At 48.1% G+C, this 57,671-nt stretch carries 56 protein-coding genes and 2 riboswitches (1 of these 58 running past the window's edge); of the genes, 42 read left to right on the plus strand and 14 right to left on the minus strand.

Annotated features, from left to right (window positions below; translation table 11 throughout):
* Both HP568_RS07955 and ppsA read left to right on the plus strand, forming a co-directional pair.
* A partial coding sequence (locus HP568_RS07955; protein ID WP_173628812.1) for an Hsp20/alpha crystallin family protein occupies nucleotides 1-207 on the plus strand: 207 nt, incomplete at its 5' end.
* A gap of 211 nt (nucleotides 208-418) precedes the next feature.
* Complete coding sequence (gene ppsA, locus HP568_RS07960; protein WP_173628813.1) at nucleotides 419-3,034, plus strand: phosphoenolpyruvate synthase; 2,616 nt, start codon at nucleotides 419-421, stop codon at nucleotides 3,032-3,034.
* Nucleotides 3,035-3,119: 85 nt separating this feature from the next.
* On the opposite strand, the gene HP568_RS07965 is transcribed toward ppsA, so the two are convergent.
* From HP568_RS07965 to HP568_RS07990, 6 genes are read right to left on the minus strand one after another with little or no spacing between them, the layout of a single operon-like run.
* Nucleotides 3,120-3,335, minus strand: a complete 216-nt coding sequence (locus HP568_RS07965) for a spore germination protein (RefSeq protein WP_007717765.1) — start codon at nucleotides 3,333-3,335, stop codon at nucleotides 3,120-3,122.
* A 3-nt stretch (nucleotides 3,336-3,338) separates the two neighbouring features.
* Nucleotides 3,339-3,731 (minus strand): spore germination protein GerPE, encoded by a 393-nt coding sequence (locus tag HP568_RS07970; protein ID WP_048033726.1) that lies wholly within the window; start codon nucleotides 3,729-3,731, stop codon nucleotides 3,339-3,341.
* A gap of 14 nt (nucleotides 3,732-3,745) precedes the next feature.
* Entirely contained in the window at nucleotides 3,746-3,937 is a 192-nt protein-coding gene (locus HP568_RS07975) for a hypothetical protein (protein ID WP_053079609.1), read from the minus strand.
* Complete coding sequence (gene gerPC, locus HP568_RS07980; RefSeq protein ID WP_254551076.1) at nucleotides 3,934-4,542, minus strand: spore germination protein GerPC; 609 nt, start codon at nucleotides 4,540-4,542, stop codon at nucleotides 3,934-3,936. Before gerPC ends, HP568_RS07975 begins: the two co-directional genes overlap by 4 nt.
* 21 nt (nucleotides 4,543-4,563) lie before the next feature.
* On the minus strand, nucleotides 4,564-4,809 hold the full coding sequence (locus HP568_RS07985; protein ID WP_048033724.1) for a spore germination protein GerPB: 246 nt from the start codon (nucleotides 4,807-4,809) through the stop codon (nucleotides 4,564-4,566).
* Nucleotides 4,806-5,057 (minus strand): spore germination protein, encoded by a 252-nt coding sequence (locus tag HP568_RS07990; RefSeq protein ID WP_173628814.1) that lies wholly within the window; start codon nucleotides 5,055-5,057, stop codon nucleotides 4,806-4,808. The genes HP568_RS07985 and HP568_RS07990 overlap by 4 nt, the downstream gene beginning before the upstream one ends.
* A gap of 147 nt (nucleotides 5,058-5,204) precedes the next feature.
* Here HP568_RS07990 and HP568_RS07995 point away from each other — a divergent pair, with 147 nt between their 5' ends.
* Nucleotides 5,205-5,402 (plus strand): hypothetical protein, encoded by a 198-nt coding sequence (locus HP568_RS07995; RefSeq protein ID WP_048033723.1) that lies wholly within the window; start codon nucleotides 5,205-5,207, stop codon nucleotides 5,400-5,402.
* A 9-nt stretch (nucleotides 5,403-5,411) separates the two neighbouring features.
* On the opposite strand, the gene shc is transcribed toward HP568_RS07995, so the two are convergent.
* Nucleotides 5,412-7,394 (minus strand): squalene--hopene cyclase, encoded by a 1,983-nt coding sequence (gene shc / locus HP568_RS08000; protein ID WP_173628815.1) that lies wholly within the window; start codon nucleotides 7,392-7,394, stop codon nucleotides 5,412-5,414.
* Between shc and HP568_RS08005 the strand changes: the two genes are divergently transcribed.
* The 6 genes from HP568_RS08005 to HP568_RS08030 all read left to right on the plus strand — a co-directional run bounded on the left by HP568_RS08005 (nucleotide 7,367) and on the right by HP568_RS08030 (nucleotide 13,453).
* The gene (locus tag HP568_RS08005; protein WP_173628816.1) at nucleotides 7,367-8,503 is read left to right on the plus strand and encodes a DUF2515 domain-containing protein; all 1,137 of its coding nucleotides are present in this window, start codon (nucleotides 7,367-7,369) and stop codon (nucleotides 8,501-8,503) included. The two genes, shc and HP568_RS08005, sit on opposite strands and share 28 nt — an antisense overlap.
* Before the next feature lie 96 nt (nucleotides 8,504-8,599).
* Nucleotides 8,600-10,855: a type IA DNA topoisomerase gene (locus HP568_RS08010; protein ID WP_173628817.1), complete on the plus strand. Its 2,256-nt coding sequence runs from the start codon at nucleotides 8,600-8,602 to the stop codon at nucleotides 10,853-10,855.
* A gap of 120 nt (nucleotides 10,856-10,975) precedes the next feature.
* Nucleotides 10,976-11,641: a PspA/IM30 family protein gene (locus tag HP568_RS08015; RefSeq protein ID WP_048033710.1), complete on the plus strand. Its 666-nt coding sequence runs from the start codon at nucleotides 10,976-10,978 to the stop codon at nucleotides 11,639-11,641.
* Between the two features lie 66 nt (nucleotides 11,642-11,707).
* Nucleotides 11,708-12,112, plus strand: coding sequence for a DUF350 domain-containing protein (locus HP568_RS08020; protein ID WP_048033709.1), 405 nt, complete (start codon nucleotides 11,708-11,710; stop codon nucleotides 12,110-12,112).
* A gap of 25 nt (nucleotides 12,113-12,137) precedes the next feature.
* Nucleotides 12,138-12,644 carry a DUF4178 domain-containing protein gene (locus tag HP568_RS08025; RefSeq protein WP_048033708.1) on the plus strand — a complete coding sequence of 169 codons (507 nt, stop codon included), beginning with the start codon at nucleotides 12,138-12,140 and terminating at the stop codon, nucleotides 12,642-12,644.
* Between the two features lie 17 nt (nucleotides 12,645-12,661).
* Nucleotides 12,662-13,453, plus strand: coding sequence for a DUF4247 domain-containing protein (locus HP568_RS08030; RefSeq protein ID WP_048033707.1), 792 nt, complete (start codon nucleotides 12,662-12,664; stop codon nucleotides 13,451-13,453).
* 76 nt (nucleotides 13,454-13,529) lie between these two features.
* On the opposite strand, the gene HP568_RS08035 is transcribed toward HP568_RS08030, so the two are convergent.
* Nucleotides 13,530-16,451 carry a collagenase gene (locus HP568_RS08035; RefSeq protein ID WP_173628818.1) on the minus strand — a complete coding sequence of 974 codons (2,922 nt, stop codon included), beginning with the start codon at nucleotides 16,449-16,451 and terminating at the stop codon, nucleotides 13,530-13,532.
* 167 nt (nucleotides 16,452-16,618) lie between these two features.
* Between HP568_RS08035 and HP568_RS08040 the strand changes: the two genes are divergently transcribed.
* The 13 genes from HP568_RS08040 to HP568_RS08100 all read left to right on the plus strand — a co-directional run bounded on the left by HP568_RS08040 (nucleotide 16,619) and on the right by HP568_RS08100 (nucleotide 33,279).
* Complete coding sequence (locus HP568_RS08040; protein WP_173628811.1) at nucleotides 16,619-16,783, plus strand: hypothetical protein; 165 nt, start codon at nucleotides 16,619-16,621, stop codon at nucleotides 16,781-16,783.
* 3 nt (nucleotides 16,784-16,786) lie between these two features.
* Entirely contained in the window at nucleotides 16,787-17,407 is a 621-nt protein-coding gene (locus HP568_RS08045) for a DUF4912 domain-containing protein (RefSeq protein WP_173628819.1), read from the plus strand.
* A 10-nt stretch (nucleotides 17,408-17,417) separates the two neighbouring features.
* The gene (locus HP568_RS08050) at nucleotides 17,418-20,255 is read left to right on the plus strand and encodes a 1,4-alpha-glucan branching protein domain-containing protein (RefSeq protein WP_173628820.1); all 2,838 of its coding nucleotides are present in this window, start codon (nucleotides 17,418-17,420) and stop codon (nucleotides 20,253-20,255) included.
* 30 nt (nucleotides 20,256-20,285) lie between these two features.
* A complete protein-coding gene (locus HP568_RS08055) occupies nucleotides 20,286-22,706 on the plus strand; it encodes a sugar phosphate nucleotidyltransferase (RefSeq protein ID WP_173628821.1) in 2,421 nt (806 codons plus the stop codon).
* Between the two features lie 4 nt (nucleotides 22,707-22,710).
* Nucleotides 22,711-24,672: a glycoside hydrolase family 15 protein gene (locus HP568_RS08060; protein ID WP_173628822.1), complete on the plus strand. Its 1,962-nt coding sequence runs from the start codon at nucleotides 22,711-22,713 to the stop codon at nucleotides 24,670-24,672.
* Between the two features lie 19 nt (nucleotides 24,673-24,691).
* Nucleotides 24,692-26,116: a phosphoglucomutase/phosphomannomutase family protein gene (locus HP568_RS08065; protein ID WP_048033701.1), complete on the plus strand. Its 1,425-nt coding sequence runs from the start codon at nucleotides 24,692-24,694 to the stop codon at nucleotides 26,114-26,116.
* An 853-nt stretch (nucleotides 26,117-26,969) separates the two neighbouring features.
* Nucleotides 26,970-27,611 carry a serine/threonine-protein kinase gene (locus HP568_RS08070; RefSeq protein WP_048033700.1) on the plus strand — a complete coding sequence of 214 codons (642 nt, stop codon included), beginning with the start codon at nucleotides 26,970-26,972 and terminating at the stop codon, nucleotides 27,609-27,611.
* A 77-nt stretch (nucleotides 27,612-27,688) separates the two neighbouring features.
* Entirely contained in the window at nucleotides 27,689-28,138 is a 450-nt protein-coding gene (gene lspA, locus HP568_RS08075) for a signal peptidase II (protein ID WP_048033699.1), read from the plus strand.
* 45 nt (nucleotides 28,139-28,183) lie between these two features.
* Complete coding sequence (locus tag HP568_RS08080; RefSeq protein WP_173628823.1) at nucleotides 28,184-29,113, plus strand: RluA family pseudouridine synthase; 930 nt, start codon at nucleotides 28,184-28,186, stop codon at nucleotides 29,111-29,113.
* A 19-nt stretch (nucleotides 29,114-29,132) separates the two neighbouring features.
* On the plus strand, nucleotides 29,133-29,534 hold the full coding sequence (locus HP568_RS08085) for a VOC family protein (protein WP_173628824.1): 402 nt from the start codon (nucleotides 29,133-29,135) through the stop codon (nucleotides 29,532-29,534).
* Between the two features lie 98 nt (nucleotides 29,535-29,632).
* Entirely contained in the window at nucleotides 29,633-30,994 is a 1,362-nt protein-coding gene (locus tag HP568_RS08090; RefSeq protein ID WP_173628825.1) for a TolB-like translocation protein, read from the plus strand.
* Nucleotides 30,995-31,217: 223 nt separating this feature from the next.
* The gene (gene pyrR, locus HP568_RS08095) at nucleotides 31,218-31,757 is read left to right on the plus strand and encodes a bifunctional pyr operon transcriptional regulator/uracil phosphoribosyltransferase PyrR (RefSeq protein ID WP_007728461.1); all 540 of its coding nucleotides are present in this window, start codon (nucleotides 31,218-31,220) and stop codon (nucleotides 31,755-31,757) included.
* 163 nt (nucleotides 31,758-31,920) lie between these two features.
* Nucleotides 31,921-33,279 carry a solute carrier family 23 protein gene (locus HP568_RS08100; RefSeq protein ID WP_056486154.1) on the plus strand — a complete coding sequence of 453 codons (1,359 nt, stop codon included), beginning with the start codon at nucleotides 31,921-31,923 and terminating at the stop codon, nucleotides 33,277-33,279.
* 14 nt (nucleotides 33,280-33,293) lie between these two features.
* Here HP568_RS08100 and HP568_RS30000 read toward each other — a convergent pair whose 3' ends face one another.
* Entirely contained in the window at nucleotides 33,294-33,425 is a 132-nt protein-coding gene (locus tag HP568_RS30000) for a hypothetical protein (protein ID WP_256434910.1), read from the minus strand.
* Nucleotides 33,426-33,447: 22 nt separating this feature from the next.
* On the opposite strand from HP568_RS30000, the gene HP568_RS08105 reads away from it, so the two are divergent.
* Genes HP568_RS08105 through pyrE form a run of 6 tightly spaced genes read left to right on the plus strand, consistent with a single transcriptional unit; the run spans nucleotide 33,448 to nucleotide 41,407 of the window.
* Complete coding sequence (locus tag HP568_RS08105) at nucleotides 33,448-34,389, plus strand: aspartate carbamoyltransferase catalytic subunit (RefSeq protein ID WP_048033695.1); 942 nt, start codon at nucleotides 33,448-33,450, stop codon at nucleotides 34,387-34,389.
* A complete protein-coding gene (locus tag HP568_RS08110) occupies nucleotides 34,356-35,636 on the plus strand; it encodes a dihydroorotase (protein WP_173628826.1) in 1,281 nt (426 codons plus the stop codon). The genes HP568_RS08105 and HP568_RS08110 overlap by 34 nt, the downstream gene beginning before the upstream one ends.
* A 55-nt stretch (nucleotides 35,637-35,691) precedes the next feature.
* Entirely contained in the window at nucleotides 35,692-36,789 is a 1,098-nt protein-coding gene (locus HP568_RS08115) for a carbamoyl phosphate synthase small subunit (protein ID WP_048033693.1), read from the plus strand.
* Nucleotides 36,773-39,985: a carbamoyl-phosphate synthase large subunit gene (carB, locus tag HP568_RS08120; RefSeq protein WP_173628827.1), complete on the plus strand. Its 3,213-nt coding sequence runs from the start codon at nucleotides 36,773-36,775 to the stop codon at nucleotides 39,983-39,985. The genes HP568_RS08115 and carB overlap by 17 nt, the downstream gene beginning before the upstream one ends.
* Nucleotides 39,986-40,000: 15 nt before the next feature.
* Complete coding sequence (gene pyrF / locus HP568_RS08125; RefSeq protein WP_309142211.1) at nucleotides 40,001-40,738, plus strand: orotidine-5'-phosphate decarboxylase; 738 nt, start codon at nucleotides 40,001-40,003, stop codon at nucleotides 40,736-40,738.
* A gap of 27 nt (nucleotides 40,739-40,765) precedes the next feature.
* Nucleotides 40,766-41,407, plus strand: a complete 642-nt coding sequence (gene pyrE, locus HP568_RS08130; protein WP_048033690.1) for an orotate phosphoribosyltransferase — start codon at nucleotides 40,766-40,768, stop codon at nucleotides 41,405-41,407.
* Nucleotides 41,408-41,446: 39 nt separating this feature from the next.
* Here the strand turns inward: pyrE and HP568_RS08135 are convergent, their stop codons facing one another.
* Nucleotides 41,447-42,535 carry a saccharopine dehydrogenase gene (locus HP568_RS08135; protein ID WP_173628828.1) on the minus strand — a complete coding sequence of 363 codons (1,089 nt, stop codon included), beginning with the start codon at nucleotides 42,533-42,535 and terminating at the stop codon, nucleotides 41,447-41,449.
* Between the two features lie 99 nt (nucleotides 42,536-42,634).
* Nucleotides 42,635-42,952: an ArsR/SmtB family transcription factor gene (locus HP568_RS08140; RefSeq protein WP_173628829.1), complete on the minus strand. Its 318-nt coding sequence runs from the start codon at nucleotides 42,950-42,952 to the stop codon at nucleotides 42,635-42,637.
* A gap of 188 nt (nucleotides 42,953-43,140) precedes the next feature.
* On the opposite strand from HP568_RS08140, the gene HP568_RS08145 reads away from it, so the two are divergent.
* The 12 genes from HP568_RS08145 (at nucleotide 43,141) to HP568_RS08200 (ending at nucleotide 53,690) form a co-directional block, all read left to right on the plus strand.
* A complete protein-coding gene (locus tag HP568_RS08145; protein ID WP_173628830.1) occupies nucleotides 43,141-43,617 on the plus strand; it encodes a GNAT family N-acetyltransferase in 477 nt (158 codons plus the stop codon).
* A gap of 54 nt (nucleotides 43,618-43,671) precedes the next feature.
* The gene (locus HP568_RS08150) at nucleotides 43,672-44,187 is read left to right on the plus strand and encodes a phage tail protein (protein ID WP_048033686.1); all 516 of its coding nucleotides are present in this window, start codon (nucleotides 43,672-43,674) and stop codon (nucleotides 44,185-44,187) included.
* A 27-nt stretch (nucleotides 44,188-44,214) separates the two neighbouring features.
* On the plus strand, nucleotides 44,215-44,724 hold the full coding sequence (locus tag HP568_RS08155; RefSeq protein WP_173628831.1) for a phage tail protein: 510 nt from the start codon (nucleotides 44,215-44,217) through the stop codon (nucleotides 44,722-44,724).
* Nucleotides 44,725-44,739: 15 nt separating this feature from the next.
* The gene (locus HP568_RS08160; protein WP_048033684.1) at nucleotides 44,740-45,264 is read left to right on the plus strand and encodes a phage tail protein; all 525 of its coding nucleotides are present in this window, start codon (nucleotides 44,740-44,742) and stop codon (nucleotides 45,262-45,264) included.
* 183 nt (nucleotides 45,265-45,447) lie between these two features.
* Nucleotides 45,448-46,626, plus strand: coding sequence for an ATP-binding protein (locus HP568_RS08165; RefSeq protein ID WP_173628832.1), 1,179 nt, complete (start codon nucleotides 45,448-45,450; stop codon nucleotides 46,624-46,626).
* Between the two features lie 136 nt (nucleotides 46,627-46,762).
* Entirely contained in the window at nucleotides 46,763-47,383 is a 621-nt protein-coding gene (gene kynB / locus HP568_RS08170) for an arylformamidase (RefSeq protein WP_173628913.1), read from the plus strand.
* 96 nt (nucleotides 47,384-47,479) lie between these two features.
* Entirely contained in the window at nucleotides 47,480-48,979 is a 1,500-nt protein-coding gene (gene zwf, locus HP568_RS08175; protein ID WP_173628833.1) for a glucose-6-phosphate dehydrogenase, read from the plus strand.
* A gap of 24 nt (nucleotides 48,980-49,003) precedes the next feature.
* On the plus strand, nucleotides 49,004-49,993 hold the full coding sequence (locus HP568_RS08180; RefSeq protein WP_173628834.1) for a Gfo/Idh/MocA family protein: 990 nt from the start codon (nucleotides 49,004-49,006) through the stop codon (nucleotides 49,991-49,993).
* A gap of 20 nt (nucleotides 49,994-50,013) precedes the next feature.
* Nucleotides 50,014-50,637, plus strand: coding sequence for a cyclase family protein (locus HP568_RS08185; protein ID WP_173628835.1), 624 nt, complete (start codon nucleotides 50,014-50,016; stop codon nucleotides 50,635-50,637).
* Nucleotides 50,638-50,762: 125 nt separating this feature from the next.
* Nucleotides 50,763-51,278, plus strand: a complete 516-nt coding sequence (locus HP568_RS08190) for a DinB family protein (protein ID WP_173628836.1) — start codon at nucleotides 50,763-50,765, stop codon at nucleotides 51,276-51,278.
* A gap of 7 nt (nucleotides 51,279-51,285) precedes the next feature.
* Nucleotides 51,286-51,777 (plus strand): methylated-DNA--[protein]-cysteine S-methyltransferase, encoded by a 492-nt coding sequence (locus tag HP568_RS08195; protein ID WP_173628837.1) that lies wholly within the window; start codon nucleotides 51,286-51,288, stop codon nucleotides 51,775-51,777.
* Nucleotides 51,778-52,053: 276 nt separating this feature from the next.
* Nucleotides 52,054-52,160, plus strand: a riboswitch (SAM riboswitch).
* A 66-nt stretch (nucleotides 52,161-52,226) separates the two neighbouring features.
* Nucleotides 52,227-52,338: riboswitch (SAM riboswitch) on the plus strand.
* A gap of 86 nt (nucleotides 52,339-52,424) precedes the next feature.
* Nucleotides 52,425-53,690 carry a homoserine dehydrogenase gene (locus tag HP568_RS08200; RefSeq protein WP_048033675.1) on the plus strand — a complete coding sequence of 422 codons (1,266 nt, stop codon included), beginning with the start codon at nucleotides 52,425-52,427 and terminating at the stop codon, nucleotides 53,688-53,690.
* Between the two features lie 62 nt (nucleotides 53,691-53,752).
* Here the strand turns inward: HP568_RS08200 and HP568_RS08205 are convergent, their stop codons facing one another.
* Nucleotides 53,753-54,922 (minus strand): CapA family protein, encoded by a 1,170-nt coding sequence (locus tag HP568_RS08205; RefSeq protein ID WP_173628838.1) that lies wholly within the window; start codon nucleotides 54,920-54,922, stop codon nucleotides 53,753-53,755.
* 77 nt (nucleotides 54,923-54,999) lie between these two features.
* Here HP568_RS08205 and HP568_RS08210 point away from each other — a divergent pair, with 77 nt between their 5' ends.
* Nucleotides 55,000-55,815 carry a VOC family protein gene (locus tag HP568_RS08210; RefSeq protein ID WP_173628839.1) on the plus strand — a complete coding sequence of 272 codons (816 nt, stop codon included), beginning with the start codon at nucleotides 55,000-55,002 and terminating at the stop codon, nucleotides 55,813-55,815.
* 57 nt (nucleotides 55,816-55,872) lie between these two features.
* Here HP568_RS08210 and HP568_RS08215 read toward each other — a convergent pair whose 3' ends face one another.
* Nucleotides 55,873-56,877, minus strand: coding sequence for an arsenic resistance protein (locus HP568_RS08215; protein WP_173628840.1), 1,005 nt, complete (start codon nucleotides 56,875-56,877; stop codon nucleotides 55,873-55,875).
* Nucleotides 56,878-57,014: 137 nt separating this feature from the next.
* Nucleotides 57,015-57,143 (minus strand): hypothetical protein, encoded by a 129-nt coding sequence (locus HP568_RS30005; RefSeq protein WP_256434912.1) that lies wholly within the window; start codon nucleotides 57,141-57,143, stop codon nucleotides 57,015-57,017.
* A gap of 168 nt (nucleotides 57,144-57,311) precedes the next feature.
* Between HP568_RS30005 and HP568_RS08225 the strand changes: the two genes are divergently transcribed.
* Nucleotides 57,312-57,671 carry the 5' portion of an NUDIX hydrolase gene (locus tag HP568_RS08225; RefSeq protein ID WP_173628841.1) on the plus strand. Its footprint extends 48 nt past the window's final position, so 360 of the gene's 408 nt are visible here — the first part of the coding sequence; it begins with the start codon at nucleotides 57,312-57,314; its stop codon lies beyond the right edge, outside the window.

Raw genomic sequence — 57,671 nt, forward strand, 5'->3', positions numbered from 1 at the left:
AAAGGGATCATCAAAGAAAGTGAGCACCAGGGGCTTCGTACGCAAGGGGAACGAAGCTACGGCCCCTTTTATCGCAAGCTGGCTCTACCGGTTTCTGTTCGTTCAAAAGGGATGAGGGCCCAGTATCAGGATGGGGTGTTAGAAATCTATTTGATGCGTGATGGAGCTGCGAACGAACGAAAAACAACATTTAAAGCGAGCTTGTAAAAGCAGGGTGGTACTGGAAAAATCAAAAAAGAACCTGAGTATTTCTACCAGGTTCTTTTTTATTGCACATAAACAGACGCGATGATATAATCAAATCACGACTGTTTTTAATATGTAGTCATAGATATCGCATCTTACACTTTAATCGTAACATGCTGGCGAACTCTTGTCAAATGTTTTTTCTCAATTTAATGGTTAGGAGAGATATTGAATGAGTTCATTGGTTCTCGGTTTTCAGGAAATGGATAAAACGCAGCTTTTGCTCGTTGGCGGAAAAGGGTTACATTTGGGGGAATTGTCAAAAATTCAAGGAATACAAGTGCCGGAAGGATTTTGTGTGACAACAGTAGGTTATCAAAAAGCCATCGAACAAAACGAAGCGTATCATGCTTTGTTGGCGCAACTAACCATGCTAAACGTACAAGATCGAGATCAAATTGGTGAAATCTGCAGGAAGATTCGACAAATCATTATGGAAGTAGAAATTCCTTCCGATGTTGTGAAAGCCGTTACGCATTATCTCTCCCAATTCGGAGAGGAGCATGCTTATGCAGTGCGTTCTAGTGCCACTGCTGAAGATTTACCACATGCCTCTTTCGCAGGACAACAAGACACCTATTTAAATATCATCGGCAAAGAAACAATTTTGCAGCACATCAGCAAATGTTGGGCTTCCCTATTTACGGATCGTGCGGTAATCTACCGGATGCAAAATGGATTTGACCACAGTCACGTTTATTTATCGGTTATCGTTCAAAAAATGGTTTTCTCACAGGCTTCCGGGATTTTATTTACCGCTGATCCCATTACATCTAATCGGAAGTTGCTATCCATCGACGCCAGTTATGGACTTGGAGAGGCACTGGTTTCTGGCCTGGTATCTGCTGATTGTTATAAAGTACAGGAAGGGGAAATCGTCGATAAGAGGATAGCAACCAAAAGTTTGGCTATCTATGGACGAAAAGAAGGCGGAACAGAGGCACAGCAGATCGATCCTGACCAGCAAAAGACCCAAACACTTACTGAACAACAAATTTTACAACTGGCACGCATTGGAAGACAGATCGAAGCTTATTTTGGTTGCCCACAAGATATCGAATGGTGTTTGGTTGATGACACTTTTTATATTGTCCAGAGTCGTCCAATTACGACTTTATACCCCATCCCTGAAGCGAATGATCCAGATAATCACGTCTATGTATCTGTTGGCCATCAACAAATGATGACTGACCCCATGAAACCATTGGGACTGTCTTTTTTCCTGTTAACGACTCCTGCACCTATGCGCAAAGCGGGTGGAAGGTTGTTTGTTGATGTTACAAATATGCTCGCTTCACCTGACAGCAGACAACTCATATTAGATACTTTGGGACAATCCGATCCGCTTATAAAAGACGCGCTTATGACCGTAATAGAGCGAGGAGATTTTATACAATTGTTACCAAACGATAAAAAAGAGCAGAGTCCCGGTCAAAGCAATCCAGGTATGTCGGCTTTGGGTTTTCAAGAACAATTCGAAAACGATCCGACAATTGTTTCTGATTTGATTAAGCGCATGCAAATATCGATCGAAGAGTTGAAGCATAACATTCAAACGAAATCAGGACCGGATTTGTTTGATTTTATTCGAGAAGACATCCAGCAATTAAAGAAGATTTTATTTGATCCACAAAACATCGGTGTAATAACGGCTGCTATGAATGCTTCAAAATGGATCAACGAAAAAATGAATGAGTGGTTGGGGGAAAAAAACGTAGCAGACACGCTTTCTCAATCTGTGCCAAACAATATTACTTCGGAAATGGGGCTGGCGCTAATGGATGTTGCAGATGTCGTTCGTCCTTATCCAGAAGTAATTGATTTTTTACAGCATGTAAAAGAAGATAACTTTTTGGATGAACTGGTTCAGCTTGAAGGTGGACAGGAAACGAAAGACGCAATCTATGCTTATCTCACGAAATACGGAATGAGATGTGCCGGAGAAATCGATCTTACGAGAACTCGTTGGAGTGAAAAGCCAATGACACTTGTCCCCATGATTCTAGGTAACATCAAAAACTTTGAGCCGAATGCTGGCAATCGGAAATTTGAGCATGGGCGACAGGAAGCCTTGGAAAAAGAACAAGAGTTAGTAGAGCGATTGAAGCAATTACCGGATGGTGAACAAAAAGCAAAAGAAACAAAACAAATGATCGACCTCATCCGGAATTTCATCGGGTTTAGGGAATATCCAAAATACGGCATGGTGAATCGCTACTTCGCTTATAAGCAGGCTTTACTAAAAGAAGCCGAACAACTCGTACAAGATCGCGTTATTCATGACAAAGAAGATATATACTATCTCACTTTTGAAGAACTTCACGAGGTCGTACGCACAAACAAATTGGATGATGAGATCATCAGCAAGCGAAAAGACGATTACAAGTTTTTTGAAAAATTGACTCCCCCACGTGTAATCACGTCAGATGGTGAAATCATTGCAGGCGAGTACAAAAGAGAAAATCTGCCTGCCAATGCGATTGTAGGTCTACCTGTTTCTTCCGGAGTTATAGAGGGGCGAGCACGAGTCATCTTAAACATGGAAGATGCTGATCTTGAAGAGGGAGATATATTAGTCACCTCCTTTACGGACCCTGGCTGGACACCGTTGTTTGTATCCATAAAAGGTCTGGTCACCGAAGTGGGTGGACTGATGACCCATGGGGCAGTTATCGCGCGTGAATATGGCTTGCCAGCAGTTGTCGGTGTGGAAAATGCTACCACTCTGATAAAAGACGGGCAACGAATTCGCGTGAATGGAACAGAGGGGTATATTGAAATATTGTAGTCAGGGGGCCTCGTGCCTCCTTTTTTGTTTCGTTTTCAGCCAAAATAAAAACAGTGTCAATGGAAAGACATTAACACTGCCGGGATTAGATGTTCCCAAACATCGGTTGATCGACGACATTGGGGTCCAGTGTATTCGTTGCGTTTACACCATTGAGCGTGTTGACGACGTTACCTGTGTTGCCGCCTCCTGAACCGGAGAATGTCTTGGCGGCTGTTTTTGGCGATATGTTGAGCGTATCTCCGAAGTTAACTGTACCCGAATTATTATTGATATTGACAGCTCCAATGACAGAAGGCACAGCTTACCCCCTCCCTCCAGTTTTTGGCTCTTCTCGGAAAATGTGACGAATATTTACGACTCGTGTTTCGAGTTTTATGGATTCGTTCGAACCAACATGGACAACGGAGGATCCTGCTAAGAAAGGGACTTCCACTTTTCGAATGAAAATGTACGGGCAGTCGTGGAACGTATCGATGCAAATCGGATCTGAGAGACTAGGGGGAGTTAAAGGAACGGAAAAGGCCGAGTAATTCTCAAACATAAATTCATTTTCATAGAAGATGGCCTGCTCACGTTGGACAGCTAATATGTTTGCGACAGCATCAATCTGCCGCGAATCACCTATTTGCAGAACAGATGAGGTATCGACCGAGAGAACATCCAGCTTACGGACATGACTGGTCCTTCGGTACATGGTGACAACCCTCCTTATGAAGCAGGCAGCGCAGTATCAATCGGGATCGTGGCTCCGACAATCATTTTTTCGGGTGGCGTTTCATAAATCGCTCTGAGGTCTACTGTCTGTGTGTCCCCAATAAACAAGGAAGCGGCAGAAGTGAGAGCACTGACAGAGACCTTCTTTACACAAATGGCTTCGTTTATCACTTGATACCTCATCATGGTTCGTTCACCTCACGAGGCAAATTTTTCACGAATGTTTCGCAGGTCTTGTTGATATCCCGTTTCACTTTTTGGACCGTATTTTGCACGAAAGCATCGAGCTGCTCTGGTTCTAGTTCATCGGTAGGGAGCTCGCTCAGGTAATACCTAATCCGTTGATCGATCTGCTTTTTAATGTCATCCAAGATAAAGGCACGATAATTGTTATCCAGTGGATAGTTGCACTCTGTTTCGATTCTTTCAAGAACGAGGTAGGCATCTTGCTCTAAGTATTGATAAATTTCTTTCTGGACACGATCAAAAAGTGGGGCATTGCTTTGGTGCGGATTAGGGACATCCATCGATTGATTGATGGAAAAATCACCGATTCCTGCATCATTTCCTTTCGGGTTTAAACCGATATTGAGAGTCCCTTCCAGTCGCTCAACTTTTAGCAGGTCGAATTTGTACTCGTTTTTGATGACGGAAGGAATCTGTTTTTCCTTGAGATCATTTACATCTTGCTGCAGCTGTTCAATCATTTGCTTCAATTTCTCGATCTTATCGTTTTGCAATTGTATATAGTCATGTAACTGTTGAATATACTGCATCATTTCGGGATCCATGTACATGACGACCATCCTTCTTCATCTAAGAGTGCCAGAGCGAACAGGTGAAGGCTGAACCAATGGAATGAGGGGCACGAATTCTTCCGCACCGGTTGAGGGTAGAGGTCCCACCTGTGGTGCTGGCTCTGTGAATCCGCCGGTGTTGTACAGCTTGGAAACGGGCTTGATAATCCCTGCGCTTCCTATTTGGCACACCGAAGAGTTGCTTATGCCTTCGATCTTGAGTGAATTGATGACGATATGTTGCGTCACAAAAAAATTCATGCGAAATCTCGTCCCTTTGCCCTGAAATCGTTCGTTTCTTCTACAAAAAGTGGAATATCATTATCGGGTTGTTCATTGACGTAGACGACGCTACGTGGAATTTTAAAGGACAGATTGGTACCAGAATTGAATGATCCTCCACCCGCGAAGGTTTTGGCATAAGTGGTAGGTGCGATTTTACGGACGTCTCCGACATTGAAAACGCCGCCCACGTTGTTTACATTGATGACTCCAACGAATGCTGGCATGTTCGGCACATCCTTTTGGGAGAGATCCTCTCTGTATTGTATGTCGTAGGCCAGTGGGTGTTCATACCTGTTTTTGCGACCGAACTCATGTGAGCAGCATACGATGTATAGATAGGCGCGAGTTTTAGGAAAAGGAGAAAAAGTTCCATGAATATGAAGGTGACGAATAAAAAAATAGACGTCGGTGATTTCAGCTTTGGTGGCGTAAATAAGTCGTCGATTGTGCTGATTGGGGACACCGATGTCCTGTCTTGCTACTCTATATTTGATACGCCGCCACACGCCGTGATTTATTCCCCCCAGGTCCCTCTCCAGCCGTTAGACCTTGGTTTGCGAAGAGGGTAGAGGTGTTTTTTACGTGTTCGCGTATTTCGTCTGGTAGTGGCTGAGAGCCAGCAACGGCCAAATCCAACGATAGCTGTGATAAGCAAAGTAAGTGCCGCCAGGACGTCCCCCGCCAGTCGGGTAGCGAGTTGTCCAGTCATTTGCTTGATTGTGAGTGAGCAAATAGCGAATCCCTCGTTGAAGCTCTGGTGTCGGGTTTGATGATACGGCTATTAATGCATCGGTTGCCCATGCTGTCTGCGAGGGAGTACTTGCTCCGAGGGGGACGTACGTTTTTTTCTGATCGCTTTGGCAAGATTCTCCCCAGCCGCCGTCGGGATTTTGGTTGGCAACCAGCCACGCAACCGCTTTTTGAATGGCGGGATCAGTAGGGGAAAAGCCAATCGCCATCAGTCCGGTAATCGCAGCCCATGTACCGTATAGGTAAGCAATTCCCCAACGTCCATACCAGGAGCCGTCGGACTCTTGATGTTTGAGAAGCCAGCGGACTCCTTTTTCTACATGGGGGTCAGTCAATGTTCGGCCGGCATAGTTTCCAAGTAATTCCAAAGTCCTCCCTGTCAAATCGGCAGAGGAGGGATCTGTACTGACGGTATCGGCTCCTTCGATCGGCAGGTGGCGAATGAAATCAGCATCAGTATTTCGTTCAAAAGCAGGCCAACCCCCATCGTCGTTTTGCATGGATAATAGCCATTCGAGACCGCGATTCCAAGCGGCTGCTGTTGTGATATCCGTACGGGCAAGATGGCGCAGAGAGCGCAGAGCAGCCGTCGTATCATCAATATCCGGGTTCATGGTGTTATAGTCAGAAAAGCCCCAACCGCCAGGCTTTCCTTTTGGATTGCGAATTTTCCAGTCACCGTACGTATGCTGCTGCTTTTGGAGCAGGTAACGATTTGCTTTTTGAATCGCGGGATGTGTGGTAGAAAGTCCACTTTTTTGCAGAGAAGAAGCCAAGAGTGCCGTGTCCCAGACGGCTGAGGTAGCTAACTGCAAATGTGCGCCGTTTTCATAATCGTAGACACTATTCGTAAGGCCCTGCATCGCTTTTTGGATGAGAGGGTCTTTCGGAGAATAACCGCGAGCAAGTAACGCAAAAATCATGAAAAAGGTGGAGGTCGAATAATTGTACAGAGTACCGTCCGGCTCGATTCGCGCGAGGATGTATTGTTCCAGGCGCCGTAGGGCGAGCTTGTGCAGTTGCCCGGGTAAAAAGGGGAGACGCTGTAAGGAATCGTGAATGGTGGCGAGGAACGCTTGCCCCTCTTGGAGGAAATTCTCTAAGAATCGATGTGGATATAGCCCGCGAGTGATAGGTGTATCTGCATACAGATCGGACAAGTCTGGCGCATCGTCAGGCTTTTTTACATATTTGCGATCAGCCACAATCATCATGGGGGCAAGATGGACTCGTGCGTACCCGACAAAATCATAAAAGCTGACAGGGAAGCTCGGGGGCAATAGAGCAATCTCGACGGGAACGAGAAAATGCGGTGGCCACTGGTATTGGCCGGTCAAGGCTGTAGAGAATTTGGTCAGCATGTTCGCTTGTGTCAGCCCACCCTTTTCCAAAATAAACGAGCGAGCCAGAGCCATTCTCGGTTCGTCCTTCGTGTATTTGCCTGATAGCAGAAGGGCGTAATACGAATCAATCGTCGTAGATAGATGGCCTTCATGCTCGTCAGGGTACAGCTTCCATGCCCCATTATCGTGTTGGAGAGACGTGATGTGAGCAGTGAGCTTCTCCATCAAACGCTCATCATGAATACCCAGCGTGCGCAATAGGATGATCATGTGAGAATCTGTCATTGGTGAGCTTTCCAGACAAAAGCGCCAAGTGCCATCCTCTTGTTGGCGCTGTAACAAAAAGGCTTGAATGCGGTTAATTTCTTGCTGGACTTCACGCAACTCATTCACCTCCCGATAAAATACGTCGCCTGAGGAAGAGAGGGGGAAGAGCATCGGTGGGTTTCTCGTGGTACCAATACGCATCTCGCTTGCCGCTTGCCAAAAATCTGGGGAAAGTCCGTACGGCGACAGCAGCACCATTGCCAGCACAAGATCAAAAGACGGTAGAGCGGATTAGGCAGGAGACGCTCGCCCACAACCATGACAACATAGACAGAACGCGCGCCTATTTGTCGTTTTATCAAAAGCATCCACAAATTCATTGGGCGCTATTGGCCCATCTCGTATCGCGCAATGCGGGATGGAGTATGACCGATTTGCGGGGAGAATTATTGCCTCGCTTGCTACGAACAAAAGAGCAGCAGGATTATTTTTCGTTTTTGGAGCGGGGAAATTGGCTGATTTTTCACGATGCGTACCCTCAATTGTTACTGTATGAAGAGAGTGTCAGGAGACAGACCAACCTTTTTTATATACTTCCTCATCTGGGCGTCTCTACTTTCATGCAGGCGATCTGGAATCATTTCTGGAAGACCACCGACAAAGAGCTGCTCACCATTGGCTTGATTATCAATGAACAAAACTACTTGGAAGAACAGGTCATGAAAGAACCGGCCTATCAAAATTCAGTTGTCCGCACAATCCCGTTTGCCCTACAGGAGCTTTTGCAACTGAATATGATCTTGTTTCCCCATCGGACAGTGGCTGATGAACAGGGAAGCTCCTTGCAGCTCGCGGGTGAGCGAGTGTTTCATTTTGCCTCTTTATTAGAGAGAATCAGCTTGGGAAAAAGGCTGTACAGTCTGCTATTCGGGGGCCAGAAAAGGCAGGAGGCAGCGTACACTTGGGCATTGGAACAGCCACACACAGGTTCGCGAAAAGATTATTGGCCCCATCTCTTTCACGATGTGAATAATACAGATCCTGGCAAGCCTTATCAGGTAAAACTAATGAACTGTCAGCTACGCTCAGAGGCAAAACGGATGTTTTCCCCAACGCTGCGTCAAGTTTGGAGACCTGTGCACCATGATCCGCCAAAGGAGTTAGATTGGTATAAAAGCAAGAGTGACGTATGGCGTGTGCTGACTCAAGCAGAGGAGACAGCAAATGTAGCAGAGATGAGTGAAGCGTACTGCCAGGTATTGACAAAAATCGAGTGGGCTGTCGCAGCCAGAACGAGAATACTTAGCTAACTTGTAGTAAAATAGAGAGGAATCCAAAACGTTATGATCATGGCAGAAGATGATAGGTAGATTTGCTTAGAGAGTTTTAGAAGGAGCGATTATGATTTGAAGACACTCATTATTGCGGAAAAGCCTGACATGGGACGAAATATTGCCGCCGCAATAGATCCTAAAGCGAAAAATCACCGCACCTATTTAGAAGGTGAAAAATACATTATTACGTGGGCAATCGGGCACTTAATTGAACTGGCGGAACCGGAGGCGTACGACCAAAAATATAAAAAGTGGAACATCAATGATCTTCCTATCATTCCCGATCCATTTAAGCTGGTGCCCAATCGGAAAACATTCGATCAGCTAAAAATGATCGGGCAGTTGGCCAAACGAAGTAATCTGCTGATTAATGCATGCGATGCCGGGCGGGAAGGTCAACACATCTTTTCGCTCATTCAGCGACATCTAAAATTGAGCCACCCCGTTAAAAGACTGTGGATCTCAGACTTGACACCTGAAACGATCAGGAAAGGATTTGCGGAGATGAAGGATGCCGCAGCCTATGAAAACTTAACAAGAGCAGCAAAAGCGCGTAGTGAAGCTGATTGGCTAATCGGGATGAATGGCTCACGTGCATTTACAACCAAACATAACGTGCTCCTTTCTGTAGGAAGAGTACAGACACCCGTCCTTGCTCTCATTTATGATCGACAGAAACAAATAGAGGCTTTCTCATCGGTTACGTTTTATCAAGTGGAAGGGCATTTTTCACAGGGGGAGAGGACGTACAAGGGTCTTTGGCAAGGGGAACGCTTAACCGATCCATCCAAAGCAGAAATGTTGGCTCGAAAAGTGAAAGGAAAACAAGGGCGGATCGCATCCTATGAAGTAAAGGATACGAAGGAGTATCCTTTCAAGTTGTATGACCTGACATTGCTGCAACGTGAGGCCAATGGCAAATACGGCTTTTCCGCCAAGAAAACCTTGGATGTAGCACAGGCACTCTATGAAAAACACAAGGTGATTTCTTATCCGCGGACGAATTCCAACTATGTGACAGAGCAAAATATTCCCGAAATGCACAACACCCTGTCGTCCTTGCAAGGCACTGGATATGACGACCTGGTAAAGGGTGCAAACCGTAGTTTGGTTCATAAAGGCAACAAATTTATATGTAATCCAGCAAAAGTAGACGACCACCATGCTATCCTGCCGACAAATCGTAAGGCTTCAGGGCTTACGCCAGATGAGCAGAAATTATACGATTTGATCGTTCGCCGCTTTCTGTCACAGTTTTATCCGCCAGCTGAATATAAGATGCATACGGTCATAACCGATGTAGAAAATGAAAGGTTTAAAACGTCGGTGAAAGAACGGAAAAGTCTCGGTTGGAAGATTATTTATGCCGATCAGCAAAAGGAAAAGCCCAAGAATGGGAAAGGTGCGGCCAAAGAAGAAGATAAAGAAGAGATTGAAGTGAACGAGCCTTTTATCATTCAGCCTGATGCCAGCGTAGTATGCTCGGATGCGATGGTAAAGGAGAAAGAAACACAGCCGCCCAAGCATTTTACGGAAGGAACGCTTCTAAAGGCCATGGAAAGCGCAGGCAAGCAAATCGAGGACGAGGAACTGCGTGATGCGATGAAAGAATCGGGTCTGGGAACCCCGGCAACTCGTGCTGCTACTATCGAACGACTGAAAAAGGTCGGATACGTTGAGATGCAGGGGAAAAGGGTTCAACTTACCCTAAAAGGGCGTACCGTTATCGAATTGATTAGGGGAGCAGGTATCGAACTATTAACCTCTCCTGAAATGACGGGGCATTGGGAGCGACGCTTGAATGAGATCTCCCGTGGGACTGCCTCCGACGGGCAATTTATGGAGAATGTGAAGAAATTCGCTACGATGATCGTCGAAAAGGTTCGCGTACAAACTCGTGCTGAGAAGACCTTGTTTGAGAGTGAGGGTACGACTCGGAAAGGAGCTTCGAAAACAAAAGGACGAGCTGGCGAGCGAAGTACAGGCAGATCAGGTGGCAGGAATGCCACAACAAAGACTTCAACTCGAACGGTAGCAAAGACCGCGAGTACAACTTCGAGTATCATCACCAAATGTCCACGACCGGGTTGCGGAGGCTCCATTTTCATGGGACGCAAAGGCTACGGTTGTTCGAATTACAACGTGGGCTGTAAATTCGTCATATGGAAAGAGAATTATGGACGTATGCTGACGGATACACAGATTAAAGCACTCATTGAAAAAGGCAAAACGGGTAAAATGAAGCTTGAACGTCAGGACGGGACACCATTTCAAGCAAAGCTTATCTTAAAAAGTGTAGAATCGGGCGAACTTACTTTCGAGCCATAATGTAGCCAATAAAAAAATAAATTTATGAAACTTACTTGCGTAACCATCGTAAATACAGGTATAACGGAGGCGGCACATTTAGGCCGAACTACCTAGCACGTACTTAAGGAGGAATAATCCATGTCCATTTTTAAAAGACTGCGTGATTTGACCATGTCCAATTTGTACGCTTTGATTGAGAAAGCAGAAGATCCAATCAAAATGACAGACCAGTATTTGCGTGATATGCAAGAAGACTTGAATGAAGCAGAAAAAGCGGTTGCCGCCCAAATTGCTTTGGAAAAGAAATTTAAGGTGCTGTACGAAGAACAGGAAGCCTTGGTGAAAAAGCGTGATGAGCAAGCTCATATTGCAGCACAAGCTCAGAATATCGATCTGGCTCGACGAGCTCTGGAAGAAAAGAAAGCCGCCGAGCAAAAAATGAACGAATACAAGGACAGCTACGAGAAAAACAAGCTGGCAGCCGATGGATTGCGCGAGAAGCTGGCTGAAATGAAAAAACAGATAACCGAGCTGAAAAACAAGCGTGAAACATTAGTTGCCCGCGTCAATGCAGCTAAAGCGCAAAAGACGATCAATCAGGCGATGGGTAGCTTCGACACGAACTCGGCTATGTCTGGCTTGAAACGCATGGAAGAAAAAGCACTGCAAATGGAAGCAGAAGCAGAAGCAAGCGGCGAGATTTACAAAAAACAGAGCTCTTTAGATGATGAAATTGCAAAGCTGAATAAGGATCAAGCCGTTGAGGACGAACTGGCTGCTCTGATGAAAAAATATGAGGGGTAAACCGCTTCAGGCGGTTTCCCTTTTTTTCAGACCTTACACACCTTGACGAAAGTGGAGTGATTCGCTTTGACGTGGACAGAAATACTAGGGATGCTGGTTTGGACAGGAGCCGGCGGCGTTTTGCTTTTTGTTTTGATGTGGATCGATTCATTGTTTACGAAATACAAGGACATCACGGAAATCAAAAATGGAAACATCGCGGTCACGACGCGTTTTGTCATGAAGCTGTTTGCGCAAGGATATATCTTATCGCAATCTATCATTACCTCCAACTTATTGTGGACAGCGCTGCTCGTTTCTGTGCTCTCATTTATCATTCTGTTCCTTTTGGAGAGAATCGTGGAATGGCTGTTAAAACAAGTGGCCGGACTGGACCTGGAAAAAGGGACGCAGGAAGGAAAAGTGGCACATGCCATGATGGCTGGTTCATTCCATCTCGTGGGTGCCTTGATTTTGGCTGCATGTCTGTAAGACGTGAAAGGGAAGGGAGTACAGCATGAGTTTGATGAAGCGAATCCAAAACATTTTTGCCAAGCATGAGCCTCCTGCACCGGAGAAGAGCATCCTGACGGTGGGACCGGGTGATGTGGTCGATGTATCGCTTGTTACCTATCAAGTAATCGGGAAGGCGAGCAATGCGAGTCGCAAAGCCACGATGCTTACGTTGCAGGATGGAACGACTATTCGCTACCTGTACATCGAGGAACGGGAGAAGATTGTCTATCATCTGTATAGCGTGATTGATGGACGACTGGATTCAATAGACGAAGTACCCACCACAATTGAGATGGACGACGTCACCTACCATTTGGAGGAGCAATATAATGGCTCCGTCCATACTGTGGGGAAAGCGCCCTTTCACACTTCAGGAGAGCAGTACATCTGGCAATTCCAATCGGATCAGCGCCAATTGCTGCGAATCGAGTGGCAGGATGGCCGTTTCATGCTCTATGAGGGAGAAAGTGTTCTGCCAGCGGATGTGCAGGTACTGCGCGGCACATAGAGAGGAGGGACAAGTACATGCCAAATCCATGGATGAAATCAATCAAGCTCCTGCTGATTCCGGCGTTGTTCCTCCTTACGCTAGCGGGTTGTGGCAGTCCTGCGGTTGGCGAGACATATCCGCTTGAATCTGTCTCAACCAAGGACAATGGACAGTCGTCACGCATCTATCGTGCGGAAGACAAGACTGTACCGGAAGTAGCCTTGGAGCTGGCGGAGCAGAATACGCCAGATGAAATCTCCAAAGAAGATCCGCAGCATATGTTCCTCATTTATCCGGACGAGATATACCATTTGCAGCAAGACGCTGCCAAGCCGACGGATACGTTGATCGAGGTCGACAGCAAAGAGTACGTCCGGCAAAACTACGATTCTTCGTTTTTGCAGGGATACATTGTAGCCAGTGTACTGGATGATTTGTTCGACGGGCTCAAGAAAAGTACAAAGGGCAGCTATCGTGGCTACTCTAGCAAGGACATTTACAAGCCTTCCGGAACGTATCGTGTGCCCACAATCGAGGACAAAAAAGTTGCGCCGCCGATCACCAAAGAGGGTACGGGAAGTATTTTCAAACGAAGTAATGCGAAGAACACGGATGGTACGGTAGGCTCTGACGGCAGCCTTTTCAAGAAGCAGGCGGAGTCATCTTCCAGCGGTAGTTCAGGTAAAATTATTCGTTCCTCCAGCGGACAATCGTCGAAGTCGAGTGGATCTGTCTCATCCAAACGCTCGAGCTTTTCCCCGCCGAAAAGCAAATCGCCTCCACGAACGAAGGTAGGGGGCTCTGGGCGAATTACAAAGCGCCGATAACTGTAAAAAAACAGGAGAAACGAACCACCCCCAAACGATTTTTGCAGCTCGTTTGGGGGTGGTTTTGTTTTGCAAATTAGCGCTGCTTGGTCTCTACCGTATACACCACGTCTTCATTTTGATATTTGTACACATACAAGTAGTAACGGCCAGGCATTACTTGATAATGGGCACTTTGCAGATTTCCCTCTATCTCTTGCGGGTACGCTACAGGCTGATCTTGATTTCCCTCGTGGAATAGCATCCAAGTCACACCTTGTCCCTGCTGAGGGTTCAGAGAAATACGTATTTCTTCTGGCTTATCTACTTGGAAGGCAAAGATATCTTGCCAGTCGTTTCCTTTCATGTCACCTGAAACAGTCGTACCTATCGGCAATGGACCATTTGCTTGTTCAGTAGAATCATTGCTCTCGTTTTCTTGATAGAGTTGCTCTTGCGGGCGATCTTCACCCGTAACCAATAACGCAAACGGTTGGTCCACTTGCTCTGTACGATACGTATAAGCAGTCACATAGTAAGTCCCCGGTTTCGCATCAAATGATCCGATCAGCTTGTTACCTTCACGCTTGGTGGGATAGGAGATGTAGTTCTCTCTATCGGACTCATGGAATACAAGCCACGCCACGCCATCCCCTTGCTTCGTTTCCATCTCAACTTGAAGCTGTTGGGCTGATTTCACATCGAGACGGAACTCCTGATTCGGTTTTTGTGGATGGATGATACCGGTGATCGGCTTACCTAATGAAATAGACGATTCCTCAGGATTTGGATTTGGCTGTTCCGTTTCGGAGCCATCTTCTTGAGCCAGCTTCCCGTGGAACACGACATCATAGGCAAAGCGTCCATCTTTTGTCGTACGATAATTGGTGAAGTAGCTCGTAACCGTGTTATAGCCATTCCAGGAAAGATCCGATAGCTCCTTGAGGAATCCATCTGTGAGGCGGTTCATTTCTTGCCAATCCTGATATTCCCCTTGGGAAGCTCCTCCCGTATAGACCCCACGCAACGTGAAGCTGCGGAATTCTTCAGAGTCTTTTTCATCTGTTTTTACATCGGTCAGAGCGGCAGCCTCTGCGATTTTACGATAAACCTCTTCTTTGCTCGTTACGTCCACTTTTTGTAAGTAATCATCTGAAACGAGAGGGACATCCAACTCTTCATATTGGTCGATCAATTCTTCTAAGGTTTCTTGATAGCCACGTTCAAGAGCGCGATCACGGCTGAAATCTTCGATCAAGTCATCATAGGCAGATACATCATTGGAACGGATCGTATCATTGATTTTATCCAGACGAGCAAAATCATTCTTGAACAGATGGTACTGAAGCGCGAATGAATAGTCGTAGAATGCCAGGGTTCCGTATTTGGCACGCATCATATCGGCTGCTGTGTAATCGAGATAAGGCGATGCATTTCGGATATTGCCTACAACTGATTGGCGAGGCTTGATTCCTTCTGTTCGGGTAGCACCTGCGAAAAACTCAGCTCCGCCTTCTTCATACCAAGGCAAGCGGCTGTTTTCATAAATCTCTCCCTGTCCCCACATGCCCGGCACTTCATATCTGCCTTGCAAATAATGGACGAATTCATGACGGAACAGCTCTTCCAGACTGTAAATGCTTTGTTCTTTTGTCCGATCGTAGGTGAAGAAAGTACCTGTACCTTCAATGTAGATACCACCATTATCTGTGTCGTATCCGTACAAGAAGCGATTCATTTTATATTCATCAGGCGTATTGTAGATGACAATGGTCAGTACATCATCCGGATTACCGCTCTCAAGCTCCTTGTCATTCCCGATGACACGATGAAATTGTGCCTTCACTTCCTTAGATGCCCAATACAAGCGCTCAACCTGTTCTTCTGTTAGCTTATCTCCCGTTTTGAACACAACCGCTCCGTCATCAAAAGTAAATTGCTGTGGAAGATAATGCTTTTTCCCTTCTTTTTTCATTTCCTCGAGGTCGATTTTTTTACCATTGGCATCCTCGCCATATGTTTCCGCGATTTGTTGCGCGGCAGTGAAGTATGGCTCGCTCCACTTTTTATAAGTTTTCATCGCTTTCGTCAATATGTCATTGGCTTTGTCTGGATCACTGTAGTAGCTTCCCAATTTCCCTGTGTAATACAAGGCATTGTTCGTTAACCATACGTGATCAGCGGAAGTCTCACCATTTTCCGCCATGTCAAAAATGGGGTCGAGAAATGCATCGATGTTGCTTTCCAGCTCATCTCTTTCTGAATCAGCGACTCCCCAAATCAGAACATAGCCAACACCTTGGAGGACGCTGTAAAAAGCCTCGCTTGCTTCGCGATCATCTGACCATTTATCCCGATTGTCGTTAAAGTCCTCCATTACTTTTGACAGAAGGCCGATTGTCTCAGAATCAACAGTCGTGTTGCTGATTAATTTTCCCGTAGAACTAATGATTTCATTTTGAGTCTTTGTACCTAAGGTGAAATTGGGATTGGTAGTTATTGCTTGAAGTGCTGGAATAATCTTTTCCTTATACTTTGGCTCCATCAAATATTTTAATTCATCATTGTAATACCCCAAGTAATAACCCGAACGCAAAACCTCTACATATGTATGTATGCCTTGCTCGTCATCCTTGGTAAAGTTCTTACCACTTTCTTGCAAGGCATCGATGATGGCCTGAACACGCTCCCGATCCTCATAAAATTCCTGGGTGTCGTCGTTGTAAGTAAACAGCTCAGGGATTTGCGTCCAACTGATTTCCTTCAACAATTCAACAAGCTCTGAATTGTCCAATGTTTTCAGATGCGAGATGCTGTACTTCTCCTGTTTGGCTGCTTGGCGCAACTGACTCTTCGACATGTTTTCCTGAACCGGTGTATGACCAAGCTGCGAATCATTGGGCTCTTGAGATGGGCTTGGCAGCGTGCTTTTGGCTTGAGCTGCTAGTGGCAAGCCTGCCGCTACCGTTGAAATTGCAATTGATCCTGCTGTTACCATGCTAATCCATGAATGATTCATTTCTTTTATGACTCCTTTTCAGTCTTTTTGGCAGTAGAAGTGAATATTTTATAGTATCGGTATCCAACATGAAAATCCTTACAAATAAAACAAAAGATGAGGGAATATGGCTCTTTTTTCCTATTTGGCAAAAAGAAAAGAATGTCTAGAGAAGTAGCTTTGTAAGAATGAAAGGAGAGCGACTTTTGTTTGCCTATGACGAAAACCTGATTGTTGATCGACAAAAGAAGAAGGGATGTGCATCCAGCATTCGACAGTCTTTGTTAGCAGCATTGGCTATGATTGACATTGGGAAAGCACAGATAGGTGAAATTGGCGGAGGGGAGTGCTAGAAGATGCTGGAAAAAATTCTCGAACTGCGTTCACGATCCATGGCCATTACACAAATTGCCAAAGAGTGTGGTTTAACGATCGGTCAAGTTAAGTATCTCCTGCAAAAAGACCGTGTGAAGCCAGTGACACCACCTCCCGCTAGAACAGAATTAGAATGGCAATTGCCTGCGTTTTATGGTCGGGACATTGTCAAAGTCATGACACAAGGACCGACTGTGTTATTTATCTATTGGGAGATCACTTGGCCGCGCATGAGAATGGTCGCATCGTACCTGCAAGCCGATTATCGTCACATCCAGAAAGGCTTGCGTTTGTATGATGTAACGGAACGGTTATTTGATGGAAAAAATGCGCATTCCGTCCGAGATGTGCTCGTAGATGAAGAGGCTCATTCCTGGTACGTGAAAGATGTAGAGCCAGGACGTACATACATTGTTGATTTTGGTTTATATGAACACAATCGGTTTTGTCCGATTTTACGCTCGGAAACGGTAGTTACCCCGCAGAATTCAAAAGCTGGCTGGGGGGAGCCGTTAGTTGAGCCTGTCCACGATTCAGCTACACCCTCCTGGTTTGAGAACTTTTCCTCCTACTCGTTGTATACCAAAACATCAAATAAGTGAGGTGTCATTTGTGCACAAAGGTTATCTCTCCCTCGTGTTGCATGCCCATCAGCCTTATGTCCGACACGGGGATCGGGACGATCGCCTGGAAGAGCGCTGGGTGTATGAAGCCATGCTGGAATGCTATCTTCCCTTGCTCATGGTTTTCGACAAGCTCCTCTCAGACGGCATCGCTTTCCGTATGACCCTTGCTCTTTCTCCGACATTACTTTCCATGCTGGATGATGATCTGATCGTGACACGCTTTCGCACACATCTAGCGAAGACCGTTGAATTGGCCGGGAAGGAAGTCAAACGAACCGCAGCTCAACCCCAAGAACACCGTATCGCCAAAATGTACGTGGAGCGTTTTCGAAGCATCATTGCCTATTGCCGCAAGTGGGATTTTCAACTAATCAAGGCCTTTAGGCATTTCGCGGATAGTGGATGCCTCGAACTCATCACTTGCGCAGCCACACACTCCTTTTTGCCCTATGTGGAAACAGAAGAGGCGATTCGAGCTCAGCTTCAGGTGGGTATCGATACACACGAGCGGATTCTGGGAAGGCGTCCGAAGGGAATTTGGCTGCCAGAGTGCGGGTATACACCTGGACTGGATCGCTTGCTGAAAGAGGCAGGGCTTCGGTATTTCTTTGTAGACAGTCACACGATAGAGCATGCGACGCCTTTACCTCGCAGAGGGGGGTTCGCTCCCTTGTTCACGCCGCATGATGTAGCTGCCTTTGCCCGAGATGAAGAAGCTTCTCGCCAGGTATGGAGCTCGAACGATGGATATCCAGGGGACTATGACTATCGTGAATACTACCGGGATATTGGATTTGAAAGGGAGATGAGCTACATCGAGCCGTACATCCATCCTGATGGCATACGGGTGCGTACTGGTTTGAAATACTATCGGATCACCGGAAAAGAAGGGGATAAAGACTGGTATGAGCCAAGCTGGGCGCGGGAAAAAGCAGCGTCACATGCGGGACACTTCCTGTATCACCGAGAGCGTCAAGTGGAGGAAGCTAGTCACTGGATGGATCGTATGCCGTTGGTCGTCGCCACTTATGATGCGGAGCTGTTTGGGCATTGGTGGTTCGAGGGTCCGCAGTTTTTGGATGACCTCATACGGAAAACGGTTTGTGATTCAAAAAAAGTGAAATTAATGACACCATCAGAATATTTGGAGAAGTATCCAGAGCAGGATCGCGGTCACTTGCCTATGTCTACATGGGGAAGAAATGGCTACGGAGAAGTCTGGCTGAACGAGAACAATGGCTGGATATACAGGCATCTGCATCAAGCAGAGCGGGAACTGATCGGAGCGATTACGACCTTTTCTGAGCAGAAAGGAGATCAACTTTCTTTACGGTGCCTCAAGCAGGCTGCACGCGAATTGATGCTGGCCCAAAGCAGTGATTGGGCGTTTATTTTAGACGGTCAAACGGTCACCCGGTATGCAGTGCAACGCGTTCATGACCACTTGGTTCGCATGCGGGCCCTCTTGGCGATGTATCGAGAGCATCAACTGGATGATGAAACAATTACACAAGCAGAAGCTGACTTTCCGGTCTTTCCTGACTTGGATATCACGTTCTATTTGCCTAAACAAACGCATAGAGTGAACGTATCGCGTCAATTGGTTGCGGCTACGCAAGATCAATCTTCGACAAAAACAGTGTTGATGCTTGCATGGGAATTTCCCCCTCATGTGGTAGGGGGGCTTGGTCGTGCTGTCTACGATCTCGCTAGGCATCTTGTCCAGCAAGGAATCGCGGTGCATGTGCTGACGCGTGCGACAGATTCATGCTCCATAGATGAGACGATGGAAGGGGTTCACGTACACCGTTTGCCTACGTACATACCCTCCGAACAAACTGACTTTCTGGCATGGGTGTTTCAACTAAATTTGGCGATGGTCGATGCTACCTCCCAGCTCTGGTCACTCGGGGTGCGACCAGATGTCATCCACGCTCACGATTGGCTTGTCGGCTGGGCTGCGATCGAACTGAAACAGAGGTACTCTCTTCCGCTCGTCAGCACGATTCATGCTTTGGAACATGGTCGGCATCAAGGCATTCATACACCGTTGCAGCAAAGGATTCATGAGTGTGAACGTACGCTAACACAAAGCTCTGACTCGATGATCGTTTGCAGCAAGTATATGGAGTCGGAAGTCATGCGGCTGTTCGGAACACCATCCTCCCAATTGCGGGTCATTCACAATGGTGTCGATCTGATTCCCCTACCGGATGTAAATCGGGAACAGCTTCGGCAGGAGTTGGCATTAGGCGATGGACCGGTCCTCTTTTTTATAGGGCGCTTGGTCCAGGAAAAAGGTGTTCACCTATTGTTGGAAGCCATGGTAAGGCTGCACAATGAGTTTCCGCATGTGATGTTGCTTGTAGCTGGCAGAGGACCGATGCAAGACGAGTGGAAGCAGTTGGTTCATCAGATGGGACTTTCTGAGCAAGTCCACTTCTTGGGTTTTGTAGACGACGCAAGGCGAAATAAGCTGTTCGCCTTGGCTGATGTGGCGGTATTCCCGAGCTTGTATGAGCCTTTTGGAATTGTTGCACTGGAAGCGATGGCTTTGGGTACGCCAGTTCTTGTTGCGGATACGGGAGGGCTGAGGGAGATCGTTCGCCATGGAGAAAACGGCGCCATGATGTACACAGGCGACCCGGAATCGCTAACGAATCAACTCCGCTGGCTATTACGCGACCCTGATCAGCGGCATCAACTGGCCCAGACGGCTATGCGAGATGTTAAACAGTTTTATAACTGGACTCTTCTGACTAGTCAAACCATCGATCTATACCGTTCACTTGGCGTACCCGCGGAAATCGGCATGACAACATAGATTGCAACGATGAAGGAGGAAGAAAAGAAGATGAAGGCAGTAATCATGGCTGGAGGAAAAGGTACACGACTACGTCCGTTAACATGCCATACGCCAAAACCAATGGTGCCACTCTTAAACCGGCCTTGCATGGAGTACACGATTGATCTATTGAAAAAGCATGGGATTACAGAGATAGCAGTGACACTCCAGTATCTGCCTGATGTCATCCGCGATACGTTTGGTGATGGATCTCGCTACGGTGTTTCGCTCGCCTATTTTGAAGAAACAATTCCTTTGGGCACGGCAGGCAGCGTGAAAAACTGCGCAGATTTTCTCGATGAGCGCTTCGTCGTGATCAGTGGGGATACGTTGACAGACATCGATTTGTCGGCAGCCATACGTTTTCATGAGCAAAATAACGCATTGGCTACGTTGATTTTGACTCGTGTAGAAACACCGCTGGAATTCGGAGTTGTCATGACAGATGAGGGCGGACGCATTACCCGCTTTTTAGAAAAACCGAGCTGGGCGGAGGTTTTTAGCGATACGGTGAATACCGGGATATACGTCTGCGAGCCCGAGGTCTTGTCTTATATAGAAGAAGAGCGGGAAGTAGATTTCAGCAAGGAAATTTTCCCGTCCTTTTTAGAAGCAGCAAAGCCTCTATTCGGATATGAGGCAAGCGGTTATTGGTCTGATATTGGCTCTTTGGAGGTTTATCAGCAAGCCCAGTTTGATTTGCTGGATGGACGCGTACATCTCGAAATAAAAGCACAGGAAATCGCACCGCGCATTTTCTTGGAGAATGATGTTCGCATCGATTCATCGGTTCGTTTGGAAGGCCCTGTCTATATCAGTGAAAATGTACACTTGCAGGCTGGAGTTGCCGTTGGTGCTTATTCCATTCTGGGGAAAAATACCGTGATTTCTTCTGGTACGAAGCTGTCCAGGACGATCATTTGGGAAAACAGTGTCATTGGGAAAAAAACAGAGATCACAGGAACGACCCTCTGCCGCAACACCCGAATAGCAGATTGCGTACAACTCGGGGAAGGGGCGGTCATTGGAGATCAGTGCCTCATTGGGGCGAAGTCGGTGGTAAAGGCAGGGGTCAAAATTTGGCCAGATAAGGAAGTCGGGGAAAATGCGACTGTCACCACCTCTCTCATCTACGGTGCCAAGCAAACCAAAAATTTGTTTGGGACGCATGGAATCAAGGGCATTGGCAACGTTGACATCACGCCCGAATTCGTTACAAGACTTGCTGCTGCCTACGCGTACTTATTACAAGCGGGGGATAAAATTGCGCTCTCGGCATGCGCACACCCATTTGCTCAACTATTGAAGCATAGCATCATGACGAGTTTGTGCTCCTCCGGAATTGATACAGTCGATCTCGGGATTGGCAATTCCCCCTTGATTCGATACGGCGTGCGCTCCTTGGATTGCCAAGGCGGCATTCATATTTATATGGCAGAGCCAGTCGATGATAAAGAGATTGTCATCCAATTCATCGATCATGCGGGCTTGCCGATTTCTCGTGATAGGGAACGCAAAATTGAGAATGCTTACTGGCAAGAGACGTATGTTCGCAACCTGAATCGATTGGGAGCACTGAAAGTCGAGCATCAAGTACAAGAAGCTTATCTTCACGCTTTAGTCCAGCAGTTGAATGTATCGTCCATCCAGCGTCAGCGTTTCCATCTGCTGATCGATTGTGAACAGCGTTTTTTTCCGACTTTTCTTGCGCCACTCATGCATGCACTGGGAGTCAGTGCCCATTACAGTTCCATACAAGAAGGTATTCGTAAAAAGGGAGCGGATTTAGGGGTTCGACTCGATAAAAATGGCGAGCAATTTACCTTGTTTACCGAGCAGGGAGAGAAGCTCGCAAACGAACAGATCACGGCTCTGCAACTGCTGGCTTGCAGTGGTCAGCACCGGCGCATCGGTCTTCCTGTGAGTGCACCGATTGAATTGGAGCATATGGCCCAGCTATTGCAAATGGAGGTTGTACGGACCAAGGTCTCTCCACGTTCCATGATGGAGGTATCGAGCGAGCAGCGCTTTCATCCGATGTTTGATGCTGTGTACAGCCTCATGAGAATTCTTTCGTATCTCGCTTCTGAAGAAAAACCGCTCAGCGTTTTGCTTGATCTGTTGCCAGCTTGCCATATGGAGAAAAAGACTGTCTTTTGTCCATGGGCAGCAAAAGGGAAGGTCATGCGCAGAGTGATGGAAGAAAACAAAGGCAAGCTGCTGGAGCTCGTCGATGGAATCAAGGTATACGATTCGAACGGCTGGGTGCTGATTTTACCTGATTCAGAGGATTCGCACGTAAAAGTGATTTCGCAAGGGGCGACGGCAGAGACCGCAGCTACGCTTGCTTCTTCCTACGCGAGGCGAATTGCCGAATATCAGTTTCACGAAAAAGAGAGAGATCGACAGCCTATAACGAAAAGGACGTGAAGGCATGCCGAGACCGCTCGTCGTCGGGAACGGAAAACTGCTGATTAATTTTGATGACAAGCTGCACATGCGAGATCTCTATTTTCCGTATGTTGGTCAGCTAAATCATGTCGGGGGACACTTTAGCAAGCTAGGGATATGGGTGCAAGGTCGTTTTTCCTGGCTGGATGAAGACGGCTGGACGCGGAAGCTCGGATACGGACAGGAGTCTTTGGTGACAGATGTTCATGCGCATCATGAACATCTGGGCATCTCCTTGCAAATTGCAGATGGGGTGCATCAGCGAGATCCGATTTACTTGAAAAAGGTGTGCGTTCGGAATTTGACGAGCGAGGTGCGGGAGGTCAGGCTGTTTTTTAATCACGATTTCAGCTTGAATGAGACGGAGGTAGGGGATACCGCTGTTTTTGAGCCCATCCTGCGCACCATTTATCACTACAAGCGCAATGTGTACATCATGGCGAATGGAAAAACGGATACGGGTGGGATCGATCAATATAGCGTCGGGATCAAGCGGTTCAACTATGCGGAGGGGACCTGGAGGGACGCGGAGGATGGTCTTTTGTCCGGAAATCCGATTGCACAAGGCTCCGTAGATAGTACAATCTCTTTTTCCCTCATCCTGCAACCCCAAGAAGAGAAGGCACTCTTTTACTGGATGTGCATTGGTGAATCGTATGAGGATGTTAAAGTATTGAACCAGTATGTACTTGAAAGTGATCCGGAACGTTTGCTCAGTCGGGTCGCGGTGTATTGGCAGCGTTGGGTCAATAAAGAAGAGCGGGACTTTGCTGATCTTCCGGCAGAGGTTGTCAATCTGTACAAGACCAGCTTGCTTCTCGTGCGCACGCAAATTGATCAGAACGGAGCTATTCTCGCTGCGAATGACTCGGATATTCTCCAATTCAATCGCGACCATTACAGCTACATGTGGCCAAGAGATGGGGCATTAATTGCGAGTGCGATGGCGAAAGCGGGCTATACGGGAGTGGTCGCACCATTTTTCCGATTTTGCGCGGACGCCTTGAATAAGGAAGGGTATTTGCTACACAAGTACAATCCAGACGGGTCTGTCGGCTCCAGTTGGCATCCGTATATGGTCGACGGAGAGGTTCAGCTCCCGATTCAGGAGGATGAGACGGCGCTCGTGCTGTACGCGCTCTGGGAGCAATACAAGAGCGGCAAGCAAATTGAAGACTGCCAGGCGCTCTATCCCACGCTGGTTCGTCCGGCAGCTCGCTTTTTGCTGGCGTATGTCCATCCAGAGCTGCAGCTCCCAAAACCAAGCTACGACTTATGGGAAGAGCGACGGGGAATTTTTACGTTTACCAGTGCTACGGTTTTTGCAGGCTTAATGGCTGCGGCTCGTTTCGCCCAGTTGTTCGGGGATGATCGGCGGTACAAACGCTACGCAGAAGGGGCAGAGCGCATTCGTGAGGCGATGGAAAAACATCTGTACGACCCTGAAATCGGGCGTTTTTTGCGTGGGATTTATGTAAGATCAGATGGGAGTATCGAAAAAGATTTCACGGTGGAGAGCAGCTTGTTCGCCTTGTTTGCGCTTGATGTGTTTTCTGTAGATGATCCGAGAGTGGAGCGGACCATGGAAGCTGTCAAAAAGAGTTTGCGGGTAGATACTTCGATCGGTGGAATTGCTCGCTATCAAGGGGACTACTATTTCAAAAAATCACATGACACGGCGAAGGTGCCGGGAAATCCATGGATCATTTGCACCTTATGGGTGGCTGATTGGGAAATTGCCAAAGCAAAATCACTCGATGAACTCCAAGAGCCAAAGAACAGACTGGCCTGGGTCGTACGCCATGCTCTACAAAGTGGCGTGCTATCCGAACAGCTCGATCCGTATACAGGTGCTCCCGTATCCGTTGCACCGCTGACATGGTCGCATGCTACTTATGTTGCCACTGTTTTGCGTTATTTGGAAAAGGTGAATGAGTTGCGGTAACGAGGGGAGAGATGAGGAGATGACAACGATCCGTTTCGGTACGGACGGTTGGCGTGACATAATCGCAGATGGCTTTACTGTCGAGAATGTCCGCATTGTCGCACAAGCCATCGCCAGCTATACCAAAGAAATCGGACAACAGGAGCAGCCTGTTTTGGTCGGGCACGACACGCGGTTTTTGGGGAGACGCTTCGCGGAGGAGGTTGCAGCAGTCCTGACCGCAAATGACATTCGTACCTATTTGGTGAACGAAGCAGCACCAACGCCTGCCGTAGCCTTTGGCGTGAAGCATTTTGCAGCGAGTGGCGCAATCATGATCACGGCCAGTCATAATCCACCCGAATATAACGGTATCAAATACATTCCAGAGTATGCTGGACCTGCAACGCCTGCGATCACGCAAAGATTGGAAGAGTGGATCACCGAAACCTGCCAGACGAAATCGGTACGCACGATTTCCCTCGCGGAAGCAAAGGCCCGCAAGCTGCTGCAAGTCATTGTGCTGCGTCCTCATTACGAGGCGCATCTTAGACGGATGATAAACATGGATGTTTTGCGAAACGCTTCCTTGTCCGTCGTTGTCGATGCCATGCATGGTGCAGGTATGGGGTATGTGAGCGGTTTTTTATCAGAGGTGGGGGTGAAAAACGTCGGAATCCGAGAAGTCCCGGATGCGGCATTTGGAGGAGATTTGCCCGAGCCAAACGATCAGCATTTGCATTTGCTAAAAAAAGAAGTCGTAGAACGCCAAGCCTCTCTTGGTCTTGCCAATGACGGGGATGCGGATCGCTTCGGAGTCGTCGACCGCTTCGGACAGTACATCACGCCAAACGAAGCACTCGTGCTCCTAACCTATCATTTGCGAAAAAATCGTGGCTTGACCGGACGGATTGTCAGAACAGTAGCAACCACGCATCTATTGGATCGGATGGCTGAGCATTATGGTCTTGAACTGGTGGAGACGCCGGTCGGCTTCAAGTACGTAGGGGAGGAAATGCGCAAAGGTGACGTGCTCATCGGCGGAGAAGAAAGTGGCGGGGCCAGTATTCTCGGTCATATCCCGGAGAAGGACGGCGTACTCATCAATTTGTTGCTCGCCGAGATGTGTGCGTATGAAAACAAAGGAATCGATCAAATATTGCGAGATGTATACGAGCAGTTCGGCGAGCTGTTCCATACGCGGCTTGATATGAAATTGCCGGAAAAAGATCAATGGGTACAGCAAATGATCGCCAAGCCACCTGCACTCATTGGCCCTTATCAGGTTTTGGAGATTCAACGAGTGGACGGGGTCAAGCTGTTGCTCGAGGAAGGACATTGGGTCTTGATCCGTCCGTCTGGCACAGAACCGTTGGTACGCATTTATTGTGAAGCAACGAATGCGACGGCTTTACAGAAGCTTCAAGATGCGATTCATGAATGGTTTTTGGAAATTAATGTGTAGATTCCGAAGGGGAGAGCCTGCATGGATGTGCCAGGTTCTTCTTTTTTTAAAGGCTTCTGTTATGTGGCTGCGGTGAAGAGAAGAATATTTCCAGTCTAGGCTCCAGGCTCCGTCCTGCTGGGGGGTGAGACTGTCCGCTCCGAAGGTATTCGCGGGGAAACGCAAAAGTGGTAGCCGCTACGTCGCGTGGGCACGTTGCGTTTCTTTTGCCCGCTCATCCCTTCTCCGCTGGGTCGGACTCCACAAGTCGCTACGTCTGGAAATATTCTTCTCTGTTGTAACTTGTTACATTCTTCAATCTTTTAAGGATTTAAAAACCCGTTTAACACGGAAAGCTCGTAGAGGAAACAGGAGAAAAAAGCGAAGATCTTAGGGACACCGACCGAGGCGCAATGAAAAAAAGGGAAACAAGCCCTTAGCGTCCACCTCTGAGATACCCCTAGAATGGACGACTTTGGACGCGGGTTTCACTTTTTTTCATGGAGCAGGGCAGTCAATCCCACAGAGGGTGGACCTAGAATCTGAGCGTTTTCTCCTGTTTCCTCCCCAGCACTACAGCAACGTACCAACGACTTATTTCTAAATGAATCAGATAGAATCATTCGTTATACACTACATCAAACAGGTACGATTGGTGGACATTCACTACCCATTTACCAAATCAAAAAAATGAGGTATTCTTGTCCATATGCAATCCTTTCATTGGAATCGGACAGGACTTCCTGGCCTCACCAATGTAAAGGATTTTTTGCCCCTTATAGGAAGTGTCTGAATGATCGTAGTAGATGAACCTTCATTAATTTTGTTTTAACGTAGTTCGAAGTCGGTAACTGATGAGAGATGATGAGAAACGATGCGGATCGATCAGCATATATTGCAAGCTTTTTTACAGGAAGTTCAAGTGGAGAGTCTGTCACCGGATGACCCAGTCGTCGTGCACCACACGCCGTACCCGTGGGAGCTGGTCGGTACCGGCAATTATGCTGCCGTATTTGCCCACCCGGACTATCCGAAGGTAGTGATCAAGCTGTACGCACCTGGAAGACCAGGAGCCGAACAGGAAATCGAAGTCTATCGCAAGCTTGGGGAGACTCGTTCCTTCCCCATCTGTTATGATTATGGGGAAGGATACTTGGTCATTACGCGGATGAACGGTATCCCCCTGTTTGACTGTGTTCGCTTTGGTATTCCGATTCCTCCGCAGGTGATTGAAGACGTGGAGGAAGCGCTAGAAGAGGCGCGCAGGAAGGGGTTGTTTCCGCACGATGTCCATGGGAAAAATGTGTTAATGGATCAGGGACGAGGTTATCTGATTGACGTATCGGATTACTATGTCAATGATACAGACACGAAATGGCGTGATTTACGCAAGGCGTATTACAAGGTGTATCTGCCATTTATCAAGGATCGTGGATGGAAAATCCCATTGTGGATGCTGGAAGGCGTACGCAAAGGCTATCGACTGTACAAAAAAGGAAAGCGCTTGTTCACCTAGGCTGTCTCTGGTAAAATGATCATTTGACATTGTGTTTGTACAGTTGCTGGTCGAAGCAGAATAAGGAGGACATTCCATTGTTGTACTATCTCATTGCGGCAGTAATTATTGCGCTTGATCAGTTTACAAAGTATTTAGTCGTGAAGTATATGGAATTGGGAGAATCCATTCCTTTGATCGCGGACGTATTTCATCTAACTTCCCATCGAAACATGGGAGCGGCGTTTGGCATCCTGCAAAATCGACGTTGGTTTTTTATTGTCATCACCACTATCGTTGTGATTGGGATTGTTATTTCCTTGATTCGCTTGGGAAAAAAACAACCTCGTGCATCGTTGGCGCTGTCATTGGTCTTGGGTGGAGCCGTCGGGAATTTCATTGATCGTGCGATGACCGGTCAAGTTGTAGATTTTCTCGATTTTACGTTGATTAACTTCCCGATCTTTAACGTGGCTGATATGGCCATCACGATTGGTGTGGGGATTTTGCTTCTCGATGTTTTTCTGGATGGGAAGAAAAACAGATAGTCATGAGAATAATAGTGGGAAAGCTCGGATAGGTGGAGAACATACATGAATGACACGCAATTATTTGAACGTTACGATTGGACGGTAGAGCCAGCAGATACGAGCGAGCGCATCGACAAGTTTATCACGCTGCAAAATGAAGATTGGTCCCGTTCACAGGTGCAGGCTTGGGTGAAGGAAGGCCGTGTCACTGTAAATGGTGAACCGATCAAAAACAACTACAAGCTACAGGCAGAGGACGAAGTGACCCTCCGTGTTCCGCCGCCAAAAGAAATGGCGATCCAGCCAGAAGAGATGTCGCTTGATATTGTATACGAGGATAGCGATGTCGTGGTCGTGAATAAACCACGTGGTCTCGTTGTGCATCCTGCTCCTGGTCATTACAGTGGGACACTCGTTAATGGACTTTTGGCTCATTGCAAGGATTTGTCCGGAATCAATGGCGTTTTGCGTCCGGGAATTGTGCATCGCATTGACAAGGATACATCCGGCCTGTTGATGGTAGCCAAAAACGACAAGGCACACATGGGTTTGGCTGAACAATTGAAAGCACATACGGTAAACCGGAAGTATGTCGCGATTGTTCATGGTGTCATCCCGCATGAAATGGGAACGATTGAAGCGCCGATCGGGCGCGATCCGAAAAATCGCCAGCAAATGGCCGTCGTCTTTGAAAACAGCAAGCCGGCTGTTACGCATTTTATCGTGCTGGAGCGTTTCAAGGAGTACACGTTGGTGGAATTGAAACTCGAAACAGGACGTACCCATCAAATTCGCGTACACATGAAGTACATTGGCTATCCACTGGCGGGCGATCCGAAATACGGTCCGAAAAATACGTTGGAGCTCGATGGACAAGCTCTGCATGCGAAAACACTGGGCTTCATCCATCCCCGTAGCGGAGAACAGCTCGAGTTTGAAGCGCCAATGCCGAAGGAAATGCTTGACGTCATCGAAGTTCTCAGACAAGCGTAAGAGAACAGGAGGAATAGCCGTGCTAAAAAGATTAGCGCATGTGACGCTGTACGTTCACGATTGTGAAGAGGCATTGCGGTTTTACACGGAAAAACTCGGTTTTGAAAAACGCATGGATTCTCGTATGGATGATGGTTCTCGGTGGCTCACTGTCGGTCTTCCAGGGGAGGAGATAGAGATCGTATTGCATGACCCTACCCATTGGCATCGGGAAGACGTTGCGCAGGAAATGCTTCGTCAGGTCGGCAAAAATCCAATGTGGGTTTGGCAGACGGATGATTTTGGGTCTACATACGAAACACTGCGTCAACGCGGCGTGAAGTTTGTGAGTGAACCAACCGAAGTGATGTATGGCATTGAAGTTGTTTTCGAGGATCTATATGGCAATCGTTTTTTGTTGTTGCAGCCAGTCTTCCTATGACACTTACATAATGGCAGTTGGATTGGAAAACGCTAGTAGAGAGCTTATTACTTTCTTCTGGCGTTTTTTTATCATTCAATAGAGCGTGTAAGGAGTGAATGCCTGTGAACGGAAAATGGGGGAAGCTGATCAGCCTTTTTGTCCTTTTGACTGTACTTGTCACAGCAAACGGTGAAGCAAAGGTGGTAGCCCAAAGCCAACAGCCAGAGCGTGTGAACAAGGCAATAAGCGTGCCGGCAAAAATTGCATTTACGAGCAACCAGCATTTGTTTTTGGTGGATGGACGGGATGCGACAGGAAAGGTAAGGCAAATCACCAAGGACGGCTATGCACAGATCGTAGGCTGGTCGTCAGATGGCAAGTGGCTCCTGTTCGTAAAATACAAAGGCAACGACAATTACTCGACACCAGGCTACGTGTGGATCGTCAGAGCTGACGGCAGCCAAGCTGTGCAGGTAGACGAGCGAGCGGTTTTTGAAACGCCAAAATGGTCCCCGAAAGCGAACAAGCTAGCGTACATGGTAAATATCGGTAGTAATGAAGCGCCAAGACCATTGCTGATAGTAAAAGACGTCCATGAGCAGGGAGAATTAGCCTTGCAAAGTACAACGAAGGCTGATTTCGCAGATTTTGCCTGGATGCCAGGTGGGGAAACCATGCTTGTCTCGCTACCTGCCGAAAAAAATAAGCCGATGACGCTGGCCTTGCGCACGCTTGCAGGTAAAACGTTGGCTGCCTACCCGCTTGCAGAACCGCCAAAAGTGGAGGAAGGTATCTACCCATGGGCAGCGACAGGCTTACAAGTATCCCCGGATGGGAAGGCTGTGGCCTACTTTGTCCGGTATAATTCCGGCTCCTTGTCTGCTGATGGCGTACCTATTCAACAGTTTGATTTGACACAGCCTGCCAAAAAGCCAATAGTGCTCGGTACTGGATTGGCTTATCCTGATTGGCTTGCCTGGACACCAAATGGCGAACAGCTCGCTTTTGTCGATGGCACTGACCGAATCGCCACGACTAACAAGCAGGTGAAGCTGGCCGATCGAGCAGGAAAGGTCAAAACAGTCAGCCCTGGTCCAGTGGTGGTAGACACTTATCCGGTATGGATTCCAAAAGCTCCGTACACGCTGCTTTTCACTAGAGGCTTGGCTACAGCGTATTCGTATGATCCCAAAAAGGTCATGGTACCGGAACAAGGTATCTGGCGACGGTCCGCAGGTGGAGCAGAGCAGCAGGTGACAAAAGGGGAAGCGCATACAGCAGACTACTATCCTGCACCGTCTCCAGATGGGAAACTGCTACTTTTCTTGCGTTTGGATCGAGCGGAGCATGGCTCCCTGTTTATCCAAGGAATTGGCGAGGATGCGGACAAACAAGTCGAGCTGATCAAAGACATTACAGGAGACATTGGGTATTATGCGAATTACTTGCCACCCTGGGTCAGCGTCTATTGGGAATAGTTAGACTTTTTCGGGCTGCATTGACACCCGTCCAGAATCGTGACATAATTCTACATGACGAATGGAACCTTTAAATCCAGTCCAGTGAGGCTGGCAAGGGCACGGAATGACAAACAGGCGGGACTCTTACAGTCCGGTCAGTTTGTCCGAGGGCTTCTTGTCTCCTGACAAGGAGCCTTTTTTCGTAAGGTCCACTGTTCCCGTCGAGAAGGGGGATATTGAGATGATCAACAAAAGCGTCATTATGGATGAAGCGGCAATCCGCCGCGCGCTCACTCGAATCGCACATGAAATTATCGAGCGAAACAAAGGCGTCGAGGATCTCATTATCGTGGGTATTAAGACCAGAGGGATCTACCTCGCACAACGTCTTGTGGAAAGAATCGAAATGATTGAAAATGTGAAAGTCCCAGTCGGTGAGCTGGACATTACGTTCTATCGTGACGATCTGCAACACAAGTCCGAAGATGCCATTTTGCAAGGCTCCAAGCTCCCGGATCAAATCACAGGCAAGACTGTGATTCTGGTGGATGATGTTCTCTACACAGGAAGAACCGTGCGTGCCGCATTGGATGCACTGATTGACAACGGTCGCCCACGAATGATTCAACTGGCTGTTCTGGTTGATCGCGGTCACCGCGAACTGCCAATTCGCCCTGATTTCGTCGGAAAAAACCTCCCAACTGCTCGAACGGAAATTGTCGATGTACAATTGGCAGAAGTGGACGTTATGGACATTGTGTCCATCCGACAGCTACTGTAAAAATAAAATATCTCCTCTTTAAAAACGATCCCGTGAGGTCGGCAAGAGGCAAGAAACTTCCCATGAGCATGGCGAAGCTAGCCTCTTTGTGTCCGCACAAAGAGGTTTTTTGTATAAAAAGAAGCTTTTTGAATGAAAGAAACAACACAGGGGGCATACAGGCATGAGCCAAAAAAATTACATCGATGTAGACGAAACACCACATATTTCGCGATTGCTGCCACTTAGTATTCAACATTTGTTTGCGATGTTCGGCTCGACTGTACTCGTACCGATCTTGACGGGTCTGGATGTTGCAACCGCCCTCTTGGCGAGCGGGATCGGGACACTCCTGTTCCTGTGGATCACCAAAGGAAAGCTTCCGAACTATCTTGGTTCTTCCTTCGCCTTCATTGGTCCGATTATCGTCGTGAGTCAATCGCATGGCGTAGGGACGGCACTCTTAGGCTGCTTCCTTTCCGGGATTGTGTACATCATCGTCGCCGGGATCGTGAAGAAGGCAGGAGTCAAATGGCTCGATCGGGTACTGCCACCAGTTGTCATCGCATCCGTCATCGTTGTGATCGGTCTGAGCCTGGCTGGTGTAGCAGTAGACATGGCAACGAAAGTCACTGTAGACGGTCAATCGCAAATGTCACTGACTTCCATTGAAATCTCGCTCGTTACTGTGGTCATAACAGTTCTTGCAGCGGTCATGTTGCGCGGTTTCCTTGGTCTTATCCCAATCTTGATCGGAATGGTTTCAGGTTATGTATACACACTGCTGCGTCACCCTGATCTGATTCATTTTCAAACAGTGAAAGATGCTCCTTGGGTTGTTGGATTCAGTGAAATGTTTACCTCCCACTTCAAATTCGCAGAGGTGACGAGTGCAATGGCGAATCCGAGCGCATGGATCGCTGCCCTGGTTATCGCACCAGTCGCTTTCGTCACACTGGCGGAGCATCTGGGTCACTTACTGGTAACGAGTAAAGTTATGGATCGTGATTTGATGAAAGACCCTGGACTGCACCGCAGCTTACTTGGGGATGGGGTTGCAACATCACTCGCTGCGATTATGGGCGGTCCACCTGCAACGACGTACGGTGAGAACATCGGAGTCCTTGCGATTACAAAGGTATACAGCCGCGTCGTCATCGGTTTCGCAGCCGTTCTCGCGATTATGTTTGCCTTCGCAGGTAAGGTCAGTGCCTTCTTGATGACGATCCCAACACCGGTACTTGGCGGTGTCTCCATCATCCTGTTCGGTATCATCGCGGCACAAGGCTTGCGGATGTACGTCGAGCACAAAGTGAATTTTGCAGACAAGCGCAACATGATTCTCGCAGCGGTCATCCTGGTGACGGGAATCGGCGGATACAAAATCAGTTTTGCAGGTACAGGTATCGCTTTCCTGAACGATCTGACCATCGATAATATCGCTCTCTCTACCTTCCTGGGAATCATTCTGCACCTGATCCTTCCAGGAAAAGAGTCTGCGATGGGAGATGCGCACCGCGAAGAACAAAAACAAATAGCCTAAACGTTCCCAATCCTTTAAATCCAGTCCAGAGAGGCTGGCAAGGCAAAGAACGCTGTTTTGGCTGCCCAAAAAAGGCACTCAACCAGCTTCTTGTCTCGCTTGCCTCCAGATGCAAAGCGATGCCAAGAAGCTTTTTCTTTTAACATGAAAGAATCGGAGGGATTCATGATGAAAAATGTAGCGCACCTGATTGGCCTCAAAGACTTATCGAAAGAACAGATCATCCAGCTCCTCGAGCGAGCAGAGTATTGGGCTGCCAGACCAACTGAGCAAGCGGATATCCTGCGCGGACGGTTTGTCGCGAATCTGTTCTTCGAGGCCAGCACCAGAACTCGCTTCTCTTTTGAAGTAGCACAAAAGCGACTGGGCGCACATGTTTTGAACTTCATACCGGAAACCTCCTCTACCGTAAAAGGCGAAACGGTCTATGACACGATCCGCACCTTGGAAGCAATGGGCGTGGAAGCAGCCGTGATCCGCACCAAGAAGGAAGGCCTGCTGCAAGAGTTAGCTGAAAGCGTAGACCTGAAGCTGATCAACGCAGGGGATGGAACGAATGAGCACCCGACTCAATGCCTGCTCGATCTTTTGACCATGAAAAGGCAGTTTGGCAAGCTCTCTGGTCTCACGGTAGCGATCATCGGAGACCTGCGCCACAGCCGCGTGCTTGGTTCTCACCTGCATGCGTTGCCGAAGCTCGGCGTGAATCTGCTGCTCTCAGGCCCAGCTACGATGATGCCAGCACATATCCCGCAAGGTGTCAAAATCGTGGAAATGGAAGAAGCGGTTCAAACCGCAGATGTGGTCATGATGCTGCGCGTTCAACTGGAGCGCCATGCGGAGTCCCTCTACTTATCGAAGGAAGAGTACCACAAGGCACACGGGCTCACTCTGGAAAGAGCCAAAATGATGAAGTCCGGCGCAGTGATCATGCATCCGGCACCCGTCAATCGCGGGGTTGAGATTCATACCGATTTGGTAGAATGCGAAACGTCCTTGATCCAAACCCAAGTGACCAACGGAGTCGCAGCAAGAATGGCAGTTCTAGAAACTCTTTTGAAAGGGAGCGAAATGACATGGGAATCATCCTTGGCAACGGCAACGTACTAAATCAGGCGGGGGAACTCACCCCGATGGAAATATTGGTGGAAAAGGGAAGAATCACAGCGATGGGGGAAACGCTCGATCGCTGTGGGCATGAATGGATCGATTGCCATGGCGGTATGATTAGCGCGGGTCTCATCGATGTCCACGTACATCTGCGTGAGCCAGGCTTTGAACATAAAGAAACGATCGAAACAGGGGCAAAAGCAGCGGTACAAGGCGGGTTTACAACAGTAGCATGCATGCCGAACACACGACCTTCCATCGACAGTGTCGAGACAGTGACCTACATTTTGGACAAAGCGAGCGAGGCTGGTATGGCGCGCGTGATCCCGTATGGTGCGATCACTGTTCGCCAATTGGGAAAAGAACTGACGGATTTCGCTGGGTTAAAAGAAGCAGGAATCTTCGCGCTGACAGATGATGGTGTGGGTGTGCAATCAACAGCGATGATGAAAACGGCCATGCAAAAAGCAGCAGAGCTCGGTATCGCAATTGTCGCTCACTGTGAAGACGAAGACCTGTTGATCCCTGGAGCAGCTTTGCATGACGGGGTGGTAGCAGCTCGACACGGTCTCCCTGGAATTCCTTCTGAGTCAGAATCCATCCATGTTGGTCGCGATATCTTGCTGGCAGAACAGACAGGTGTGCACTACCACGTATGCCACATCAGCGCGAAAGAGTCGGTGCGTCTGGTACGAGACGGGAAACGCGCTGGCGTAAATGTAACGTGTGAAGTCAGTCCGCACCACCTCTTGCTGTGCGATGAGGATATCCCGGACAATCTGGATACGAATTGGAAAATGAACCCGCCGCTGCGCTCTCGAGAGGATCGCGCTGCACTGATTGCGGGATTGAAAGACGGCACCATCGATATGATCGCCACAGACCATGCTCCACACACCCAAGAGGAAAAAGCAAACGGGATAAACCGCGCACCATTCGGAATCGTCGGATTGGAGACAGCATTCCCGCTCCTCTACACAAATCTCGTTCAAACGGGAGAGCTGACCTTGAAGAAGCTGGTTGAACTATTGACCGTGAAGCCAGCAGAAGCATTCAAACTGCCATACGGACGCCTGGAAGTAGGCGCACCAGCAGACCTGACTGTGATTGATCTGGAAACGGAAAAAACAATTGACCCAAGCACATTCGCAAGTAAAGGAATCAACACACCATTTGCAGGCTGGGCATGCAAAGGCTGGCCGACCCTGACGCTGGTAGATGGGAAGATCGTATATCAAAACGTGTAAAAACGACGGACAGACAAGACAAAAGTTTTTACACGACATTGGAGGAGGAGCATAGATGCGTGCAAGATTGATCTTGGAAGACGGAACAGAATTTATCGGGACGGCATTTGGAGCGACAAAGGAGTCCTACGGGGAAGTGGTTTTCAATACAGGGCTGACTGGCTATCAGGAGGTTTTGTCCGACCCATCCTACTGCGGACAGATTGTCACCATGACATACCCGCTGATCGGAAATTACGGGATCAATCGAGACGACTTTGAAGCTGTTCGTCCATACATTCACGGCTTCGTTGTTCGCGAGCATTGCGAAGCACCGAGCAACTGGCGCAATACGAACACACTCGATGAACTGCTGAAAACATACGACATCCCGGGGATTGCGGGAGTCGACACTCGAATGCTGACGAGAAAAATCCGTTACCACGGCACGATGAAGGGTATGATTACAACCAGTGAAGCCCCATTGACTGAATTGGTTGCTGCCCTAAACGGCACGACATTGATGACAGACCAAGTATCACGCGTTTCTACGAAAAGCGTCTTTAGCTGTCCAGGAACAGGTCATCGGGTAGTGCTGGTAGACTTCGGAGCCAAGCACGGGATTTTGCGCGAGTTGACCAAGCGCAACTGCGACGTAGTCGTCGTGCCTTACAATGTGACAGCAGAAGAAATTCGCCGCATTCAGCCGGACGGGATACTCTTGTCCAATGGCCCTGGGGACCCGAAGGACGTACCGCAAGCCGTCGAGATGATTCGCGAAATCTTGGGTGAATATCCTCTGTTCGGAATTTGCCTCGGTCACCAGTTGTTTGCACTAGCATCTGGCGCTGACACGACGAAAATGAAATTCGGACACCGTGGCGGCAATCATCCGGTAAAAGAGCTGCCAACCGGACGCACATATATCACATCCCAGAACCACAGCTATGCAGTCAAAGAAGACTCACTGGCAAGCACGGAACTGGAAGTTACACATATCGCACTGAATGATGGCACCGTCGAAGGCGTACGTCATGCAGCGAAGAATGCATTCTCAGTACAGTACCATCCAGAAGCAGCTCCAGGACCGTATGATTCCGGCTACCTGTTCGACCAGTTTCTTGCGATGATGGAAACCGCTAAGGAGGAAAAAACTCATGCCAAAACAAGATAATCTGAAAAAAATCCTCGTAATCGGCTCTGGACCTATCGTCATCGGGCAGGCTGCAGAATTTGACTATGCAGGCACGCAAGCATGTGAAGCATTAAAAGAAGAGGGCATGGAGGTAGTGCTGATCAACTCCAACCCGGCGACTATCATGACCGATACTAACATGGCGGACAAAGTGTATATCGAACCGATCACACCTGAATTCGTAGCGCGAGTCATTCGCCAAGAAAAGCCGGACGGACTACTGCCTACGCTTGGGGGTCAAACAGGTTTGAACATGGCTGTTGCCCTCTCAGAAGCAGGCGTTCTCGAGCAAGAAAATGTAAAGCTGCTCGGTACCAAGCTGGAATCGATCAAGCAAGCAGAAGACCGCGACTTGTTCCGCTCCCTCATGAATGAGCTGGGCGAGCCAGTACCTGAATCAGTCATCGTGAGCACGGTAGAAGAAGCTGTCGATTTTGCAAACGAAATCGGTTATCCCATCATCGTTCGTCCTGCCTACACCTTGGGTGGTACAGGCGGCGGAATTTGTGATGATGAAGAAACCCTCCGCGAGATCGTCGCAAGCGGATTGAAATACTCCCCGATTACGCAATGCTTGATCGAGAAAAGCATTGCTGGTATGAAAGAAATCGAGTACGAAGTGATGCGGGATGCAAACGATAACTGCATCGTCGTCTGCAACATGGAAAACATCGACCCAGTCGGCGTGCATACAGGTGACTCCATCGTAGTAGCGCCTAGCCAAACACTGGCTGATCGCGAATATCAAATGCTGCGCACATCCGCACTGAACATCATCCGGGCGCTCGGTATCGAGGGTGGCTGCAACGTACAATACGCACTCGACCCGCACAGCTTCCAGTACTACGTGATCGAAGTGAACCCGCGTGTGAGCCGCTCTTCTGCACTGGCTTCCAAGGCAACTGGCTATCCAATCGCAAAAATGGCAGCAAAAATCGCAATCGGCTACACGTTGGATGAACTGAAAAATCCGGTGACAGGCCAAACATACGCATGCTTCGAGCCAACATTGGACTACATCGTCAGCAAAATCCCACGCTGGCCGTTCGACAAGTTCCAATCCGCGAACCGCAAGCTCGGTACGCAAATGAAGGCAACTGGAGAAGTCATGGCAATCGGTCGGACTTTTGAAGAATCGATCATGAAAGCCATCCGTTCCTTGGAAATCGGCAGCTATCACATCGAGATCAAGGGAGCAGACGAAATCAGCGAGGAAGATTTGAAAGCACGACTGGTGCACGCGGATGACGAACGCCTCTTCCTGCTGGCAGAAGCACTGCGCCGTGGCTGGACGATCGAACAACTGCACAACCTGACCAAGATCGATCTGTTCTTCCTGCACAAGTTCCATAAAATGATTGCCTTTGAAGCGGAACTGGCAAAAGGCTTGACGAGCGAAAAGCTGTACGAAGCAAAACGCATGGGCTTCACGGACCGCAAAATTGCCGAGCTATGCGGTGAGACAGAAGAAGCGGTACACGCCATGCGCAAAGAAAAAGGCTTTGTACCTGTATATAAAATGGTAGATACTTGCGCGGCAGAATTCGAAGCGCAAACACCGTACTACTACTCCGCGTATGAAGTAGAAGACGAGCGCATCGAGACTGGCAAGAAGCGCGTGGTCGTGCTGGGCTCCGGACCAATCCGCATCGGTCAAGGCATCGAGTTTGACTATGCGACTGTCCACGCTGTCTGGGCACTGAGAGAAGCGGGCTATGAGGCAGTGATCATCAACAACAACCCGGAGACGGTTTCTACAGACTTCAACACTTCTGATCGCCTGTACTTCGAGCCGCTGTACATCGAAGACGTCATGAACATTCTCGATGTGGAAAAACCAGAGGGTGTCATCGTACAATTCGGCGGACAAACCGCGATCAATCTGGCTGACAAGCTGGCTGCACGCGGAATCAAAATCTTGGGTACGAGTCTGGAAAACATCGACGCAGCGGAAAATCGTGAGAAGTTCGAAGCGCTGCTGCGCGAGCTGGATATCGCCCAACCACCAGGCAAAACGGTTACGTCAGTCGAGCAGGCAGTCGTGGCAGCAGAAGGTCTTGGCTTCCCGGTACTGGTTCGCCCTTCCTACGTACTTGGCGGACGCGCGATGGAAATCGTCTACAACCAGTCCGAGCTGTTAGAGTACATGGAAAAAGCGGTGAAGGTAAATCCTGATCACCCTGTACTGGTAGACCGTTACATGGTCGGAGTAGAAGCGGAAGTCGATGCGATCTGCGACGGCGAAAACGTCCTGATTCCAGGCATTATGGAGCATATCGAACGCGCAGGGGTGCACTCCGGTGACTCTATCGCTGTATATCCTCCGCAATCCTTGTCCCAAGCGATCAAGGATGAGCTGATCGACATGACGACGAAGCTGGCGCGTGCCCTGCAAATCAAAGGCTTGCTCAACATCCAGTTCGTCATCTATAAAGACCGCCCATACGTAATCGAGGTCAATCCGCGTTCGTCCCGTACGGTGCCATTCCTCTCCAAAGTTACGGGGATTCCAATGGCGAACATCGCAACGAAAGCGATCCTTGGTCACTCTATCATCGATCAAGGCTTTACACCGGGCTACCATCCAGAGGAGTCGATGGTTTCTGTCAAAGTACCAGTCTTCTCCTTCGCAAAGCTGCGCCGTGTCGATATTACGCTCGGCCCTGAAATGAAATCGACCGGAGAAGTCATGGGACGCGAGAGCACACTGGCAAAAGCGTTGTACAAAGGCTTGGTTGCAGCAGGCATGAATATCCCGACACAAGGCACCTTGCTCGTGACAGTTGCTGATAAAGACAAGGAAGAAGCGCTAGACATCGTGAAACGCTTCCGCCACCTCGGCTTCAAGCTAATGGCGACCGCAGGCACAGCCGATTATTTGGAGCAAGCGGGACTGCAAGTCACACGCGTAAGCAAATTGTCCGAAGGCACGCCAAACCTGTTGGATGTCATCCATACAGGCGAAGCGAACATCGTGCTCAATACACTGACAAAAGGCAAAACACCGCAACGCGACGGCTTCCGCATTCGTCGGGAAGCAGTAGAGAACGGCGCCGTATGCTTGACTTCACTCGATACAGCTTCCGCTCTCCTGCACGTACTGGAGACGATCACATTCTCTACAGAAGCAATGCCAGCCCAGCGTGCTGGTGCCAAAGTGGCAGTAACCGTATAAAAGGGGGAGAGTAGCGTGCAACAACAACTTACCGATATTCGCGAACGCATGATTGTTGCGCTCGACTTTTCCACACTGGATGAAGTCAAGAAGTGCATCGAGCCTTTAGCGGGGCATATCCGCTATGTAAAAGTGGGGATGGAGCTCGCTTACGCAGAAGGGCCAGCGATCGTTTCCTTTCTGAAGGAAAAAGGACTTAACGTGTTCCTCGACTTGAAGGTTCATGATATTCCCAATACAGCGAAAGGCGCAATGAAAAGCCTGGCGCGTCTGGGAGCAGACATGGTAAACGTTCATGCGGCAGGCGGGGTATCCATGATGGCAGCAGCGAGAGAAGGTTTGGAGCAAGGGACAGCGGCAGGTGCTGCTCGTCCCCTCCTGATCGGTGTGACGATGCTGACATCCACTGGTTTGCAAACGATGAATCAAGAATTGGCGATTCCAGGTGCGGTAGAAGATGTTGTGGTGCACTATGCACGGATGACCAAGCAAGCTGGTTTGGATGGGGTCGTTGCTTCTCCACTTGAAGTACCGATGATCAAAAAAGCTGCTGGAGACGCTTTCGTAACCGTAACGCCAGGAATTCGTCCACTGGGAGCAGATCAAGGCGATCAGACGCGTATCACGACGCCAGAACAGGCATTCCGCTTGGGCAGTGATTACCTCGTGATCGGACGCGCCATTACGGGTGCAAAAGATCCGGTCGGGGTTTGGCAAAGTATCGTCGCAGCAGTGGAAAAAGATCGTTCGTAAAGTAGCCAGCTGGAGGGAATAAGGGAAATGACGACAATGACAACCGCTAAACAAATTGCAGCGAATCTTCTCGAAATCGGGGCAGTTCATCTGCGACCGGAGCAACCTTTTACATGGACGTCCGGGATCAAATCCCCGATCTACTGCGACAACCGGATCACGATGTCCTATCCGCATGTGCGCCGTGCCATTGCGAAAGCATTTGCCGATTTGATCAAGGAGCAGTACCCAGATGCGCAAGTCGTGGCGGGAACAGCGACTGCTGGTATTCCACATGCTGCCTGGGTGGCAGAGCTGCTTGATCTGCCTATGATCTACGTACGGGACAAGGCAAAAGGCCACGGTCGCCAAAATCAGATTGAGGGCGCATTAGCGGCTGGTCAAAAGGTAGTCGTGATTGAAGACCTGATTTCTACAGGAGGCAGCTCCTTGAAAGCAGCGCAAGCGGTGCAGGCTGATGGTGGAGAGGTACTTGGGGTCGTAGCCATTTTCAGCTACCAATTCCCGGATGCCCAAGCCTTGTTTGAGGAAGCAGGTATTCCTTGCTCCACCATATCGAATTACACAGCACTTTTGGAAGTAGCTTCAGAGCAAGGGGTTATTACGAGCGAACAGGAAAAAGTATTGGGCGAATGGCGGAAATCCCCGCGAACTTTTTTTGAAGCATAAGTGATACATGATGAAGAGTAGGGCGGCGGTCAGATCGTCCTACTCTTTTTTTGTTTCGTCGTGGATCACAATCTGGACCCCTTCGGATCGATAAAACTGGAGGATATCGTCGGCAGTCATTTCGAAATGGCCGAAATCCTCTGGAAACAGAATGCCGGGCACAACAGTTGCGTTTTCGCTTTGCCGAAGGATTGATTGTGCAAAAATGGCAGCTCCCAAAGCGGTCAGATGAGTCTGCCCTTTTGGATCAGTAATCTCGACTTGGCGTTTCACTTTTACGCCATGCAGATTGCGCCCATTTATTTGGATGACAACATGGTGAGGAGATCCTGCGCCTGGATTGTACAGTATTTTTTGACGTGTGCGCTTGCCGAGCAGATTCCATATCCGGCTTTTTACCAATGAAACGAGGGCAAAAGTAGACAGTTTATGGTCGAAGGCGATGCGAAAATCAGCGGTAGTTACGTTTTGGGCTTTCACGAGCGTCATGTGATCAGGTGTGTCAAGACGATAGCATTTCGTATGAAACCCATTGGGAAAGGTCACGGCTACCGGATCTGACATGGGTGTCACTTCTTTTACGCCAGTGGGTGTGGTGACAGTAAAAGGGATCGTCATTCGATCCATATAGTCGGTGGAATCTGGACCTGCTTTGTCTTGCAGGGAATAAAGGGCGTGAAGATGTATCTGGACATCTTGCAGGGTAGCTGTATGTATGCTTGCGAGAAGCGCTACAGTTCCCCCCATCCAACCTGAGGCGAGAGTGACTGGAGAGCCAAGGTTCTCATTCTTCAAGCGTTCGATCGATCGTGAAAATCGTTCTGTCCAACGTGTGACGTCAATCAGAGGAATCTGTCGGCGAACAGCAGCAAGCAGCAGTGTGTCATCAGGATCATTTACTGCACTAATGATCAAGGTCAAATCATCCGGAGCATGGGCGAGAGGATCGGATTTGGAGATGTCCAGAAGGAAAGGCTTTAGCCGAGTGGACGCAAAAGGCAAAGGCTTTCCCGCAGACCTTCCTCCCAGCAATAATTCGAGAGTAGGGTGACGATCATGCAGGATCTTGGCAATTTGGCTCCCAACTGTTCCGTAGCCGCCGACAATGAAAACTTTGGTAAGATTCATGAAAATCGCCCCTTTGATTAAATGTTTATTCGTTTAAGTTTATTAACGTATAGGTGTGAAAAACAGGGACACACTGTCCCTTTTCGTGACGGTTCAAATTCAGTTGCACTCTTCCTCGACGAAAGTCACCAATTGCTTGAAAAGCCTGATCGCTTCTGTAATTTCAAGCCGATAAAACATCTCTGTCCCTTTCTTTTGAACGTTTACCAGGCCCGCTTGTTTTAATATTTTCAAGTGATGAGACACCGTAGGTCTAGACATGGGAATATGCTCGGCAATTTGTGTTACATTCATGCTTTCCTTGTCGATGAGAAGAGCTACGATTTGCTGCCGAATCGGATCACCCAAGCCTTGGAAGTATGGACTTAACTCCATAAATAGTTGAATCGCTTTTTCATTGCAGGTTGGATTCGTCATTGCACACTCCGTTAATAAATTTAATCATTTAAACCAAAGTATATGGGTTCTTCCTTATTTTTGCAAGCGATAAAAGAGCTAACTTTAGTTAGTGTCAGAAGGAATTTGGCTAATGATATCATGATTTATGATTGCTATTTAATCAGGCAGGATATCAGAAAAGTACAGCGATTGCTGCAAGGAGGATTATGGTACATACCAGACCTTTTGAACACGAGCAAGACGAAGCATTTATTTGGGAATTGTACTGTTCTACGAGAACCGAAGAAATGGCACTTTGGGGTTGGAGTGAGTCGGACAAGCTTGCTTTTTTACAGTCGCAGTATGCCATGCAGCAGCAATCTTACCAAATGCAGTTTCCCGCTCAAAATCATCAAATCATTCTCCGATCCGGGCAGCCTATCGGTCGTTTGATCACGGATGCGAGCGGAGATGCACTGCATCTTGTTGATCTTTCTTTGCTGCCTGCTTATCGGGGACAGGGTGTTGGTTCTAGTATTATTGGCGATTTGCAAAAAGAGGCTCAAGCTTTCCAATTACCGATCCGTTTACGTGTTTTACAAGGGAATCCCGCCTTTCGATTATATGAACGACTTCATTTCATCGTGACAGACTCAACGGGGCTGTACATCCAAATGGAATGGCAGCCAGTTCTGCAAAAATGACCTATCTGTTCGTTCGACAACGGAAATTACCACTTTATATAAGGAGGAAGCAACATGGCAGAGCCATTTCTTGGAGAAATCAGGATGTTTGGAGGAGATTATGCACCACAAGGATGGGCATTATGCGAAGGACAGATTTTATCTATTTCGGAATACGACACGTTGTTTCAATTGATTGGAACCACATATGGCGGGGATGGACAAACGACTTTTGCGTTGCCTGATTTACGGGGACGTATCCCGCTTAATCAAGGGAAAAATCCGAGTACAGGAACTACCTACGTGATGGGTGAAAAAAATGGTGTAGAATCCGTCACCTTAACCGTTTCACAATTGCCTGCGCATACGCATACGGTCCATGCATCATCGCAGCCAGGAACGCAGAACAGCCCTGCCAATGCTGTATGGGCAAAGAATACGCAGCTTTATTCAACAAATACACCTGATGGATTGATGAACGCCTCCAGCTTGAGTACTGTAGGTGGAAATCAACCACACAGTAACCTGATGCCGTTTACGGTTATTAATTTCATCATTGCCCTGTATGGGATTTATCCGCAACAAAATTAATATGCCAATCGAACAGGAGGATTTTACATGGAACCATTTCTTGGAGAAATTCGATTTTTTCCCTTTCCATTTGCGCCACAGGGTTGGGCTTTGTGTAATGGTGCGGTGTTGCCTATCAGCAGAAACCAGGCACTGTTTTCCTTGTTAGGAGTTGTTTATGGAGGGGACGGGAAAAACACGTTTGCTTTGCCAGATTTAAGAGGACGTGTCCCCGTTCATAAAAACAATCAACAGGATCGTCCAATCGTACCGCTTGGGATGTCAGCCGGAGAAGAAACGCATGTATTAACAACAAACGAGATACCTGCCCATACCCATACGGCTACTGGCTCGAATGCAGTTGCCAGTGAAAAAACTAGCCCTGGGAACTACTGGGCGCAAGCATCCACCACAACCTATGGGACAACCCCTGATACGACGATGAGTGAGAGCGCGTTGCAAACGGTAGGAAACAGTGCACCTCATACGAATATGCAGCCGTATTTCGTCGGGAATTTTTGCATCGCGATTCAAGGGATTTACCCGTCAAGAAACTAGAGGAGGCACTCTCATATGGATCCGTATATTGGAGAAATTCGTATCTTCGCTGGCAACTTCCCGCCAAGGGACTGGGCTTTTTGTGATGGACAATTGCTTACGATCCCTTCCAATCCTGTTTTGTATTCGATATTGGGTACAAAGTATGGCGGAGATGGCAAGACCACATTTGCACTTCCTAATTTAAGAGGAACAGCCCCGATGAACCAGGGGGCAGGACCTGGCTTGACACCGCGTACGGCAGGTCAGACAGATGGCGCTGCCAATATAACACTGCTGCAAAACGAAATTCCGGTGCATACGCATGTTCCAAATGCGTGCTCAACGCCTACAGGGGATACGCCAACAGGGGCGAGTTGGTCATCCACTGGTGGCCGGGGAGGTATCATTCCTTACTCCAGTACGAGTGATGGGACACCGCTTAGCCCGCAAGCAATTGGAACCACAGGCGGGACTCAGCCTCATAATAATATGCAACCTTATCTCGGACTCTCGTTCATCATTTGTGTGGAAGGCGGAGCTTTTCCGTCGAGAGGATAGAGACTGTATCTTGGACGCCCGCTGCTGTGTAGCAGAAGGCGTCTTTTTTGAATGACGGTCACAGCTCTTCTTCCATCTTTTCCTACTTTTCGTATTCTTCTTGCGAGATATATGCATTATAATGGATATGTCCGTGATACTAAACGATCGCTTGGAGCAGAACGATCGCAGAGGATGAAGCAGATGACGAAGATAGAAATACTGAAAAGCATGTTGACGAGCGACCAACGCAACGCGCCAGTATGGCTGTTATTAGGATTAGAGCATGCTGAGCAAGGGGATCGTACGGAGGCTTTACAGGCATTTACGCAGGCTCTTGCCTATGGAAATGAATCGATGAAGGAAAAAATTGTGATCGAACTCAACAAGCTACAAAAGGAATCCCCATATTCGCGGACGTTAAAAGGGATCAATCAGAAGGATTCCTCTACATACACTACGATGTTTTCACCTAAGATACGCGTCATAGAAGGGGGCAAAGGAAAGACCACCGCGAAATCGGTTCAACTCGTTGAGAAAACGGCGGGCTTTGGAATGGTCGGCGGGCTTGGACGAGTAAAAGAGGCAATTTTTCAAAGACTTCTACATCCTATTTCGCAACGGTTGCCTCAAAAGAAAAGTACCATATTACTTTACGGACCATCGGGATGCGGAAAATCTTTGCTGGCAAAAGCAACCGCAGAAGAATGCCAGGCTCATTTTTTCTCCATGGCGATCACAGGCAGTCGAAGTATGTATACGCCGTCAAACAGGCCGTTCAACATCCATGACTTACTGGCAACAACCCCTGCCAATAAACCGTTTCTGTTCTTTTTAGATGAACTGGACGCTTCCAGCCATTACGAAGAGCATGCGAACTCCTCTAACAGACAGGGGTTCGATTCCAAATGGCTTCAGCAGATAGCGGAGGCAGGCGAGTACGACGAACGATTTGTCCTGATGGGTGCAACCAACGTCCCGTGGGAATTGGAGCCATCCATGCTCCGAGCAGCCGGCTTTGATCACTGGATTTTTGTCGGACCGCCAGATCGGCAAGCACGGGAGGATATTTTTCGCTTAAAACTGGAGGGCCGTCCCACTGAGATGCTCGATTATGGGCAATTAGCAGGATGGACAGAGTTTTATTCGGGGGCAGACATTGAATATGTAGTGGAGCTCGCAACGGAGCAGGTATGGCATGATATTGTAACAAAAGGGGTCGATCGCCCGATTCAGATGAGCGATCTACGGGAGGCCATTGCAGCTACCTATCCAACAACCATTGAGTGGTTGAGGACTTTGAAAGAACATTTGAAACAAGTGGATTACCATGGGATTTATGATGAAGTGTGGGACTACCTGTCTCTTCATACTAGGATCTGAATCAACGAAAAGACTGTCAGCTCTCTATCAAGCTGCGGTCTTTTTTTGGTAAAAATGTTAGAATATTGACTCAATATAGTCTTTTCTGTACGCTGAGTATAGGTATGAACAGTTGCTGGAAGGTGGAGGATACATGATGAAAATAATAGATATATCCCGTCCGCTCATGGCAGGTATGCCGACCTGGCCAGGGGACACTCCCTTTCACTATGTCGTAAACTGGCCCAAAGCGGAGAGCGGATCGGTCAATGTCGGTAAAGTAACAATGAGTGTTCACACAGGCACCCATGTGGATGCTCCGTTTCACTTCGATGACGTTGGCCGAAAAATAGCTGAATTGCCTTTGGACTTGTATATCGGAGAGACAAGGGTAGTAGAGCTTACTGGACGTTCCAGCATTGGCCCAGAAGATTTTGCCCAGGTTGATCTGGAGGGGGTGGAACGTTTGCTGCTCAAAACATTATCATGGAGCGCCCCCAATCAGTTTCCGTCATCCATCTGTCATCTGCGAGCGGATTTGCCAGCGTTCCTCGCCCAAAAAGGCATTCGGTTGATCGGAGTGGATGTCCCATCTGTCGATCCGTTGGACAGCAAGGAACTGGCCGCTCATCACGGGCTTCACGAGCATGAAATTCATATTTTGGAGGGGCTCCTGCTCGATCATGTCGAACCGGGTGATTACGAATTGATCGCACTGCCACTGCTTTTGATGGAAGCAGATGGAAGTCCGGTACGTGCAATCTTGCGTCGTTCTTAAGGCTGCATATTGATAAAGCAGTGATTTTCTCGAATAATAACAGTGTACCACTATAACCATCATCACGGCGTAGGTAGGAAGGGAATGAAAAAGTAGATGGAAGCGATGACCTTTGTCCTTTTTGGCGCGACAGGAGATTTAGCCAAACGCAAAATTTTCCCTGCGCTGTTTAACTTATATGTAGATCAAAAATTGCCTGCTGCCTTTTCGATTATCGGTGTGGGGAGAAGGGTCTGGTCTGATAACGAATTTCAGGAATCTGTTCGTCAGTCTGTCCATGAGTTTTCTCGTCGTGCCCAGATTGATTCCCGCGAACTAGACGTTTTCTTGTCTGCTTGTTGCTATGCGGAAGTAGATGTCATGGAACCACGTGCTTATGTAACGTTACATGATCTGGTCCTGAAAAAAGAGCAAGAGCTGCAGATCCCGCAAAACCGGATGTTTTACTTGTCAGTAGCCCCGCAATTTTTCGAGGGAATTGCTACCAATGTCAAGGCCAGCGGATTGGGCTCAACGACAGGCTGGAAGCGTCTGATCATTGAAAAACCGTTTGGACATGATTTGCAATCAGCGAAAGAATTGAATGAAAAGCTGGGGAAAGCATTTTCGGAAGAAGAAATTTATCGCATTGACCATTACTTGGGAAAACCGATGGTTCAAAACCTCGAGGCTCTCGAATTTGCGAATCCGGTCTTCCAGGCTCTCTGGAATAATCAGTACATCGCAAACGTACAAATTACGGCGAATGAAACGGTCGGCGTTGAGGATCGGGCTGGATATTACGAGCCAGCCGGGGCACTGCGCGACATGCTTCAAAATCACATGCTCCAAATGCTCATGATCTTCGCTATGCAGCTTCCGAAGCGAATCACGTCCGCCCATATCAGAGAAGAAAAGCGCAAGGTGATGGCAGCCGTGCGTCCGATGATGAAAGAAGAAGTCCACACACACGTTATTCGCGGTCAGTATAGCGCAGGACATATTCATGGGACGCCTGTGGCTGGCTACAGGGACGAGCCTGGTGTCGATCCCGTTTCGATGACAGAAACGTATATTGCCACGCGTGTCTGGATTGATGATCCGTTTTGGAAAGGGGTACCTTTTTATATTCGCACGGGGAAAAGACTGCAAGAGAAATCAACCAGGATCGTCATTGAGTTTAAAAATCCGCACAAAAAGCTATATCAGGAACAAAATGAAACGCCAGCGCCTAATTTGTTGATCATCAGCGTGAATCCGAACGAAGGTATTGCTTTGCAGGTAAATAGTAAGAATCCGACAAATAGCGGTAAGATTGAACCGGTGACGGTAGATTTCAGTGCAGGGACAAAAGACGTACCAGAAGCGTACGAGCTGCTCTTGGTCGATGCACTCCGAGGGGATTCCACTTACTTTGCGCATTGGGATGAGGTCCGGCTGTCATGGGAGTGGGTGACACCGATTTTGGAAGCCTTTGCGGAAAATTCGGTGCCGCTCTTTACGTACGAAGCTGGCTCATTCGGACCGAAGGCCGCAGAGCAATTGCTTGCAGCAGACGGATTCGTGTGGTGGCTGGATAAGGTCGAGGAACGAGTGCCGGTCACTGCAACGAGATAGAAAAAAGAAAAGGGAGCGGATGAGATGCGATTTGGCGTAATTGGAACGAACTGGATCACCGAGGAATTTATCCAGGCTGGTCAAGAAGTAGAAGGATTTTCTCTTCAGGCTGTTTATTCACGTACCATCGAACGCGCCAAGGAATTCGCTGACAAGTACCATGCTCCATTCGCCTATAACAGCCTGGAAGAAATGACTGCAAGCAAAAATGTGGACGCGGTCTATATTGCGAGCCCCAACTCCTGCCACGCGGAGCAAGCGATCCAGTGCATGGACGCGGGGTTACACGTATTATGCGAAAAGCCACTGGCTTCGAATGCGTTTGAGGTAGAAGAAATGATCCAAGCAGCGAAAAGAAATGACGTGCTGCTCATGGAGGCTGTCAAATCTACTTTGCTGCCCAATTTTTTTGCGATACAGGACAACCTGTACAAGCTGGGAAAAGTACGGCGCTTTATTGCTAGCAATTGCCAATATTCTTCGCGTTATGATGCGTATCGCGAAGGAAAGGTTTTACGTGCTTTTGATCCTGCTTTTTCAAACGGAGCCTTGATGGACATCGGAATCTATTGTCTTTATCCGCTACTCATCCTTTTTGGCAGACCAGATGACATCAAAGCAGAAGGAATTGTGCTTGATTCTGGTGTGGACGGAGAAGGCAGTATGCTTTTGAAGTATCGAGAGATGGATGCAATCATTAGCTTCTCGAAAATTACTACCTCCTATCAACCAGCAGAAATTCAAGGGGAGGACGCTACGATGGTGATCGACCGAATCAACCATCTCAAAGAAGTGGACATTCGTTACAGGGATGGACGAATCGAGCAAGTGACAAGGCCTCAACCCCCAAAGACCATGCATTATGAAATAAGAGAATTCCTACACTTGGCGAGAAGCGGGGCCAGACAGTCTGCAACGAATTCGCATGAAGTATCCAAAATGGCCATGCAGGTCATGGATGAAGTGAGAAGACAGATGGGGATTGTTTTTCCAGCGGATCGAAAAAAACAGTAGGCAAAGGGAGGGCGTTGGGGATGAAAATGTATGATGTAACCGCCACCGTGTTCGAAGGAATGACGGTGTATAAAAACAAGCCGGAAAAGCAGCCGAAAATACGAACCGCTACCAATGGCTATGTAACAGAATCGAGAATCGACATGGACCTTCACTCTGGTACCCATGTGGATGCTCCCCTGCACATGGTGAATGCTGGCGATACATTTGAGAGTATTTCCTTGGAGAAGCTAGTGGGCAGTTGCAAGGTTCTCGATCTCACAGCGGTAGAGGACAGGATCACTCGCTCCGACTTAGAGAGCTTCGATCTTGTGCGAGGAGATTTTGTCCTGTTTAAAACGAAAAACTCTTTTGAAGAGGCGTTCTCTTTTGAATTCATCTTTCTGTCTGAAGAAGGGGCAGAGTATTTAAGTGAGCTGGGTGTGCGGGGCATTGGTACCGATGCACTTGGAATCGAACGCGCCCAGGAAGGACACCCCACACATAAAAAGCTGTTTGCAGCGGGAGTCATTGTCGTGGAAGGATTGCGGCTAGGAGAGGTCCCACCAGGCGAGTATTTTTTGGTAGCTGCACCACTCAAGCTGATCGGCACGGATGCAGCCCCGGCAAGGGTCCTACTGTTTGAAGGCTTACATAGCGTATAATGGTGACGGTCACCCGCCTGTGAAGATCAGGCGGGTTCGTTCGTATTGGACAAGAAATGCTTGGCTGAGGATGCATAGTGGTATAATTTGTCTATCCAAAATGAATGAAGAGGAGTGGGAAATGCATGCTCAAACGACCAGAGCAGGATGAATACGCTGCATATTTTGACTATTATATTGGACTTGTACCGGAGGGGGATCTGCAAACGATCCTTACACAACAAGGAGAGAGGCAAGTCGCATTATTTTCGTCACTTGCGCCTGAGCAAATTGATTATCGGTATGCACCAGGCAAATGGTCGGTAAAAGAGGTTTTGGGTCATCTCGTCGATACAGAACGCATCATGAGCTATCGCTTGCTGAGAATCGCGAGAGGAGATCAGACACCCCTCGTTGGTTTTGATGAGAATGCTTTTGTCGAACACGGGTGTTTTCAGCGAAGAGACCTCTCTGATTTAGTGGAAGAGTATAAGGCTGTTCGGGCTTCCACCATCGCGCAGGTTCGCGGAATCTCCCCAGAAGCGTGGTTGCGTACAGGACTTGCCAACGGAAACAAGCTATCTGCAAGGACGCTGGCCTATGTGATTGTTGGACATGAAGCTCACCACAGAACCATTTTGAAAGATCGGTATCTAGGGTAGGTCTTGTATGGAGAGATTACAGACAATTGATTATGTTTCGCCACTCGGCATCTTGGAAATCAGTGGGACAGAAGACGGGGTATGTTCGATCATGTTCACAGATCGGGACGAACCCATTTTGCTTGAACAAGTAGACAAATGCCTAGAGCCTCTCCTCGTTTGTCGGCAACAACTGGACGAATATTTTTCCGGCGAGAGACAGTCCTTTTCTGTTCCCCTGTGTATGAAAGGGACAGACTTTCAGAAAACAGTCTGGCACACATTGATCACTCTTCCCTATGCGCACAAGATTACGTACAAGGAGCTAGCCGCGTTGATTGGGAAGGAAAATGCGGTGAGGGCTGTCGGGAATGCCAACGGAAAAAATCGGCTGAACATCATCGTACCCTGTCACAGAATTATAGGAGCAAACGGGAGTTTAACAGGCTATTCGGGTGGCTTGTGGCGAAAGGAATGGCTACTGGCCCACGAACAATGTTCACAAAATAGGGAAAAATAAGGTAAAATCTGAGGGTAGTAGTGAGAATAGACAATTTCATAGAGGGAAACAGGTTCCTTATGGCGTGCGATGATGCAACTTATGATTTGCCAATGGTGCGGATATGTCGAGGAAAAAGAGCTGCCTGAGGAATGCCAGGAGGGCGGGTTTCATTGCACTTGCTGCAGTATGGAAGAGGTAGAAAGCCTGGCCAAATCAGCTTGCAATCAGAAAAGAAAGAATTTTGTTGACGCTTGCCTTGGAATTTCTTAGAATAAAGCTCAACAGCATAAATGGTTCTTATCCAGAGAGGTGGAGGGTCTGGCCCGATGAAGCCCAGCAACCGTTGCATATTGCGACAAGGTGCCAATTCCTGCGAGACGTTTCGTCTCGATAGATAAGAAGCGGGTTACTCCATTAGTAGATGAACCTTCTTCTTAGCGAAGAAGGTTTTTTTCAATTTCATATTTTCTTTATCCAGAGAGGTGGAGGGACTGGCCCGATGAAGCCCGGCAACCGTCACGCATATTTTGTGACAAGGTGCCAATTCCTGCAGGACATATACGTCCTGGTAGATAAGGAGGAGGAGCAGTAGCTGCTAACAAGCCTTCTTCTTATCGAAGATGGCTTTTCTTTTTATCTAAAATTCGGGGTATGGGGTGGTCAGGATGAGTGCAGAAGTGGTACGCGTGGGATTATTGGGATTGGGGACAGTGGGTGGAGGCGTAATCAAAACGATCCGTTCACAACAGGAGAAGCTGGCTTCTCGTCTGGGTAAACGAATTGAGATCGTCAAGGCATTGGTGCGTGACTCGGAAAAAGAGCGGGCGGTTCCTATCGACCCGACTTTACTGACAACAGACTTTGAGGATGTATTGAATAGCGATGTGGATATCGTGGTGGAGGTCATGGGCGGTGTAGAACCTACCTATGACTACGTCCGTGCTTTGATCGAAAAGGGCTGCCATGTAGTAACTGCCAACAAAGAACTTTTGGCGAAAAAAGGAACAGAGCTAGTCGATTTGGCCAATCAGCATCAAGTGCATCTTGCCTATGAAGCGAGTGTGGCAGGGGGCATCCCGATCTTGAGCGTGCTCCGGCAGTTCCTGCGCACGAACGATATTCAAGGCGTTCGCGGTATTCTCAACGGAACAACGAACTTCATTTTGACGAAAATGGAGGCAGAGCAGCTCTCTTACCAGGAGGTGCTCAAGCAAGCGCAGGAGCTGGGCTATGCGGAAGCAGACCCTCGTTCGGATGTAGAAGGCTTTGATGCTATGTACAAGTTGTATATCTTGGCACAGCTTGTTTACGGAGAATCATTGCCTTTAGCAGATGTTGTTCGCAAAGGAATTGCAGATTTGTCAGCAGGTCACATTCGGATTGCGAGCGAGCTGGGATACCGGATCAAGCTGATCGCGCAGGCCTATCAAGCTGAGAAAGGAATTCGCCTATCTGTTGAACCAACCATGCTTCCGCTGAGCCATCCGTTGGCGCAAATCCACGACGCGTTTAATGCTGTACAGCTATCCGGCAACATCGTGGGAGACTTGTTGTTTACAGGAAGAGGGGCAGGAGAGCTCCCTACAGCGAGTGCTGTCGTCGAGGATTTGGCCTATTTATTGACACAGCCATTCACACCGCATCCTACCTGGAAAGAAAAAACGGCTCCCAAAGCTGGTGTCACGGTGGACTCGGAAGAACACGTCCTGTGTTATCTGGAGGGCTCATGTCATACTGCTACGCCAGACCGTGTCTTGCATTTCCTTCAGCAGGCAGGAGTCAACGTGCATAAACTTAAAGTCCAATTCGACTTGGGAGGCGTCTTGCGCGCAGGTTTGATCGTGACAGGAATCAGTGAAGAGCACGAGTCCCTATTGAAAAATGATTTTGGCTTAGAAGTGCGCTGCTTCCCCATTATCGAATCTGCGTAAGAAAGAGGAATCATAAGAAGAAGAGCCGTATCTCTAGTTAGCTAGAAACACGGCTTCTTTTGTCAGGGGGCAGTCTCCACCGCTTTTGCACGCGGCTGTACACGCCCGTCGCTTTGGATGTCAACCCTTTCAGAAATGGATTCAATGCGTTTTAGCAGGGCAGCGCCGTTGCTTTCATTCATGGGTACAGCTTGTCCCAATTCTGCGTGAAACGGAAGCATCGTCAGCTCACAATCACCACTTTTCGTACAGCTTGCTTGCAGAACCATCGTTTCCCAAGTCTTGGGTTCGTTTGATCGTGTGAAAATGAAATTGCCGAGACTGTACGCAATCCATTTTTCGTTGTATCGTTCAAAACCTTGCAGGACATGAGGATGACCGCCAACAATCAAATCTGCACCAGCATCGATGTAGGCACGAGACAACTCTTTTTGATGATCGACAGGATAATCGGAGCGTTCCTTGCCCCAGTGTGCAATCACCACGACGAGATCCGCTTGGTTGTTCGCATCTTGGATCGCTTTCACTGCTAGCGTAGGATCATAGGAAGCGGCCATACCCGGCTGGGAATTCCCTGCATACCAGCTCGTTTCGGGAATGACCCTGCTGAAGCCGAGAATCGCGATCTTGATGCCGTTCTTTTCTATCAATACAGGAGAATAGGCACGGCTTGCATCCTTTCCGGCGCCGACGTATTCAATCCGGTTTTTGTCCAAAGCGTCAAAGGTATCCAGTAATCCCGGAACTCCTTGGTCCATGGAGTGATTATTGGCGAGATTCACCACATCAATCCCAGCGTTTTTCATGGCAGGAACAGCAAGTGGCGACGATTTGTAGACATACGCCTTGTTCTGTGCAGCAACACCTGTTTCGGTGATCGGTGTCTCCAAATTGGCAATCGTGATATCATCTTGCAAAAAGAGCGAGCTTACATGCTTGTATGGGTAGTCATAGCTGTTTGCGAGTAAGGTTTTCTCTACATTTCCTGACATCATAATGTCACCGACAAAGGTGAGCTGCACAGAAGCCTTTTGGTTCACGGTATTGTCAGGTGCAGGCTGCGTGTTCGGGTTGGTATGTTCTCTATCCATGGCAGTTTGGAATAGGTAGTAGGTTCCGACGACGAAGATGGCCAACACGCTAAAAAGGAGCGTGCTCTTCCCAACACGTACCCATTTTCTGCGTGAGTGCTTGCGCCGAGCTTTTACCCGGCTTGATCTGGTCTCGTTCATTTTTCCCCCTTGTCTTTCTATCCTTACATCAATGAGTTTTGATATCCTATAAGTAATACGAAAAGAGGCGAAAAAAGGTGCGATTAACTTTTGATCATTTGGTTCATTTTGTACAGCGAACTCCTCAGGAAGCATCGGAACAATTTTGCCAGGCGGGTTTTCATGCGGTAGCCGGAGGGCGTCATGCGTCTTGGGGGACATGGAATAGCCTTAGTTATTTCGGGCTTTCCTATGTTGAATTTTTGGCGGTTGAACACGAGGAGCTTGCTCGACAATCAGATAATCCACTCGTACGTCAATGCATCGAGGACGAAGCAAAGGGAGAAGGATTTGGCCAGATTGCGCTTCGGACCAGCGAGATGGATGCGTGGGCAGAGCGCCTGCGAAGCCAAGGTTTGCAGGTGACGGGACCTGTTGCGGGAAGTCGTACGCGTGATGATGGCACGACCCTTCGGTGGCGGATGTTGTTTCTCGAAGATACAGATAGTGCTCTTCTACCGCCATTTCTCATTGAATGGTCGCAGACAGATGAAGAAAGAATAGAAGATTTGACAAATCGTGGTATCATTGGTGCACATCCGAACGGTGCAGCCCATCTCCAGTCAGTAGGCTATGCAGTAAAGGATCTGGAAGAAGCAACAGCCCGTTGGCAAAGCTGGTTTGGATGGAAGAAGAGCGAAAAATTCCACGATAAAGAACTGGGGGCCATCTGTCAGGCATTTGAGCTTCCGGGTGGAAATGTAGTACTTTGCCAACCGACTGAGGAGGGATTGGCGCAGACTGCATGGAAAAATCGTGGGCAGAGACCGTTTTTTGTGAGGCTGACAGGAGCGAGCAAGAATAGCGAGTATAAGATTGGTGGAGGATCTTACTTTCTAGCAGCGCTGGAATAGTTGTTTGGAAGAGAGGGAGGCGGTACCAACGCACCGCCCGTCATGTAGATCGTTTCATTATCTACCAAGCCTATTCATTTTGTTTTCAGCAGTTCCGTTCGTCTCTCGTAAAAGTACATTTGGAACAAGACGAATATATAAGAGTTCCCCAATAAGTTCTACAATTGTTTGCGTTACGATTACAGCAGACACTACCCCGTTTAGAGGTTCAGGTAGCGCCAGTGCAAGAGGTAGAACGACAAGAGAGTTACGGGTTCCTGCGCTAAAGATAAGAGCCCGCCCCGCTCCGGTATCTAAACGGAATATACGAGAAACGATACGTGCAATCAATGGTGTAATGGCCATATATGCTACATAGACGGGAATCACTTGGCTAATAAAATGATAAGAAGTATATAGTTTAGAGATTTGGGATGCAACAACAATAAAGAGGGTTAGTGCCATAAAAGGCACGGGAAGCCATGCTGTCGCATCAAGAAAACGTTCTCCGTGTGGTTTGCGTCTTGACCACCATTGAGTAAGGAGAGCAAGTCCCAGTGGAACAACAATAAGGCCTAAAAATGCTTCGAGAAACGGCCCGACACTCACAATTTCTGCTGATGTCTTGCCCATAAAAAGCGCTAAATAAATTGGCAATAAAAGCATTTGTGTGACAAAGAGTATAGGGGTCGAAACCAAAACAAGCTTTTCGTTCCCTCGACCAAGATGTGTAAAGACAATAACATAGTCAATGCAGGGGGTAAGCAAAACAAGAAGTACACCTAATAATATTGCCGGATCGGTTGGAAGAAACCGAGTTAACCCCCAAACCAGAATAGGTACAGCTATGTAATTCGTAACAAGTAGCGCATAGATGAACTTTCGATTCGCCAGTGCCTCTTGTAAACGAAAAAACGGTATTTGAGTAAACATTCCATACAGTAAGATGGCAAGTATGAACGAAATCATACGATCTAAGCTTTCACTGGATTCTGGCCACAACAACCCAGTTCCAGCGGCAATCATTAGTACGAAAGCATAGAGCCAAACTTGATTCTTTTCTAATTGCTCTCTTGAAATCACTTCTTGTACTTCCCCTTCCTAACACGAACCCGTATTTTCTATCTTCTTCAAGCATGCCGACCATGTGAGACCTTTACAGCTTAGCCCACTGTCTAGTATCTGTATCATCGAGTTAAGCTGTTTTTTCTTCTCCTCAGTTAGGAGCGTTTTTGCTTTGCGATCTGCTCCCACCGCTCGGAAAGGGGATCACGGGTATCAAAGCCTTCTAGCAAAATAGCGATTTCCTGAATGCTAAAGCCGGTGCGTTCAAGTAGTCGTTTTGTCATACCGGCGTTGCCCAATGCTAAGTCCAGCCATGACTTACCCCTTGACTTAACGTTAACTTTAAGTTTTATGATCAATTATATCTTGTTACCAAAGGGGAATATAGTATTGAGTAAAGACTCAGTCTATCAAGGCTGGAATAGTCGTTTAGAAGAAATGGAGGCATACATATGGGATCACCCCGACATATTGTGTCCGCAGCAGCGATTATCATCAATGAGCGTCAGGAGATTTTATTGATCAAGGGTCCGCGTAGAGGCTGGGAAATGCCTGGTGGCCAAGTAGAGGAGGGCGAATCTCTTGCACAGGCAGCCATTCGAGAAACAAAGGAAGAATGCGGCTTGGAGATTGAAGTGACGAAGTTTTGCGGTATTTTTCAAAATGTTAGGAAAAGCCTCTGCAATGCGTTATTTTTAGCCAAGCCGGTGGCTGGAGAATTGATCACGACTCCGGAATGCTTGGAGGCAGGCTTTTTTCCGGTAGAGAAAGCTCTGGAGATGGTCACCTGGAAAAACTTTCGGCAACGCATT

The sequence above is a fragment of the Brevibacillus sp. MS2.2 genome (assembly GCF_013284345.1).
Taxonomy (GTDB): Bacteria; Bacillota; Bacilli; order Brevibacillales; family Brevibacillaceae; genus Brevibacillus; species Brevibacillus brevis_C.

What these genes read in the sequence shown, in the direction of transcription:
- ppsA (WP_173628813.1), top strand. Translation starts at nt 419, where the DNA reads ATGAGTTCATTGGTTCTCGGTTTTCAGGAAATGGATAAAACGCAGCTT.
- HP568_RS07970 (WP_048033726.1), bottom strand. Translation starts at nt 3,731, where the DNA reads ATGTACCGAAGGACCAGTCATGTCCGTAAGCTGGATGTTCTCTCGGTC.
- HP568_RS07975 (WP_053079609.1), bottom strand. Translation starts at nt 3,937, where the DNA reads ATGATGAGGTATCAAGTGATAAACGAAGCCATTTGTGTAAAGAAGGTC.
- gerPC (WP_254551076.1), bottom strand. Translation starts at nt 4,542, where the DNA reads ATGGATCCCGAAATGATGCAGTATATTCAACAGTTACATGACTATATA.
- HP568_RS07985 (WP_048033724.1), bottom strand. Translation starts at nt 4,809, where the DNA reads ATGAATTTTTTTGTGACGCAACATATCGTCATCAATTCACTCAAGATC.
- HP568_RS07990 (WP_173628814.1), bottom strand. Translation starts at nt 5,057, where the DNA reads ATGCCAGCATTCGTTGGAGTCATCAATGTAAACAACGTGGGCGGCGTT.
- HP568_RS07995 (WP_048033723.1), top strand. Translation starts at nt 5,205, where the DNA reads ATGAATATGAAGGTGACGAATAAAAAAATAGACGTCGGTGATTTCAGC.
- shc (WP_173628815.1), bottom strand. Translation starts at nt 7,394, where the DNA reads ATGCGTATTGGTACCACGAGAAACCCACCGATGCTCTTCCCCCTCTCT.
- HP568_RS08015 (WP_048033710.1), top strand. Translation starts at nt 10,976, where the DNA reads ATGTCCATTTTTAAAAGACTGCGTGATTTGACCATGTCCAATTTGTAC.
- HP568_RS08025 (WP_048033708.1), top strand. Translation starts at nt 12,138, where the DNA reads ATGAGTTTGATGAAGCGAATCCAAAACATTTTTGCCAAGCATGAGCCT.
- HP568_RS08030 (WP_048033707.1), top strand. Translation starts at nt 12,662, where the DNA reads ATGCCAAATCCATGGATGAAATCAATCAAGCTCCTGCTGATTCCGGCG.
- HP568_RS08035 (WP_173628818.1), bottom strand. Translation starts at nt 16,451, where the DNA reads ATGAATCATTCATGGATTAGCATGGTAACAGCAGGATCAATTGCAATT.
- HP568_RS08040 (WP_173628811.1), top strand. Translation starts at nt 16,619, where the DNA reads ATGAAAGGAGAGCGACTTTTGTTTGCCTATGACGAAAACCTGATTGTT.
- HP568_RS08045 (WP_173628819.1), top strand. Translation starts at nt 16,787, where the DNA reads ATGCTGGAAAAAATTCTCGAACTGCGTTCACGATCCATGGCCATTACA.
- HP568_RS08055 (WP_173628821.1), top strand. Translation starts at nt 20,286, where the DNA reads ATGAAGGCAGTAATCATGGCTGGAGGAAAAGGTACACGACTACGTCCG.
- HP568_RS08060 (WP_173628822.1), top strand. Translation starts at nt 22,711, where the DNA reads ATGCCGAGACCGCTCGTCGTCGGGAACGGAAAACTGCTGATTAATTTT.
- HP568_RS08065 (WP_048033701.1), top strand. Translation starts at nt 24,692, where the DNA reads ATGACAACGATCCGTTTCGGTACGGACGGTTGGCGTGACATAATCGCA.
- HP568_RS08070 (WP_048033700.1), top strand. Translation starts at nt 26,970, where the DNA reads ATGCGGATCGATCAGCATATATTGCAAGCTTTTTTACAGGAAGTTCAA.
- HP568_RS08080 (WP_173628823.1), top strand. Translation starts at nt 28,184, where the DNA reads ATGAATGACACGCAATTATTTGAACGTTACGATTGGACGGTAGAGCCA.
- HP568_RS08090 (WP_173628825.1), top strand. Translation starts at nt 29,633, where the DNA reads ATGCCTGTGAACGGAAAATGGGGGAAGCTGATCAGCCTTTTTGTCCTT.
- pyrR (WP_007728461.1), top strand. Translation starts at nt 31,218, where the DNA reads ATGATCAACAAAAGCGTCATTATGGATGAAGCGGCAATCCGCCGCGCG.
- HP568_RS08100 (WP_056486154.1), top strand. Translation starts at nt 31,921, where the DNA reads ATGAGCCAAAAAAATTACATCGATGTAGACGAAACACCACATATTTCG.
- HP568_RS30000 (WP_256434910.1), bottom strand. Translation starts at nt 33,425, where the DNA reads ATGTTAAAAGAAAAAGCTTCTTGGCATCGCTTTGCATCTGGAGGCAAG.
- HP568_RS08105 (WP_048033695.1), top strand. Translation starts at nt 33,448, where the DNA reads ATGAAAAATGTAGCGCACCTGATTGGCCTCAAAGACTTATCGAAAGAA.
- HP568_RS08110 (WP_173628826.1), top strand. Translation starts at nt 34,356, where the DNA reads ATGGGAATCATCCTTGGCAACGGCAACGTACTAAATCAGGCGGGGGAA.
- HP568_RS08115 (WP_048033693.1), top strand. Translation starts at nt 35,692, where the DNA reads ATGCGTGCAAGATTGATCTTGGAAGACGGAACAGAATTTATCGGGACG.
- carB (WP_173628827.1), top strand. Translation starts at nt 36,773, where the DNA reads ATGCCAAAACAAGATAATCTGAAAAAAATCCTCGTAATCGGCTCTGGA.
- pyrE (WP_048033690.1), top strand. Translation starts at nt 40,766, where the DNA reads ATGACGACAATGACAACCGCTAAACAAATTGCAGCGAATCTTCTCGAA.
- HP568_RS08135 (WP_173628828.1), bottom strand. Translation starts at nt 42,535, where the DNA reads ATGAATCTTACCAAAGTTTTCATTGTCGGCGGCTACGGAACAGTTGGG.
- HP568_RS08140 (WP_173628829.1), bottom strand. Translation starts at nt 42,952, where the DNA reads ATGACGAATCCAACCTGCAATGAAAAAGCGATTCAACTATTTATGGAG.
- HP568_RS08145 (WP_173628830.1), top strand. Translation starts at nt 43,141, where the DNA reads ATGGTACATACCAGACCTTTTGAACACGAGCAAGACGAAGCATTTATT.
- HP568_RS08150 (WP_048033686.1), top strand. Translation starts at nt 43,672, where the DNA reads ATGGCAGAGCCATTTCTTGGAGAAATCAGGATGTTTGGAGGAGATTAT.
- HP568_RS08155 (WP_173628831.1), top strand. Translation starts at nt 44,215, where the DNA reads ATGGAACCATTTCTTGGAGAAATTCGATTTTTTCCCTTTCCATTTGCG.
- HP568_RS08160 (WP_048033684.1), top strand. Translation starts at nt 44,740, where the DNA reads ATGGATCCGTATATTGGAGAAATTCGTATCTTCGCTGGCAACTTCCCG.
- HP568_RS08165 (WP_173628832.1), top strand. Translation starts at nt 45,448, where the DNA reads ATGACGAAGATAGAAATACTGAAAAGCATGTTGACGAGCGACCAACGC.
- kynB (WP_173628913.1), top strand. Translation starts at nt 46,763, where the DNA reads ATGAAAATAATAGATATATCCCGTCCGCTCATGGCAGGTATGCCGACC.
- zwf (WP_173628833.1), top strand. Translation starts at nt 47,480, where the DNA reads ATGGAAGCGATGACCTTTGTCCTTTTTGGCGCGACAGGAGATTTAGCC.
- HP568_RS08180 (WP_173628834.1), top strand. Translation starts at nt 49,004, where the DNA reads ATGCGATTTGGCGTAATTGGAACGAACTGGATCACCGAGGAATTTATC.
- HP568_RS08185 (WP_173628835.1), top strand. Translation starts at nt 50,014, where the DNA reads ATGAAAATGTATGATGTAACCGCCACCGTGTTCGAAGGAATGACGGTG.
- HP568_RS08190 (WP_173628836.1), top strand. Translation starts at nt 50,763, where the DNA reads ATGCTCAAACGACCAGAGCAGGATGAATACGCTGCATATTTTGACTAT.
- HP568_RS08195 (WP_173628837.1), top strand. Translation starts at nt 51,286, where the DNA reads ATGGAGAGATTACAGACAATTGATTATGTTTCGCCACTCGGCATCTTG.
- HP568_RS08200 (WP_048033675.1), top strand. Translation starts at nt 52,425, where the DNA reads ATGAGTGCAGAAGTGGTACGCGTGGGATTATTGGGATTGGGGACAGTG.
- HP568_RS08205 (WP_173628838.1), bottom strand. Translation starts at nt 54,922, where the DNA reads ATGAACGAGACCAGATCAAGCCGGGTAAAAGCTCGGCGCAAGCACTCA.
- HP568_RS30005 (WP_256434912.1), bottom strand. Translation starts at nt 57,143, where the DNA reads ATGACAAAACGACTACTTGAACGCACCGGCTTTAGCATTCAGGAAATC.